The sequence below is a fragment of the Methanobrevibacter gottschalkii DSM 11977 genome (assembly GCF_003814835.1).
Classification (GTDB): Archaea; Methanobacteriota; Methanobacteria; order Methanobacteriales; family Methanobacteriaceae; genus Methanocatella; species Methanocatella gottschalkii.
In genome coordinates this window covers 461372-519042 of the sequence record NZ_RKRG01000001.1, presented here as the reverse complement: position 1 = coordinate 519042, position 57671 = coordinate 461372, and the positions used below count along the sequence as shown (strand labels likewise).

58 protein-coding genes and 1 tRNA gene (1 of these 59 cut by a window edge) are annotated in these 57671 nt (G+C 31.8%); 29 read left to right on the top strand and 30 right to left on the bottom strand.

The window, feature by feature from the left end; translation table 11 throughout:
- The 4 genes from EDC42_RS02625 to EDC42_RS02610 all read left to right on the top strand — a co-directional run.
- Positions 1-271: the 3' end of an aldo/keto reductase gene (locus tag EDC42_RS02625; protein ID WP_069574983.1), read on the top strand. Its footprint begins 896 nt before the window's first position; only the last 271 of its 1167 coding nucleotides appear in the window; its start codon lies off the left edge, out of view; it ends in the stop codon at positions 269-271.
- A gap of 12 nt (positions 272-283) precedes the next feature.
- Positions 284-1036, top strand: a complete 753-nt coding sequence (locus tag EDC42_RS02620; protein ID WP_069574982.1) for a HesA/MoeB/ThiF family protein — start codon at positions 284-286, stop codon at positions 1034-1036.
- A gap of 239 nt (positions 1037-1275) precedes the next feature.
- Positions 1276-2649 (top strand): type I glutamate--ammonia ligase, encoded by a 1374-nt coding sequence (gene glnA, locus EDC42_RS02615; RefSeq protein ID WP_083234873.1) that lies wholly within the window; start codon positions 1276-1278, stop codon positions 2647-2649.
- 53 nt (positions 2650-2702) lie between these two features.
- Positions 2703-4385, top strand: a complete 1683-nt coding sequence (locus EDC42_RS02610; RefSeq protein ID WP_069574980.1) for a DUF128 domain-containing protein — start codon at positions 2703-2705, stop codon at positions 4383-4385.
- Here the strand turns inward: EDC42_RS02610 and EDC42_RS02605 are convergent, their stop codons facing one another.
- From EDC42_RS02605 to EDC42_RS02565, 9 genes are all read right to left on the bottom strand, one after another.
- Positions 4386-4676 carry a DUF2097 family protein gene (locus EDC42_RS02605; RefSeq protein WP_069574979.1) on the bottom strand — a complete coding sequence of 97 codons (291 nt, stop codon included), beginning with the start codon at positions 4674-4676 and terminating at the stop codon, positions 4386-4388.
- Positions 4677-4797: 121 nt separating this feature from the next.
- Positions 4798-5088 (bottom strand): DUF2097 domain-containing protein, encoded by a 291-nt coding sequence (locus EDC42_RS02600; RefSeq protein WP_069574978.1) that lies wholly within the window; start codon positions 5086-5088, stop codon positions 4798-4800.
- Positions 5089-5136: 48 nt separating this feature from the next.
- The gene (locus EDC42_RS02595; RefSeq protein WP_069574977.1) at positions 5137-6012 is read right to left on the bottom strand and encodes a formylmethanofuran dehydrogenase subunit C; all 876 of its coding nucleotides are present in this window, start codon (positions 6010-6012) and stop codon (positions 5137-5139) included.
- A gap of 2 nt (positions 6013-6014) precedes the next feature.
- Positions 6015-7733, bottom strand: a complete 1719-nt coding sequence (locus tag EDC42_RS02590; protein ID WP_083234872.1) for a formylmethanofuran dehydrogenase subunit A — start codon at positions 7731-7733, stop codon at positions 6015-6017.
- A 6-nt stretch (positions 7734-7739) separates the two neighbouring features.
- The gene (locus tag EDC42_RS02585; RefSeq protein WP_069574975.1) at positions 7740-9116 is read right to left on the bottom strand and encodes a formylmethanofuran dehydrogenase subunit B; all 1377 of its coding nucleotides are present in this window, start codon (positions 9114-9116) and stop codon (positions 7740-7742) included.
- Complete coding sequence (locus EDC42_RS02580) at positions 9106-9675, bottom strand: molybdopterin dinucleotide binding domain-containing protein (protein ID WP_069574974.1); 570 nt, start codon at positions 9673-9675, stop codon at positions 9106-9108. Before EDC42_RS02580 ends, EDC42_RS02585 begins: the two co-directional genes overlap by 11 nt.
- A 13-nt stretch (positions 9676-9688) precedes the next feature.
- Complete coding sequence (locus EDC42_RS02575) at positions 9689-9919, bottom strand: 4Fe-4S dicluster domain-containing protein (RefSeq protein ID WP_069574973.1); 231 nt, start codon at positions 9917-9919, stop codon at positions 9689-9691.
- Between the two features lie 8 nt (positions 9920-9927).
- Positions 9928-11025, bottom strand: a complete 1098-nt coding sequence (gene fwdF / locus EDC42_RS02570) for a tungsten-dependent formylmethanofuran dehydrogenase subunit FwdF (RefSeq protein WP_069574972.1) — start codon at positions 11023-11025, stop codon at positions 9928-9930.
- A gap of 1 nt (position 11026) precedes the next feature.
- Positions 11027-11488: a 4Fe-4S binding protein gene (locus tag EDC42_RS02565; protein ID WP_083234871.1), complete on the bottom strand. Its 462-nt coding sequence runs from the start codon at positions 11486-11488 to the stop codon at positions 11027-11029.
- 397 nt (positions 11489-11885) lie between these two features.
- Here EDC42_RS02565 and mobB point away from each other — a divergent pair, with 397 nt between their 5' ends.
- On the top strand, positions 11886-12923 hold the full coding sequence (mobB, locus tag EDC42_RS02560) for a molybdopterin-guanine dinucleotide biosynthesis protein B (protein ID WP_069574970.1): 1038 nt from the start codon (positions 11886-11888) through the stop codon (positions 12921-12923).
- A 1-nt stretch (position 12924) separates the two neighbouring features.
- The gene (moaA, locus tag EDC42_RS02555) at positions 12925-13860 is read left to right on the top strand and encodes a GTP 3',8-cyclase MoaA (protein ID WP_069574969.1); all 936 of its coding nucleotides are present in this window, start codon (positions 12925-12927) and stop codon (positions 13858-13860) included.
- Between the two features lie 86 nt (positions 13861-13946).
- On the opposite strand, the gene EDC42_RS02550 is transcribed toward moaA, so the two are convergent.
- From EDC42_RS02550 to EDC42_RS02535, 4 genes are all read right to left on the bottom strand, one after another.
- Positions 13947-15152: a Coenzyme F420 hydrogenase/dehydrogenase, beta subunit C-terminal domain gene (locus EDC42_RS02550; protein ID WP_069574968.1), complete on the bottom strand. Its 1206-nt coding sequence runs from the start codon at positions 15150-15152 to the stop codon at positions 13947-13949.
- A 17-nt stretch (positions 15153-15169) separates the two neighbouring features.
- Positions 15170-17335, bottom strand: coding sequence for a formate dehydrogenase subunit alpha (gene fdhF, locus EDC42_RS02545; protein WP_083234870.1), 2166 nt, complete (start codon positions 17333-17335; stop codon positions 15170-15172).
- 88 nt (positions 17336-17423) lie between these two features.
- Positions 17424-18227, bottom strand: a complete 804-nt coding sequence (locus EDC42_RS02540; protein ID WP_123833374.1) for a formate/nitrite transporter family protein — start codon at positions 18225-18227, stop codon at positions 17424-17426.
- Between the two features lie 374 nt (positions 18228-18601).
- Positions 18602-19171, bottom strand: coding sequence for an FmdE family protein (locus tag EDC42_RS02535; RefSeq protein ID WP_069574966.1), 570 nt, complete (start codon positions 19169-19171; stop codon positions 18602-18604).
- A gap of 106 nt (positions 19172-19277) precedes the next feature.
- Between EDC42_RS02535 and fdhD the strand changes: the two genes are divergently transcribed.
- Positions 19278-20027 (top strand): formate dehydrogenase accessory sulfurtransferase FdhD, encoded by a 750-nt coding sequence (fdhD, locus tag EDC42_RS02530; protein WP_069574965.1) that lies wholly within the window; start codon positions 19278-19280, stop codon positions 20025-20027.
- A 1-nt stretch (position 20028) separates the two neighbouring features.
- Here fdhD and hxlB read toward each other — a convergent pair whose 3' ends face one another.
- Complete coding sequence (gene hxlB, locus EDC42_RS02525) at positions 20029-20619, bottom strand: 6-phospho-3-hexuloisomerase (protein ID WP_069574964.1); 591 nt, start codon at positions 20617-20619, stop codon at positions 20029-20031.
- 57 nt (positions 20620-20676) lie between these two features.
- Here hxlB and EDC42_RS02520 point away from each other — a divergent pair, with 57 nt between their 5' ends.
- The 4 genes from EDC42_RS02520 (at position 20677) to lysS (ending at position 25924) form a co-directional block, all read left to right on the top strand.
- Entirely contained in the window at positions 20677-21543 is an 867-nt protein-coding gene (locus EDC42_RS02520) for a LysR family transcriptional regulator (RefSeq protein ID WP_069574963.1), read from the top strand.
- A gap of 167 nt (positions 21544-21710) precedes the next feature.
- A complete protein-coding gene (locus EDC42_RS02515; protein ID WP_069574962.1) occupies positions 21711-22625 on the top strand; it encodes a carbohydrate kinase family protein in 915 nt (304 codons plus the stop codon).
- A 248-nt stretch (positions 22626-22873) separates the two neighbouring features.
- Entirely contained in the window at positions 22874-24172 is a 1299-nt protein-coding gene (gene thiC / locus EDC42_RS02510) for a phosphomethylpyrimidine synthase (protein ID WP_069574961.1), read from the top strand.
- 168 nt (positions 24173-24340) lie between these two features.
- On the top strand, positions 24341-25924 hold the full coding sequence (lysS, locus tag EDC42_RS02505; protein WP_069574960.1) for a lysine--tRNA ligase: 1584 nt from the start codon (positions 24341-24343) through the stop codon (positions 25922-25924).
- Positions 25925-25960: 36 nt separating this feature from the next.
- Here lysS and EDC42_RS02500 read toward each other — a convergent pair whose 3' ends face one another.
- The 3 genes from EDC42_RS02500 to EDC42_RS02490 are packed head-to-tail and all read right to left on the bottom strand — an operon-like array spanning position 25961 to position 27795.
- Positions 25961-26338 (bottom strand): GNAT family N-acetyltransferase, encoded by a 378-nt coding sequence (locus EDC42_RS02500; RefSeq protein WP_069574959.1) that lies wholly within the window; start codon positions 26336-26338, stop codon positions 25961-25963.
- Positions 26316-26807 carry a nucleoside deaminase gene (locus tag EDC42_RS02495; RefSeq protein ID WP_069574958.1) on the bottom strand — a complete coding sequence of 164 codons (492 nt, stop codon included), beginning with the start codon at positions 26805-26807 and terminating at the stop codon, positions 26316-26318. The genes EDC42_RS02500 and EDC42_RS02495 overlap by 23 nt, the downstream gene beginning before the upstream one ends.
- A gap of 34 nt (positions 26808-26841) precedes the next feature.
- On the bottom strand, positions 26842-27795 hold the full coding sequence (locus EDC42_RS02490; RefSeq protein WP_233144892.1) for a coiled-coil domain-containing protein: 954 nt from the start codon (positions 27793-27795) through the stop codon (positions 26842-26844).
- A 191-nt stretch (positions 27796-27986) separates the two neighbouring features.
- Here EDC42_RS02490 and polC point away from each other — a divergent pair, with 191 nt between their 5' ends.
- From polC to EDC42_RS02455, 7 genes are all read left to right on the top strand, one after another.
- Positions 27987-31283 (top strand): DNA polymerase II large subunit, encoded by a 3297-nt coding sequence (gene polC / locus EDC42_RS02485; RefSeq protein ID WP_069574957.1) that lies wholly within the window; start codon positions 27987-27989, stop codon positions 31281-31283.
- Positions 31284-31525: 242 nt separating this feature from the next.
- Positions 31526-33844 (top strand): anaerobic ribonucleoside-triphosphate reductase, encoded by a 2319-nt coding sequence (gene nrdD / locus EDC42_RS02480; RefSeq protein WP_069574956.1) that lies wholly within the window; start codon positions 31526-31528, stop codon positions 33842-33844.
- Positions 33845-34099: 255 nt separating this feature from the next.
- Positions 34100-34390, top strand: a complete 291-nt coding sequence (locus EDC42_RS02475) for a 50S ribosomal protein L21e (RefSeq protein WP_069574955.1) — start codon at positions 34100-34102, stop codon at positions 34388-34390.
- 5 nt (positions 34391-34395) lie between these two features.
- Positions 34396-34740 (top strand): RNA polymerase Rpb4 family protein, encoded by a 345-nt coding sequence (locus tag EDC42_RS02470; RefSeq protein ID WP_069575002.1) that lies wholly within the window; start codon positions 34396-34398, stop codon positions 34738-34740.
- Between the two features lie 155 nt (positions 34741-34895).
- Entirely contained in the window at positions 34896-35528 is a 633-nt protein-coding gene (locus tag EDC42_RS02465; protein ID WP_069574954.1) for a DUF655 domain-containing protein, read from the top strand.
- An 8-nt stretch (positions 35529-35536) separates the two neighbouring features.
- Complete coding sequence (rsmA, locus tag EDC42_RS02460) at positions 35537-36409, top strand: 16S rRNA (adenine(1518)-N(6)/adenine(1519)-N(6))-dimethyltransferase RsmA (RefSeq protein ID WP_069574953.1); 873 nt, start codon at positions 35537-35539, stop codon at positions 36407-36409.
- A gap of 6 nt (positions 36410-36415) precedes the next feature.
- Positions 36416-37000, top strand: a complete 585-nt coding sequence (locus EDC42_RS02455) for a HemK2/MTQ2 family protein methyltransferase (protein WP_069574952.1) — start codon at positions 36416-36418, stop codon at positions 36998-37000.
- Positions 37001-37011: 11 nt separating this feature from the next.
- Here the strand turns inward: EDC42_RS02455 and dapF are convergent, their stop codons facing one another.
- The 3 genes from dapF to EDC42_RS02440 all read right to left on the bottom strand — a co-directional run bounded on the left by dapF (position 37012) and on the right by EDC42_RS02440 (position 40839).
- Positions 37012-37872: a diaminopimelate epimerase gene (gene dapF, locus EDC42_RS02450; RefSeq protein WP_069574951.1), complete on the bottom strand. Its 861-nt coding sequence runs from the start codon at positions 37870-37872 to the stop codon at positions 37012-37014.
- Between the two features lie 9 nt (positions 37873-37881).
- Positions 37882-39165, bottom strand: a complete 1284-nt coding sequence (gene lysA / locus EDC42_RS02445; protein ID WP_069574950.1) for a diaminopimelate decarboxylase — start codon at positions 39163-39165, stop codon at positions 37882-37884.
- A gap of 513 nt (positions 39166-39678) precedes the next feature.
- Complete coding sequence (locus EDC42_RS02440) at positions 39679-40839, bottom strand: aspartate aminotransferase family protein (protein WP_069574949.1); 1161 nt, start codon at positions 40837-40839, stop codon at positions 39679-39681.
- Positions 40840-40910: 71 nt separating this feature from the next.
- Between EDC42_RS02440 and EDC42_RS02435 the strand changes: the two genes are divergently transcribed.
- A complete protein-coding gene (locus tag EDC42_RS02435; protein ID WP_069574948.1) occupies positions 40911-41342 on the top strand; it encodes a peptidylprolyl isomerase in 432 nt (143 codons plus the stop codon).
- A 25-nt stretch (positions 41343-41367) separates the two neighbouring features.
- Here EDC42_RS02435 and EDC42_RS02430 read toward each other — a convergent pair whose 3' ends face one another.
- The 8 genes from EDC42_RS02430 to EDC42_RS02395 form a co-directional block, all read right to left on the bottom strand.
- Positions 41368-42744 carry an MFS transporter gene (locus tag EDC42_RS02430; protein ID WP_069574947.1) on the bottom strand — a complete coding sequence of 459 codons (1377 nt, stop codon included), beginning with the start codon at positions 42742-42744 and terminating at the stop codon, positions 41368-41370.
- A gap of 1 nt (position 42745) precedes the next feature.
- Entirely contained in the window at positions 42746-43096 is a 351-nt protein-coding gene (locus EDC42_RS02425) for a VOC family protein (RefSeq protein ID WP_069574946.1), read from the bottom strand.
- A 22-nt stretch (positions 43097-43118) separates the two neighbouring features.
- Complete coding sequence (locus EDC42_RS02420) at positions 43119-44033, bottom strand: DNA glycosylase (protein ID WP_069574945.1); 915 nt, start codon at positions 44031-44033, stop codon at positions 43119-43121.
- Positions 44030-44854 carry an imidazole glycerol phosphate synthase subunit HisF gene (gene hisF, locus EDC42_RS02415; RefSeq protein WP_069574944.1) on the bottom strand — a complete coding sequence of 275 codons (825 nt, stop codon included), beginning with the start codon at positions 44852-44854 and terminating at the stop codon, positions 44030-44032. Before hisF ends, EDC42_RS02420 begins: the two co-directional genes overlap by 4 nt.
- Positions 44855-44905: 51 nt before the next feature.
- Entirely contained in the window at positions 44906-45067 is a 162-nt protein-coding gene (locus tag EDC42_RS02410) for a preprotein translocase subunit Sec61beta (RefSeq protein WP_069574943.1), read from the bottom strand.
- 69 nt (positions 45068-45136) lie between these two features.
- Positions 45137-45604: a cyclic pyranopterin monophosphate synthase MoaC gene (gene moaC, locus EDC42_RS02405; protein ID WP_069574942.1), complete on the bottom strand. Its 468-nt coding sequence runs from the start codon at positions 45602-45604 to the stop codon at positions 45137-45139.
- A 5-nt stretch (positions 45605-45609) separates the two neighbouring features.
- A complete protein-coding gene (locus tag EDC42_RS02400) occupies positions 45610-46827 on the bottom strand; it encodes a tRNA pseudouridine(54/55) synthase Pus10 (protein WP_069574941.1) in 1218 nt (405 codons plus the stop codon).
- The gene (locus tag EDC42_RS02395) at positions 46820-48169 is read right to left on the bottom strand and encodes a signal recognition particle protein Srp54 (RefSeq protein WP_180365865.1); all 1350 of its coding nucleotides are present in this window, start codon (positions 48167-48169) and stop codon (positions 46820-46822) included. Before EDC42_RS02395 ends, EDC42_RS02400 begins: the two co-directional genes overlap by 8 nt.
- Before the next feature lie 86 nt (positions 48170-48255).
- On the opposite strand from EDC42_RS02395, the gene hpt reads away from it, so the two are divergent.
- The 8 genes from hpt to EDC42_RS02355 all read left to right on the top strand — a co-directional run bounded on the left by hpt (position 48256) and on the right by EDC42_RS02355 (position 52682).
- Positions 48256-48825 (top strand): hypoxanthine/guanine phosphoribosyltransferase, encoded by a 570-nt coding sequence (hpt, locus tag EDC42_RS02390; protein ID WP_069574939.1) that lies wholly within the window; start codon positions 48256-48258, stop codon positions 48823-48825.
- A 1-nt stretch (position 48826) separates the two neighbouring features.
- Positions 48827-49831: a diphthamide biosynthesis enzyme Dph2 gene (dph2, locus tag EDC42_RS02385; protein WP_069575001.1), complete on the top strand. Its 1005-nt coding sequence runs from the start codon at positions 48827-48829 to the stop codon at positions 49829-49831.
- A gap of 74 nt (positions 49832-49905) precedes the next feature.
- Complete coding sequence (locus tag EDC42_RS02380; protein ID WP_069574938.1) at positions 49906-50475, top strand: exosome complex RNA-binding protein Csl4; 570 nt, start codon at positions 49906-49908, stop codon at positions 50473-50475.
- A 13-nt stretch (positions 50476-50488) separates the two neighbouring features.
- Positions 50489-50770 carry a DNA-directed RNA polymerase subunit L gene (locus EDC42_RS02375; RefSeq protein ID WP_069574937.1) on the top strand — a complete coding sequence of 94 codons (282 nt, stop codon included), beginning with the start codon at positions 50489-50491 and terminating at the stop codon, positions 50768-50770.
- A 30-nt stretch (positions 50771-50800) separates the two neighbouring features.
- Complete coding sequence (locus EDC42_RS02370) at positions 50801-51223, top strand: NUDIX domain-containing protein (protein ID WP_069574936.1); 423 nt, start codon at positions 50801-50803, stop codon at positions 51221-51223.
- Between the two features lie 76 nt (positions 51224-51299).
- Complete coding sequence (locus EDC42_RS02365) at positions 51300-51611, top strand: transcription factor S (protein WP_069574935.1); 312 nt, start codon at positions 51300-51302, stop codon at positions 51609-51611.
- 9 nt (positions 51612-51620) lie between these two features.
- The gene (locus EDC42_RS02360; RefSeq protein ID WP_069574934.1) at positions 51621-52583 is read left to right on the top strand and encodes a hypothetical protein; all 963 of its coding nucleotides are present in this window, start codon (positions 51621-51623) and stop codon (positions 52581-52583) included.
- A gap of 25 nt (positions 52584-52608) precedes the next feature.
- Positions 52609-52682: transfer RNA gene (locus tag EDC42_RS02355), tRNA-Arg, on the top strand.
- Here EDC42_RS02355 and EDC42_RS02350 read toward each other — a convergent pair.
- Positions 52683-54518 carry a helicase C-terminal domain-containing protein gene (locus EDC42_RS02350; protein ID WP_069574933.1) on the bottom strand — a complete coding sequence of 612 codons (1836 nt, stop codon included), beginning with the start codon at positions 54516-54518 and terminating at the stop codon, positions 52683-52685.
- A 96-nt stretch (positions 54519-54614) separates the two neighbouring features.
- Here EDC42_RS02350 and cobI point away from each other — a divergent pair, with 96 nt between their 5' ends.
- Positions 54615-55319 carry a precorrin-2 C(20)-methyltransferase gene (gene cobI, locus EDC42_RS02345; protein ID WP_069574932.1) on the top strand — a complete coding sequence of 235 codons (705 nt, stop codon included), beginning with the start codon at positions 54615-54617 and terminating at the stop codon, positions 55317-55319.
- On the opposite strand, the gene EDC42_RS02340 is transcribed toward cobI, so the two are convergent.
- The gene (locus EDC42_RS02340; protein WP_069574931.1) at positions 55306-56082 is read right to left on the bottom strand and encodes a V4R domain-containing protein; all 777 of its coding nucleotides are present in this window, start codon (positions 56080-56082) and stop codon (positions 55306-55308) included. The two genes, cobI and EDC42_RS02340, sit on opposite strands and share 14 nt — an antisense overlap.
- Positions 56083-56335: 253 nt before the next feature.
- On the opposite strand from EDC42_RS02340, the gene EDC42_RS02335 reads away from it, so the two are divergent.
- Complete coding sequence (locus EDC42_RS02335) at positions 56336-57562, top strand: FprA family A-type flavoprotein (RefSeq protein ID WP_069574930.1); 1227 nt, start codon at positions 56336-56338, stop codon at positions 57560-57562.
- Positions 57563-57671 lie beyond the last annotated feature (109 nt).

Sequence of the window (57671 nt, the reverse complement as noted above, 5' to 3'; positions counted from 1 at the left end):
TGGAAACAGTTGCACCCGGTGTGGTTACTGCATGCCTTGTCCGCATGGTGTTGATATAATAAATTGTTTAACTGAATATAATATTGCACACATGATGCAGAATCCTAAAGCTAGTGCTATGCAATATTTCACATTAATAGATGATGATTCAAGAGCAGATAGTTGTATAAACTGTGGAGAATGCATACCATTCTGTACACAAATGTTAAATATTCCAGAAGAACTTCAAAAAGTATACGAATACTTTGGTAGTGAATTTAATCATTTTTAAATAGGTGAAAAAATGCCAACAAGATATATAGGTGACGGATATTGGGAAATAGTCTCCCGTCAAATGAGTATTGTTACAAGAAGCGAACAACAAAAATTTAAAGATACTAAGATTACTGTGATTGGATGTGGTGGTATTGGAGGTCAAACCATTGAAATGCTTGCAAGAATGGGTGTTGGAGAAATTATTCTAGTTGATGAAGATTCCTTTGACATGTCAAACTTAAATAGGCAGAATTTTGCAAATTTAAATGGTATTGGAATAGCCAAAAGTGAAGTTGCAAAAGACAAAGTCAGGTTAATAAATCCATATGTAAAAGTAACTGGATTTAATGAACATGTCGATGAGACCAATATTGATAAGATTATTGGAGATTCAGACATTGTTATTGATGCTCTTGACAATGTCCTAACAAGAGTCATTTCATCAAGAAAAGCTATTGAGAAAAAAATTCCATTCATACATGGAGCCATTCATGGAACTCTTGGTCAAGTTACAACATTCTTGCCCAATACTAAAAGTTATGAAGAAATGTTCAACCTCCCATCATTTGGGAAAGACTTAACTGAAGAAGTCACTGAAAGTTTAAAAAATATTACATCAGGTACGCCGCCAGTTATCGGGCCAACCCCAAATTTAATTGGCTGTCTTCAAGCGATGGAAGCTTATAAAATCATTACTGGTGTTGGAAAAGTTACTGTTGCCCCAAAAATTTTAACATTTGATTTATTGGATTTAGGTTCATTTTTACTAGAAGAAATCTAAACATTAAATCAAAATTTTATTCATTTTGTATATTGATTTGAACAAAAATATACTTATATCATAAATTAATATTAATAACTCTATTAAAAAATATAAAATCTATACATTAATATACTAAAACTTGCATAATGCCAATATATAACTATTTTTTACAAATGTTTATATACTAATAGATTAAGATATAACATGCAATGGAAAATATTTTCCGACTATGTTAAATTAATCATGATTAATTTATTATGGAGCTTGATTTAATGAGCGATATCCCAGAAGAAAAAATCGAAAGAATAACCGAAATAATGAAAGAGGACAATATTAAATTTATCCGTTTACAATTTGTTGATATTAATGGTACTGTAAAAAACATTGTAATACCATTCAATCCTGAAGATGACATGAGTGAACTGTTCAACGAAGGTATGTTATTTGATGGTTCATCAATTGCAGGATTTGTTGGCATCAATGACAGTGATTTAGTTTTAAAACCAGATATTAACACATATTCAAGACTTTCATGGAGACCGGAGGAATCTGCAACATGCAGATTTATCTGTGATGTATGGACTCCTGAGAAAAAACCATTTGCAGGAGATCCAAGAGGAGTACTTAAAAAATCATTATCCCATATTGCAAAAATGGGATTAAAATACAATATTGGTCCTGAACCAGAATTCTTTATTGTAGACATTGATGAAAATGGATATCCTATGCCTTATGACAATGCAGGATACTTTGATGTTGAACCTCTCGATAAAGGACCTGACTTCAGAAGAGAATTAACATTAAACTTAGAAGATCTAGACTTTGAAGTTGAAGCATCCCACCATGAAGTAGCTCCCGGCCAAAATGAAATTGCATTTAAATTTAAAGATGCGCTTAAAACTGCAGACGCAGTAATTACATTTAAACAAGCAATTAAAGCTATTGTAGACAACATGGCGACTTTCGATCAATTAGATTATAGAGTAACATTTATGCCAAAACCGTTTTTCGGTGTAAGTGGCAGTGGAATGCACTGTCATCAATCCGTATTTAAAGGAGATAAAAACCTATTTTCAGACCCTGATTCTGAAAATGGACTTTCAAAAGATGCTCTTTACTTCATGGGAGGATTATTAAAACATGCCCCAGCAGTTACTGCTATTACCAACCCTATAGTAAATTCATATAAACGTTTAGTTCCGGGTTATGAAGCGCCGGTTTACAGAGCATATGGTCTTAGAAACAGATCTGCATTAATTAGAGTTCCGGCAGCACGTGGAAAAGCAACCCGTATTGAATATAGATCCCCTGATCCTGCATGTAACCCATACCTAGCATTTACTGTTATGCTTGAAGCGGGTATTGATGGTATTGTCAATAAGATTGACCCGGGTGAACCTGTAGAACTTGATATTTATAGCATGAGTGAAGAAGAAAGAATTGAAAGAGGAATTAAAGTCTTGCCAACAAGTTTATGGGAAGCATACCACTCACTTGAAGAAGATCCATTAATTCTTAATGCGTTAGGCTCTCATGTAAGTGAAAAATTCTTAGAACTTAAATACAAAGAATGGGATGAATACCGTGTTCAAGTATTTGGATACGAACAGAAAAAATATTTAGATATCTGATCAAAATATTGTTTTTTAATTTTTTAAATGGATATTGACTGAGAGGCTTTTTTATGTCAGAATCGGAACATCGAATGATTGAAATTTTAAGGATACTGAGTGAACAGGAAAAACCTACTGGTTCCAAATTAATTGCTGATGAACTGAAAAACAAAGGATTTAATCTTGGCGAACGTGCAGTCAGATATCATATGCAGATATTAGATGAAAAAGGTTTTACTGAAAGAATTGGAAATTCTGGAAGAAAAATTACAAAACTTGGTCTTGAAAAATTAGAAAAAGGATTGATTTATGATCAAGTTGACTTCATTTATTCAAAATTTGAAGAAATGATATATTTAACTGACTTCAACTATATGACACAAGAAGGAAAAGTTGTTGTCAATACCTCCACCATCTATAATGAAGAATCAGTTGATATAATTAAAAATATTATCCAAAGTGACCTTTCTGTTAGCCCTTATGTTAATTTAAATCGTATTGGCAATAATGGTGAAATGGAAGTAACAACATTATGTGGAACAACAATTGATGGAGTGCTGCTTAATGAGGGAATTCCTTCACAACCAAAATATGGAGGACTACTAAAAATTGAAGATTCTGAACCTGTCAAATTTACTGAATTAATATCCTACAAAAAAACATCTGTTCCCCCACTTGAAGCATTTTCAGCAAAAGGATGCACATCAATCATGGATGTAGTTGAAAATGGTGAAGGAATTATACCTGCAAATTTCAGATTAATACCTGGAATCGGACGAGAAAAAGCTATAAATATCATTAATAAATTAGATAAAATAGGAATTGGTGGTGTAATAGCTATTTCTGAAGAAGAAAAAGATATTTTAGGACTTTCTGTACCTGAAGGAATGGTTGGAATATCAATAGTTGGTGGAATCACACCATTTTGTGCAGTTCAAGAACAGAATCAGGATATTGAAATAAAAATAGCAGAGGAAATTAAAGATTTTAAAACCTTGTCTCCAATAACCTCAAAGATTAAACCCGTTTTAAAAGATATAAAACCTACTCCTCAACAAAAAATATCATTTTTACTTTCAAAAACATGGAATTTGATACAACAAGTCAATTTTGACATTGAAAAACGAAAAGGAGATATCATATCCAATGTTTCTTTTATTGATAAAGATAAAATAGACAAATCATTATCTGTAATGGAAGAAACATACAATGATAATCCAAAATATATTAATCCTTATTATAAATTAATTAACCATCCAACTAATGATTCAAAAATAGGCATTGCAACAATCTGTAGTTTAAGTATTGATGGAATTTTAATAGACAATGGCGTCATGAGTAACCCAAAATATGGCGGTTTACTTGAACTGACCGAACCACCATTATTTATTGACCTAATTTCATACAACGGATCCACAGAAGATCCTCATAAAATATTTTTAGCTAAAAATATGACATCAATAACTAGGAATAATGGATCTAACAAAATTTTAGCTAGTTTTAAAGAGATACCATATATATCTCGTGAGCATAGTGTCCAACTTTTAGAGATTTTAAACAATATTGGATTTTCAATATATAAAATTGGAAAGCCAAGAGAAGTAACATACAATGCAAAAGCAGACAATTATAATTTTGGTATTGTTACAGGCAGTGGTTTAAATACTATTGGTGCAATAAAAGAAAAAGGAATTGATGTTGAAGTTAAAGCAATTGAAAAACTATTACCTTTTGAAAAAATGGATAGATTATAACTAAATTACAGTTACATCTACCTCTTCACCATCTTTAGGATAATGATTAAATTCAATAATATCATCTTCAACTTCATAAACATCTATTTCAACAGTAGCTCCTAAATGACTTTCATCAAGAGAAATTAACATTTTAAAACCTGGTTTCCCAAAATATTCAGAAAAGTCCATATTTAATATTTCACCTTCAGCGAAAATTCTATTATATGAAATTTCAATCCTATCATGAATGTCAACATTTTCCTTTAAGTAATTTACAGCTTCTTTTGTTGTTAATTTTAATTCTTTCATGATAATCATCCCTTATAAAATATAATATAAAAGTTATCATATATAAAGTTGTTTGTATTATAACGAACAAATAATTTTTCATAGAAAATATAATGAAAAAATAAATATAAAAAAAGAGAAATTACAAAATTTCTATAATAAGTTCTTTTTCGTCAGTAATATGACGCATTTCAATTAAATCATCTTCAATTTCATTAAAATCAATTTCAATAGATTGATTTAAAATTTCACCATTTAATTGAAGACCTACTCTAAAACCTTCTCCTGTCATATCATCTTCTTCTGTGAATCCTAAAACTTCACCAGGAGCAAAAATACGATTATAAGAAATTTCTAAAACATCACCAACATCCACTTTAGTTTTAACATAACTTAATACTTCATCAAAAGTCATTTCAATTTCTTCTATCATTCTACCTACCCATATTTGTTTAAAAAAAAAAGAAAAAATAGAGAGGAATTATAAATTCCTATATTCTCTAATTGAAGTATATTCGTCGTCAATTTCACCATAAGATGCCAATTTTTCTTTGTTAGCTTCAGCACCTAAGTAAAGGTTACCTTTACCATTAAGACCAATATCTCCAGTATATTTAATATATTTACCTTCGAAAGTAGTACCTTCGATTTCAGGATTTTCCACAACACCATCAAGAACAAAACCTTCAAGTAATCTTCCAAGGAATCCGTGAATAATGATGTTACCGTTTTTCATTTGTCCGCCAGGCCAACGGTTTACGTCACCGTCAATTTCAATAATACCTTTAGTCATGTGAATACCGGCTAAGATATCACAATTACCTTTAACGTGAATTCTTCCACCAGTTAAACATTCACCACATTGTTTACCAGCATTGCCGCCAACAACAATTTGTCCTCCAGTCATACCTCTCCATTCACCAATGTAAGAAGCACCAGTGAATTCTTTAGTATTACCTTCGATTTCAAGGTATCCTCCAGACATTTCTCTTCCAGCATGAGCAGCCGCATTACCTTTAACAAGAATGGATCCGCCAGACATTTCTGCACCCACATGTAAATCTACACTACTGTTACAGACGATGTCTCCACCACTCATTTTACAACCAATGTATTTTACTCTGTTTAAATCACCGTTGAGAATCATTTTAACTTCATCAGGTCCAGCAGCATCCCCTTCAACAGTAATGTCGAAGAAGTCAGTAATTGGGAATCTAGAATTTCCAATAGGAACTTGATATTTTGCAAAATCAGCTTCAGTCCATGAAAAAATTTCATCAGGAATTACTTCATCGAATTCTAAAGCGATTGAAGAAGTTTTTATTTGATCAAATGTTATTGTTTTCAAATTAAACACCCCTATTTACCATCAACATCTATTCTAATTGGGTTGGATACGTAATGGTCATGTACTGGGTAGTTTTCCCATTTGACTGAGTAATATTGGGTAAAGAACGGCATTATGTTATCAATAACTTTTTGCTCGTTTTGTTCCCATCCTTTTACGTTAACCCACATGTTTTGACTTTCTTTAACTTTTACAATTTCTTTATCTTTTACTAAGATTTGACCATCTTTAATAGTGTAATCAGCTATGTTGAAACCTTTTTCGATGTCAGCAGCTTGTCTGGATGGGTCAATCTCATTAGGATTAATATCATATACAGCAATGTCTGCTCTGTAGCCAGGGGTAAGTGCACCTCTATCTGTAAATCCGTAGATTTTAGCAGGAGCAGATCTTGTAATAGTAGCAATATCATAGAAATCGTATTCTCTGTCGAGAGTTGCAAGAGTAGTTCTTTTTTCTGCCCATTTGTGAACTTCTCTGTTTTCAATCATTTCCATTCTTCTTTGGTTACTCATTAACCAAGAGATGATTCTAGGATATCTGGTGAACGGACCTGCGTTAGGGTGGTCAGTAGTTAAACATACTTTCCATGGATCCTCAATTTGTAAGAACAATTCAAGACCAATAGCCCATTGTAAAGTGTTAACAGGGTTTTTAGGTGAGTAAATACATGGAATAATACCTGCTGCAGTTTCACATTCAATATCTTTGTTAGTCCATTTTAAACCAGATAATTTGAATAAATCGTACTCCATAGGAGCATCTGCAGTCATAGTAGTAGTTTCATCGAAAGTAATTTGACCTACATCACAAGTAACATGATCATGTTTGTTAATGTACTTAGTAAGTTCTTCTGCACCAGATGCAGCATCTTTCCAACTGTTACCAGTATATGCATGGAATTGTAAGTGACAAAGGTGCATAACTTGATCTCTGATTTCAGCAGCTTTAGAACCTTTTTTAATGTTTTTAACTGCATCCATAGTTTCAAGAGTAGTTGGTACATTACCAGGGTGTCCTAAGTCATTAGGGTGAATGTGAATAGAGTGAGGTAAGTTTAACATTTCGTTAGCTTTTGCTAAAGCAACAACAACTTCTTTGGAAGTTACGTCAAAGTAAGGTGCTTTATCATTTACACCATGTACGTTCATACCCCAACCCCATGCTTCACTTCCACATGGATTTACGATTTTAATTCCGTAACCTTTGGAGATTTTTAACCATGCAGCTACAAATGCTGCGATATCTTCAATATTGTTATCTTTTGCATATTCCATTACAAACCAGTTGTTACCGAATAATGGTAAAGCTGGAATATCTAATTGAGGAATAGTTGCAATTTCTTCGTGAGTGTGTTTTGCTTCAAGAGGAGGCATAGCTGCTTCAACAACAGTACCGTAACCTAATCTTGAGTATCTGTAACCAGTTGCAGGACAACTTGGGATGGAGAAACCAGATTCGGATCTTAATACTTTGGTTTTTTGAGTAACACCTCTTCTGGAATCTTCAGGTCTGTATAATCTTCCAACTACAAGTTTAGGACCTGCAATGTGTGCGTGAGGGTCAATACCTGCCGGCATGACTATTTTATCGGTAACGTCTAAGACTTTAGCATCTGAGGATACGTCATCTACAATAATACCATCTTTAAACATGACGTCCTTTTTCTCACCGTTAATTTCATTAGCTGGGTCGTAGACAATACCATTTTTAAGAATATATTCCATTATATCACCTTAGAGTGCGTTTGGATTTGGCACATATTTTGGAGCTACATTAGGCTCTTCTCTGAGTTTCATTACTCTTTCTTTCAATTCACGGACGATCCATTCATCGTCACGACAAGTTTCAGGTTTGTCGATTGCTTTTTTCATGTATATAGGAACCCCATCCATACGATAACTGGTACCATCACATTCTACAGCGATGAATGAACCAGGCAATACTACATCAGCGAGTTCAGTGGAAGGACCCCAGTGAATATCGATTTGAATAACAGGAATATCAGCTAAGTGTTGGTTTGCTCCATTAGGGAAGTGAGCACCAGGATCCGCTGCAATAACCATGAAACAGTCAGGTTCTTTTCTGACTAATAAATCGATAGTGTTGGTTTCACCTAACATATATCTTGGGTAACCTCTACAGTAGTCAACACCGAAAGCAAATCCACATTCAAATGCCATGAAAATGTTGAATCCGTTTACGTTGAAGTGACCTCTCATAGGAGTAAGTCCCCATTTACTGTATTTGTTTAAGTCCTGTACCATTTTAATAGCAATATCAATGTTTCTTTGTTTTGATAAAGTGTGGGTTAAACCTAAACCGAAGAAGAGAACACCAAATTCAGCTTGTTTCATTTCTTCTGCCAATTCATAAATATCTTCTTTTGGAATTCCAGAAATTACATCCTGGTATAATTCTTTTCCTCTAAGTACAGCTCTAATAGCATTATAAAAACCATAATCCCCATTTTGTTCAAATCCAATCCATTTATCAGAACATTTTGCAGTATCTGAGAATTTAGGATCCATAGTTACAACAGTTCTGTCAAATCTTCCCCTTTGTCTGAAGTATCCACGACAGAAAGCAGCATATCTTGCTAAATGTCTAGGGTGAGAATTCATAGCGTTACTTCCAGAGTAAACAATCATGTCAGCCCTATTTTGAACTTCCCCTAAGGTTTGAATAGGATAACCTGCGTTTTGTACAGCTTGGAGAGAAGGACCGTGACAGATAGTAGCTTGGTTATCTAATACAGCACCGATGTATTCACCTAATGCTACACCTTCTTTCATACATTCAGTTGAAGTTTCAGACCAACCATAGAATACAGGTCTGATAGAATTAGCAATATACTCTGCAGCTTTATCTAATGCAGTATCCCAATCAACTTCAGTGAGTTCTCCATTTTCATCCCTAATCATTGGAACAAGTAATCTTTGATCCATATCTTCCATGATTTTACTTGCTCCTAATCTGCATGCGTGTCTTACAGCAACAACATGATTATCTTTTACTAAGTAATCTAAATCATCACAGTTACAACCACAAAATGCACAAGTACAATTTTCAACAATGTGGTCATAATCAGTTACAGGTGGTTCATAAGTCATGATCAATCAACTCCTCCCATTTACGTCCATGATAAACAGGTAATTCACCTAAAGATTCCATGTTTTCAACAACATCGTCATCTTCTTCATCAACGTATTTTTTGTATACCCATCTCATTAAATCAGCCATGAGTAATACTTTTCTATCAGTTTTTTCTACAGTACATTTAATACCTTTGTAAGTAGGGTCGGAACAACAGTAAGTGTCGTGACTTACAATAGTGTTAGCCCAAGGACCTTTACAAATGAATACAGTACCTTCATGAGGTGCATCCCTTGATACTGCACAGTTCACAACAACTTCACCGAAATCTGTTTTAACAAGAACAGTATCCCAATTGTTTACACCCAATTTTGCCATATCCCTAGGATCCATGTAACAAGTACCAGAAACATTTTTGTATTCTTGTTTTAATGTAGATCCTCTTTTTTTACAAGCACCTTGGTATATGTCAGATCCAGTGTTTAACATACATTTGAGAACTTCTGTATTTCCTTCACCAGTAATTTTTACATCAGGCACTACAGGTTTTTCTAAATAAGTATTAGCATAATACATTATATAATCCCCCTTATTCTAACCATATAGCATTTACTGGGCAAAACATTTGACATGTTCCACACAATTCACATTTTTCAGGACTGAAGAGTTTGATAAATCCATTTTCAACCATCATAATGACTTCTTCAGTCTTTGCACCGTTACCACCAGCATTTTCAGGACTGATAGCTGCATTAACAGGACATGCGATTACACAAATACCGCATCCTAAACAATTATCTTGATTAACTTTTAGTTCCATCCAATCACCTAGTCTTTAATAGCATCTAAAGCTTCTTTCCAAGTAGCAGAGTTAATAGGAGTGTGGTCAACTTCAGTTCTTTTTACAGTAATAGCGCCGTTAGGACATGCTTTTGCACATGCTTTACAACGTACACAGTAATCATCATTAGCAACAACATGTGCCATTCTGGAACCCGGACCAGTAGATACAGGGAATGCTAAAGCGTTACATTGACAAATATCTACACAAGCACCACAAGCTTGACATTTTTCATCATCAACTTCAATACTACCTTTAAACGGTTTTTTAACTTTTGCAGCATCGGTAGGACATACACCTTCACACCATCCACAGTAGACACAAAGGTCTGGGTCAATGATGGAGTTACCTTTAACAACTGATTTTGAAGAATCTAAATCATATTCTCCATAGTTACATAATCTACAAATTGCGTTAATCGCATTAGTAGGACAAGATTTTTTACATACAAGACAGTATACACATTTATCTTTGTCAATAACAATAGATTCTTTACCAGTTTCATGATCAACAACAATTGCTTCTGCAGGACATAATTCTTCACATATGCCGCAGTAAATACATTCATCATCATCGACATTGATTTCACCAGTTACTAAATCAGCACGGTCTGGTAAAACTCTTTCGATAACGATTGCATCACGAGGACATGCAATTTCACATCTTTTACAGTAGATACATTCATCATCATCAATTTCTGAGAAAGCATTATAATGAGGATATGCTTCAATTTCTCTAATTGGCACATCATCAATAGTTAATACCAATGCATCAACAGGACATAATCCACTGCACATACCACATAATACACATTTACTTTCGTCAATGCTTATTCTTTGAACATCAAAATCTTCACGGAAGTTTTGAGCAATCTTTTCGTGCCCACTGAAATAGATGTCGTTTGAAAGTCTGTTACGAGCATCAATAGCAACTGCATTTAATGTAATCGCTTCAACAGGACAAGTAGATTCACAAATCCCACAACCTAAACAGACATGGTCATTGAAAGACAAGTTTCTAACTTCGTCTGCTGACCTTGTGATGTCAAAGTTATTGTCTTTAACCTCTTTTAAATTTCTAATCATATTAAATCTCCAAAATTTTTATCGAATTAGTTGGGCATTCATCTTCACAAAGCTGACAACCACAACATTGCATGGAGTCTGCATGTGCTTTTAATGATTCTAATTTAATAGCTTTCATTGTACATGCATTTACACACAAGCCGCAACCAATACAAGAATCTTCAACTTTTGCTTCAAAATTTCTTTCTCTGCAAATATTCACAATTTTACGACTCTGTTCTGGATTGTTAAATATTGCTTCAGTCATTGTCAAAAAATCTTTGGGACATAAGTCGATGATTGTCCTTGCAACATCAATAGAGTTCCAAGACAAGTTTCTACCATTCAAATAATGAGAGATAGTAGATCTATCAACACCTAACTCGTCAGCAATTTCTTGATGACTTTTACCCGCCATTTTTAATTTGACTGCAGCCAAATATTTTAAACCAGACGCAATATGTTTTGGCATTTGAACCACCATGTGTAATGATTACACATATGTTTACTTATATAAATATATTTACCTACTAGATTGAAGACACAACTATTATATATAACTGTGGGATAACTACACAATTTTTTTTAAAAAAAGGAATATTAATAAAAAAATAATAAAATAAAGAGCACATATTATATATTGGATTAAATAGAAACTAAAATATCTTAAATAATTGGATAACATAAATATAATGCCAAAACACAATGAAAAATATAAAAATAAGAAGAAATTAGTAATAAGAATATAAGCAAAAAGTATTATAAAATTAGCAAAATAAAGTAAAATTTATTGGACAATGCATGAAGTGTAGTAACTACACATAATTCATTTAGAAATTCTTAATTAGTACCAATCACTAATATAATAAGGGGAGAATATTATGAAAATAGTATCTATAGTTGGAAGAAAAAATACTGGAAAAACTTCACTAACAGTAAAAATTATTGAAGAACTTACAAAAAGAGGCTACAATGTAGCATCAATCAAACATTCTCATCACTCTATGGAAATGGATAAAGAAAATACCGATACATGGAAACATAAACAAGCAGGATCCAATGTTGTCGTTGGAATTGGTTCAACAACATTTTTCAATGCAAGAAAAGAAATGGATTTAAATAGATTGCTATTTTTAATAAAACATATGGACCCCGTCGACTTCGTTGTCATTGAAGGATTTAAAAAATATAATTACCCAAAAATTGCAACATCCCCTGATGTAGTCGATGAATATACAATTAAAGAGATAAATTCCTTTACTATTGATGATAAAGGTTTAAAAGAATTAGTTGATATTATCGAAGAAAGATCCCATGATATTGTAGATACATTATTTGCAAATAATTGCGGATATAACAATGGAGAAAATATTGCATCTGAAATTCGTGAAGGAAACTTAACTGTTGATGAACTAGATAATGTACACAGTTATCTTTCAATTGATAATAAAGTAGTTGGACTGAATAGATTTGTTAGTGATTTTTTAAAGCAAAATGTGCTTGGTGTAATAAATACATTAAATTTAGATGATTATAATATTGAAAAGATATCTAACATTGAATTAATAATCCCAAATGAAGTAGATAAAACTCCAATTAACGCTGAATGTACTGTTTTGATCAATGGCAACAATTTAAAAATCAACAACTTCGCAAAAAATCTTGTTGCAAACTCCATTAAAGGAATGATTAATTCCATTAAAACTGAAGACAATGCTAAAATGATTGACATAGCTATTTCAAATATCAAAAACAATGAATTAAAAAAAGCTACAATTAACCTTAAAGTAAACAACCATAATGTTGAAATTAACAGATTTACACAGAAGATACTAAAAGAAACAATTTTTGCAATTGTAAATTCCTTAAGGATTAATGAGGAAATTGCAGAATTAAGAATCAAAGTGGAAGAAAGATAACATGTTAAAAAACGTAGTTAAAGATAAATATGAAAGACCTATCCTTTCACTAAGAATCACAATAACAAATAGATGCAACGAAAACTGCATATACTGTCATCACGATGGAATGGTTTCATCAAAAGATGAAATGACACCAGATGAATTATATAAAATAAGCAAAATAGCTAGGAAAATTGGTGTTAAAAGAATGAGACTTTCTGGTGGAGATCCATTGGTTAGAAAAGACATAGTGGAAATTGTTGAAAAAATAGCAAGTCTTGATTTTAATGATATTTCCTTGACTACAAATGGAGTACTACTTGAAAAATATGCTAAAGGCTTAAAAGATGCGGGGTTAGATAGAGTTAATGTTAGTTTAGATACATTAAACAGAGATACATACAAATATGTAACTAACATGGATTATCTAAATGAAGCTAAATCAGGTATCTTAAAAGCTGTTGAAGTTGGATTATACCCTGTTAAAATAAACATGGTTATAATGAAAGATGTGAATGTCCATGAAATAAAAGATATGTTTGAATTCTGTAAAGAACATGGAATTATCCTTCAATTGATCGAATTAATTGAAAGTGAAAATTGTGAAGATGATAAATTCAGTGCTGAACATCACTATTCATTAGACTCCCTTGAAAAGAAATTAACTGATATGGCTGATAAAGTACATGAACGTAAATTTATGCAAGGGCGTAAGAAATATTACATTGGTGAGGGTGAAATTGAAATAGTTAGACCAGTTGATAATGCTAAATTCTGTGCAAGTTGTTCCAGATTAAGAATAACACCAGATGGAAAGATAAAACCTTGTTTACTTAGAAATGATAATTTAGTGGAATTAATTTCACATATTAGAAATGGTAAAAGTGAAGAAGAACTTGAAGAACTATTTATCAATGGAATTAATAACCGAGAACCATTTAACAAAGAGGATTAAAACTCTTGTTTATTTTTTAAAAAGAAGATATAACAGTGTTATTATTTATGAGTAAAAAATAAAAATGGATAAGAGGGAACCCCCCCTTAAATCCATTTAGCTTTGGATACATGGTCAGTGAATGGAAGTGGATCATCACTACCCATACCAGGAATGTATCCGTAGATATCTCTTACTTTATTGTTTACAATACTCCATACTTTAGCTACAGGTATTTCACATGGACATACTTCTGAACATTGTCCACAGTTAGTACATGCGTCAACCATGTGCACTAAACGAGTCAAATGGAAGAAAGGAGCTGCAGGAGTGTATCCACCAGGTACCCATTCAGGACCTTCAGTTTCGAGACAGCAGTCATCACAGTAACATAAAGGACATGCTTCACGACAACCGTAACATTTCATACATTTAGAGAATTCATCTTCATACATGTGGAATACATCAATAATATCTCCAGTAGTACCTGCATAGTCAACATCTTTTTTCTCCAAGGACTCTTTGAGCATGAAGTTGTTAATATTTTCTCTGATTTTGATTCCTTTTTCAAGAGGTTCTTCAGTAGCAATTAAACCAGCATCGATAACTTTACCTAAAGCATCTGCACCTTTTTCAGTGAATACTTCAATGAAAGTTGCTTTTCCAGCTAAATCACCAATAACACCCCAGTTACCTAAAGCCATATCAGCATTGGAAGGAATTTTGAGATTACATCTTTGACAGTTTTCTCTTCTACCTAAACCTTGTTCTTCTAACTCACCAATAGCAATTCCTTTTTCACCATCAGCAGTTTCCATAATGAGTTTTCCTTTGGAAATTTCTTCTTTGATAACATCTTTAGGATCTAATTCGTATACATCTCTAATCATGTTCATGGTAGGAACAGGTGAGAAAGTACCTCCACAGTTTACCCCAATCATGATTACATTATCTTCGATGATTTTACCTTTTTTCATTAATTCTCTGATGGTCATTGCATCACAAGGTTTACATGCAACAGCAAGTTTCATGTCTCTTGCACCATCTAAGTATTTTGATACAAATTTAGCAATGTTTAAAGTACCGCAGTGTACGGAACCAGCAGTTTTAATTACATCTGCAGGGTCAGTTACGAGAATAGGTACACCATCATACATATCATGACCTTCGGTTACACCAACAACACCGTCAACGATACCTTCTTCTAATAAGTATTTCATGATAGTAGTTACTACTCCACCGTACTCTCCTTTTTCTTTGATATCTTCAATAGCAGAGTATGCGTAGTACATATCGTTAATTTTTGCGCTCATTTAAATCTACTCCTTATTTATTTACCTACTTTAATGGTGGTAGTAGCCATGTTTTCAGCTTTAATTTCAGTATCAGTACCATCTTTGTAGACTTCTCCTCTCATGACTACTTTTTCAGGGAGTTTTTCTACGTTAATAGCACAAGCTTTTAATTCGACCATTTTAGATTTAGGGTCGAAAGAATCGGAGTTAGTTAATACGTTTGCAGCACATTCTACAAAGTGCATTGGGATGTTTACAATACCTTCTCTGATATCATCAGTTACACGTGCAGGAATTGCGATTTCTCCTCTTCTAGAGTAAGCTCTTACAACTTCACCATTAATAATTCCTCTTTCTTCAGCATCTTTAGTGTTGATTTCGATGAATCCAGTTTTTACTTCATTATTTAATGTTTCACATCTTCTGGTCATTGCAGCGTGATAGTGGAACAATACCCTAGTAGTAGTTAAGACTAATGGATATTCCTCATCAGTAGTTTCAACAGGTCCTTTGTGTTCTAATGCTTGGAAAACTCCTAAACCATCAGGGTGTGCAAATTTTTCTTTGTGCATTAATGGTTGACATGGGTCATCTTCAGAAGGACAAGGCCAGTGAAGTGCTTCAGGAGTGTCTAATCTTTCACGGTTCATACCTGCCATGATAGGAGCGCATTCCCTGATTTCGTTGAAAATATCTTCAGAAGTTTCGTAGTGGAATAAAGATCTAGGTACTCCCATTCTGACTGCAATTTCTTCCATGATTTTCCAATCTAACCATGCGCCTTCAGGAGGTTCTTGAGCTTTGTGTAAACATTGTACTCTTCTTTCACCACTAGTGAAAGTACCTTCTTGTTCACCCCAACCTGCTGCAGGCAAAACAACATCAGCACATTGTGCAGTATCAGTTAAGAAACATTCTTGAACAACTAACATTTCTAAGTTTTCAAGTGCTTCTTTAGTGTGTTTTACATCTGCATCGGAGAGAACTGGATCTTCCCCATGGATATATAATACTTTTAAGTCACCAGCATGAGCTGCGTTCATCATTTCAACTAAAGTTAATCCAGGAGTAGTTGGTAAGTTTACTTCATAACCATCTCCACTGTAGTAGTCGTTGAACCATGCAGTGGTTTCTGGGTCTTTAACTTTTCTGTATCCTACGTAATCAGAAGGTAATGCACCCATATCACAAGCACCTTGTACGTTGTTTTGTCCTCTTAATGGGTTTACACCAGTACCTTGTCTACCAATGTTACCAGTTAACATTGCAAGGTTTGCAGTGGACATTACGTTATCTGCACCGTGGGAGTGTTCGGTAATACCTAATGAGTATACAATAGCTGCTTTATCAGCAGATGCATATTCAACAGCCAAGTGTTCAATAGTTTCAGGTTTAATACCGGTAATTTCAGAAACTTTGTCTAATGTGTATTTTTGGACAGTTTCTTTCATTTCTTCGTAACCTTTGGTTCTGTTTGCAATAAACTCATCATCTTGCAAGTCTTTGTCGATGATGACTTTAATCATAGCATTCATTAAAGCTACGTCAGTACCAGTTTCAAATTGTACATATTCATCTGCAATTTTAGCAGTAGGAGTGAATCTTGGATCCAATACTACTAATTTAGCACCATTTTCTTTAGCTTGGATCATTTTACGTCCGAATAATGGGTGAGCTTCCATGTTGTTGGATCCAATACAGAAAATGTAATCAGCTTCCTTAATACTGTCGAAACCATTGGTCATAGCCCCTGATCCGAAAGTATTTGCTAAACCTGCTACAGTAGGTCCGTGACATATACGTGCACAGTGGTCTACATTTTGAGTACCACAAGCCACCCTAGCTAATTTTTGAGTAATGTAAATGTTTTCATTAGGTGAACGAGCACATGCATAGAATCCTACTTTATTAGGATCTTCATCAGATACTTCCTTGAGTTTGTTAGCAACTAAATCTAATGCTTCATCCCAAGATGCTTCTCTAAATTCACCGTTTTCTTTTATTAAAGGAGTAGTTAATCTGTCTTCCCTATTAATAAATTGGTATCCAAAGTTTCCTTTTGGACATACTTTACCCTCGTTTACAGGGCTTCTTTTTAAAGGTTCTACACCAACAATTTTTCCGTCTTTTACAACGAAATTGAGTCCACAACCAGTACCACAGTATGGACAGATTGTTGGAACATATTTAATTTCAACCATTTTAATAATCTCCAAAATATATATCTTAATATTATTTAAAAAAAAAGAAGCTTAAGTAACATAAGCTTCTTTAAAGTTCATAACGAGCTTATTCTTTAAGGAAAGTGTACCAATAAATACAAGCTACGAAGAGTCCTCCACCAATAATGTTACCAATAGTAACTGGGATTAAATTGTTTACAATAATAGTAGTCCAGGTTACACCTTTAGCTCCTAAGAACATACCTAATGGGATGAAACACATGTTTGCTACACTGTGCTCAAATCCAAGGGTAACGAAAGCCATAATTGGGAACCAAATACCAACAATCTTACCAATAGCATCGTCAGATACATTAGCTAACCATACAGCCAAACATACTAACCAGTTACAACCAATAGCTTTAATTAAAGCTACAGTGAAAGGCATAGTTACTTTACCTTCTGCTACTGCAATAGCTTTAGCAGTAATAGCATATGCAGGTACGGATGCGTCAGTAGGACATAAACCGCCCATGAATGCTATAACATATGCAACGAATAAAGCACCAACAAAGTTGAAAACCCAACTGAGTACCCAGTTTTTAGCGAGTCCGCCAATAGAAGCGGATCCATCTAAAACACCCATAACCATAAACATAACATTTCCAGTGAATAATTCAGATCCTGCAAGAACAACAATAATTAAACCTACAGGGAACACTGCACCAAATACGAATTTTTCTAAACCAAGTGGAGCACCAGCTTTAATCATACCTGCGCTAGATACAATTGCTAATAAACCACCGAATGCAATATAAGCTCCTGCTAAGAATGAGAGCAATATTACATTAACAATATTTGCAGAGTTTTTTGCTCCAGCTGTTTTAGATATTGCTTTTGCAGTATCAACTGGACTTTTAAATGAACTCATTTTATCAACCTCTTTATTCCCTTTATAAATTAATTTTTATAATACTTAATGAATTCCACATATAAGATGTTTCAAAGTATTATGGTTCTTATATTACTGGTTTAATATATAAAGGATTTGTCATTAGAAAATAAAAGAAATATTTAAATATAAAGAGTTATCAAAATAATGTTAATGATAAATCATGATGAATTTTAGTAACATCGTGTTAAAACTCTTTTTTTTCTAAATTTGTATTAAACCATTCTTCATTTTTTGAATACAAAGATATAATCGATAAAAATTAAAAATAACAATCATTAAAACAAGAATAATATTAATATTATTGAAATTGGAATTATAATTTTACATTTTCTAAAAAAATAAGAATATAATTATTCAATGATTTCATAATATGATCCATTTGCACAAGATTCACAAATTGGTTTGCCTGCTCTAAGTTTATGATAATCATCAGTGACCTTTTCACCACATACACTACACCAACGAGTTTTATGATTACCCCCCGGTTTTTGAGCCCCTTTGAAAGGTTTAACATGAACTCTTTCAACATTGAATAATTCTTCAGGAGGAGTTATTCTAAATCTTTCAACTAATTCATCTTTTGTTTCATTAGATTTATTTTTTTTATTTGCATCAGCATCTGAAACTCTGTATGCCTCACCAGTATCCATATTATAAAAAGTAGCTGCAAATTTTCCATAATAAACTAGTTTTAAAGATTTTTTACCAATACTGCACTTAGTTACAGATTGAATCCCATCAGATGTGCATCTTTCACTTTCTAAAATTACTATTAGATTTTTATGTCTTTGATTTAGTTCCATACCCAATAACTCGAGACCATACATCCCAAGTTTAGTTCCAATAGCTATACCTCCACAAAGTTCCCCATGAAACTCAACTGCTCTTTGTAATTGTTCATCATAATCATCTATATTCATATTTTTCACCTCGTTAAGATTTTAAGATATTTATATTATATAATATTATATAATAATCATAAACTTAAATATAACAATTGACATATCTTTAAAATGAGGAGTAAAAATGAAAATCGAAAAGGTAAATGCCATAAAATATAAAAATAACCAACATGAAGAAGTAAAAGAAAATGTTGTAAAAGATGAAACTATTACTTTAACAATAAATGGAGAAATTTCACGTAGTTTATCTGCAATTGAAGACTCACTTAAAGAATTTGCTGTTGGATACTTATTTAATGAGAATATGGTTAAATCACTAGAGGATATTAAAAAAATTGAAATTGATGGTGTTCAAATCAATGCAGAAATTGATGATACATTACTTAAAACAAATGAAACTGTATTATGCTCTGATTCAGCAGGTGGCTGGAGAAGTAAAATTAAAGAAGTGAATCCTGTTGAATCTGATCTGCAAGTTAATGTTAAAGAATTACTTGATAGAATCGAGGAATTAAAAAATAATGCAGAAATATGGCAAGCTACTGGGGGAACACATGTAGCAGGAATTGTACATAATGGACAATTTGTCGTAAAAGAAGATGTAAGTCGACATGTTGCAGTTGATAAAGTAATTGGATATGGATTATTAAATGGTTTTAACTTAAACCAGTCCTACGTAATTTACAGTGGTAGAATGCCAGCAGATATGGTAATTAAGATGAGCAGAGCCGGCGTGCCAATTTTAGCATCAAATGCAGCGCCAGCCAATTCAGGATATAATATAGCAAAAAAAGGGAATATAACTCTTGTTGGGTTCCTAAGAGGCCAACGCTGCAACATATATAACAATCAAAATAGAGTAATTTTTGATTAAATTACTCTAAAACTGTATGTCTTGCTTTTAAATCACTTTCAGTTTGTTGCATTTTCTCCATTAACTCAGAAACAATAGCATCTAAAAATACTAAAGTAGTTAATTCAAATGCAGTGCCTAAAGGTGTTAAAGAAGTGTAATTCCCATGAATTTGACGTTTCATATAATTTTCATCATCAACTTCTTTTTTAGTTCTTCCTTTAACCAGAATATAAGCATCCGCTAGTTGTCCTAAACTAGATTCAGGATAAGATGTTAAAGCTAAAACTTTCGAACCTCTATTTTTAGCAATTTTTACAGCTGAAACAATTGTATTTGTCTCACCAGAACCAGAAATTGCAATAATACAGTCATCTTCATAAATAGCCGGAGAAATAGTTTCCCCCACAACATAAGCACTTAAACCTAAATGCATTAATCTCATTGCAAAAGCTTTAGCAGCGAGTCCAGATCTTCCAGCACCAGTAACAAATATATTTTTAGAACCAATGATTATATTTTCAAATTCATCAATTGCTTTTTCATCTAAAAAATCTTCAGCGTTTTTAATATTGTCCAATATAGCTTTAATAGAAGTTTTCATAATTTCCATTTTATCTAATCCCAAAATCGATATTATTAATTATGATTAAAATTTTATTTATAATTGATGGAATTTGAAAGTAAAGGGTTGATAAGTTTAGAGATAGAGGGTGAAGTTTATGGATATAAACTATATGAAAGTCTTGATTCACTAACAAAAACAAAGTCCCAAAGAAAATCTGCAAAAGAACTAAATATTTCCCATACAGTATTTAATAGAAGAATACTTAGAGCAGAAAAAAAATTAGGATTTAAACTTACGGAAAAACTTGGAAATGGTACTGAACTTACAAAAGAAGGATTGGACTTGTTAGAAGAATTTAAAAAATACGCAATCCAAATTGAAAAAACACCCACCATCAACATCGTTGGAGGCCATATAAGTACTGGTCTTTTAGAAAGTATAGAATTACCATTTAAAACTAATATTTACAGTAGTAACGATGAAGATGCTTTTGAACTTGCAAAAAGAGGCGTAGTTGATATTTTAACATTAGATGATCCATTAATAGCATTTGAAAGAGATATAAACTTTTATCCAATAGCCTATGATTACCTGGTTCTTATTTCAAGTCCAGACTCTGAAAAAATTGAAAGTATTTCAGATTTAGAGAACCTTGATTTTGTAAGTGTGTCTGGATCTGCCCAAAGGTTGGCATGGAACAGTTTAAAACATTATGACATACATGTTAATATTAAAGAAAATGTAAGTTCGCAATTTGATGCATATAAAAAAGTTAGAAACTCAAAAAATTTACATACATTTTTAAATGCAAGTTACTTTAAAGGAAACGAACTTTTAAAATTTAATACCCAACATGTAATTAGCTTGATTAAAGTTAATGAAGATAAAGCAAAGGTTGATGAATTTATTAAATATTTAACTAATGAAGCCCAAGAAAGCATTGAAAAACAAGGTTTTACACCAATGTAAAAATACTTATCAAATGCTCTTAGGAAAATAAAATTATTATTATATAACATATTATCATTTACACTCATATGAACACATTTTTTTGTGATTTATCATCAATTTGAATTTTCAAAACATTAAATAATGATAAAACACAATATTAGATTAAAAGATTTAAAGGCGATATTATGGCAAAAAACAGAGATTTACTAGCTATTGGTCACTCTGCTCATGACTACATTATTAGAGTGCCTGAATTTCCAAAAGCAAATTTTTCTGCTCCAATAACAAATATGAAAACATTTAATGGCGGAGCTGCAGCAAATGTTGCTTGTGTTGGAGCTAAATTAGGATTAAAAACTTCTTTAGTTTCAGCAGTTGGTGGAGATTTTAAAAAAACGGAATATTATGAGCATATGCAGAATTTAGATATTGACACGGATTCTTTGATTATTGTTCCGGGTGAATCAACACCTACTGCATTTGTATTAACTGATGATAATGAAGATCAAATTAGTTATTTCTATTGGGGTGCTGCTCGTGAATTTGCAGAAAGCAAAGTACCCGCATCTGCAATTAAAAATACTGAAGCAGTGCATTTAGCAACAGGAGATCCTAATTTTAATTGGAGATGTTCTGAAGAAGCTAAAAATGAAGAGTTACTTGTTTCATTCGATCCAGGTCAGGATCTCGGAATGTATGATATAAAAAAGTTAAGGGATGTTATTGAAAACACTACTATTCTTTTTGGAAACCATCATGAAATTGGAAGAATCTTAGAATCCCTCGAAGTGGATTTGGATGGTCTTAGGACATTAGGTCCAAAAATAATTGTTAAAACATGCGGTGCTAAGGGTAGTGAAATTTATTCAAATGAAGATAAGATAAAAATTGATGCTATTGAAACAGAAGTTGTTGACCCAACTGGAGCTGGAGATTCTTATAGAGCGGGATTTTTATCAAGATTTTTAAATGGTGAATCGTTAGAAGCATCTGCAAAATTTGCATCAACTGTATCCTCATTTATTGTCGAGCACCAAGGTTGTCAAACAAATATGCCTACTTTTGATGATTCATTTGAGAGAATGAATAGATTTTACTGAATCTATTCTTTTTTTAACTTTTTTTAAAATACACTTTATTTTTATCAATAATACTTTATTTACCAATTTAAAAACTAAAAACACTATTTTTTCAAAAAAGATTGATATATATCAATATTATTTTAATTGAATACAAACCCATTACTTTAAATATTAATAAATAAATATAAGAGAATATCAAATTGAAATGAAATTTAATTAAAATAAATTTGACTGTTTTAAAACTTATTGGACTATGGTGTGATAAAATGACTCAAATTAGTGATGCAAGAAAAGGAATTTTAACCGAAGAAATGAAACATGTTGCAAAAATTGAAAATGTTTCAGAAGATTTTATTTTAAAATCAGTAGCTGAAGGTACAATTGTAATACCAGGAAATGTAAACAGAGATGTTGAAGCTGCAGGTATTGGTGCAGGCCTTAGAACTAAAGTAAATGCAACAGTTGGAACTTCAACTGATATTGTTAACTTTGATGAAGAAGTACAAAAAGCAAAAATCGCAATTGACCATGGTGCAGACTGTTTAATGGAATTAAGTATTGGTGGAGACTTAGATGAAATCAGAAGAAGGGTTCTCGATATGTCACCGTTACCAGTAGGTTCCGTACCAGTTTACCAAGCATCCATTGAAAGTATTAGAGAACATGGTTCAGTAGTTGACATGACTGAAGATGACCTGTTCAATGCTATTGAAAAACAAGCTAAAGACGGTATTGACTTCATGGCAATCCACAGTAGCATTAATATTGAAACTTTAACCAGACTAAAAAGACAAGGCCGTGTAACTGGACTTGTATCCCGTGGAGGGTCATTTATGTCCGGATGGATTGTTGAAAACGAAAAAGAAAATCCATTATACTCCAACTTTGATTATGTTTTAGAAATTGCAAAAGAACACGACGTTGTTCTTTCACTTGCAAATGGTATGAGAGCAGGATCTATAGCTGATTCAACTGACAGGGCACAAATCCAAGAATTGATCATTTTAGGAGAATTAATTGATAGATCTCGTGAAGCTGGAGTACAATGTATGATTGAAGGCCCTGGACACATCCCTATTAATGAAATTCCAACAAACGTTATGATTCAAAAGAAGATGTGTTCAAATGCTCCTTTTTACATGCTAGGACCTATTGTGTGTGATGTAGCACCAGGTTATGACCACATTGTTTCTGCAATAGGTGCTGCATCATCTGCAAAAGCCGGAGCAGACTTCATTTGTTATGTAACACCTGCCGAACACCTTGCTCTGCCTAACCCTGATGATGTAAGAGAAGGAGTAATTGCAACTAAAATCGGAGCTTATGCTGGTGACTTAGCAACTGGTCAAATTGATGGATCACAAGATTTAGCTATGGCTGAAGCTCGTAAAAATCTTGATTGGGAAGCACAATACTCATGTGCAATGTTCCCTGAAGCTGCACGTGCAAAAAGGGATCAAAGACCACCTGAAGAAGAAGATACCTGTACAATGTGTGGTAACTACTGTGCAGTAAAAATTGTAAACGAATGGTTAGATAAATCTGATTCTGACTTAATTAAATAGATGGATTTCTATCTACCCATTCTTTTTTTTCTCATTTTATCATAGAATTTTAATCCCAACTTTGAAAATATACTATTTTTACTTAATCTTTTTATATAAATAACAACAGATATTAATCAAATATAACTTATTTTATGATAACTTTTTTATTAAAAACGGTGAATATAAATGACACATTGGATTGAAAATGTAGCTAAAGAATTAGCAGAAAGAGATGTAGAAGAACATGTTATTGCAAGTGGAACCTCTATTTCAGGCTCAATACACATTGGAAACTCTTGTGATATATTTATTGCTAATGCAATTGGAAAGAAATTAAGGAAACTTGGAAAAAAAGCAAAAACAATTTGGATTGCAGATGACCATGACCCATTAAGAAAAGTTCCATTCCCTCTTCCCCAAGACTATGATAAATACTTAGGTATGCCATACTCAGTTATTCCATGCCCTGATGGTTGCTGCGCTAACTTTGTGGAACATTTTGAAAAACCATTACTTTCAGTAATGGACGATTATGGAATTGAAATGGAGACCAAATCTGGTTTTGAAATGTATAAAAATGGAGTTTACAACGATTACATTAGAACTTCTCTTGAACATACTGATGAAATCAAAGAAATCTTCAACGAATACAGAAGAGAACCTTTAGCAGATGATTGGTTACCATACAACCCAATTTGTGATGAATGTGGACGTGTGAATACAACTTATGCTTATGACTTTGATGGTGACATTATAAAATATAGATGTGAATGTGGCCATGAAGGTGAGATGGATATTAAATCAGGTAACGGTAAACTTACTTGGAGAGTAGAATGGGCTGCAAGATGGAAAATCTTTAAAACAACATGTGAGCCGTTTGGAAAAGACCATGCTGCTAGTGGCGGATCCTACGATGTGAGTAGCATAATTTCAGAAAAGATTTTTGATTACCCTGCACCTTATCCGGTACCATACGAATGGATTACACTCGATGGTGAAGCAATGAGTAAATCTCATGGAGTATTCTTTGCTCCTGAAGAATGGTTAAAAATTGGACCTGCAGAAAGTCTTAACTATTACTTATTTAGATCCAAACCAATGAAATCAAAGGATTTCTCACCAAAAATGCCTTTTTTAGACTTTATCGACCAATTTGATACTGTTGAAAAAGTATTCTATGATGAAGAGGAAGCACCATCTGAAAAAGAAGGTAAAAAATTCAAAGAAATATATGAAATTGTACAAATCAACGAAGGTAGTCCTTTACCATTCAGACCATCTTTCAGATTCTTAGTTAATGCATATCAAATTGCTGGAAATGACTTAGAAAAAATTTATGGAATTTTAAAAAGAAACTCACAATTATCCAAAAGTTTTAAAGACAAAGAATTTGGTGATTTGACTGAAGCAGAATTAGCTCAATATCGTGAAAGAGTTGATAATGTAATCTACTGGTTAGATACTTATGCACCTAAATTTGTAAAATTCCAAGTGCAAGAGAAAAACATTCCAAAATTGCCATTAACTGATGAACAAACTAAATTTTTAACTGATTTAGCTGATTTAATGGAAAACAATGAATTTGCAGAAGCAACTCAATTGCATGATGCAATGTATGAAATCTTAGAATCTCAAGAATTAAAACCACAAAAAGGATTCCAAGCTATTTACAAAATGATTCTTGGTCAAAAACAAGGTCCAAGAGCAGCTTCATTCCTATTGAGTTTAGATAAAGATTTTGTTGTAAAAAGATTAAGACAAGAAGCTTAATCTTTTAAATCTATTTTTCCAATTAAAATAAGCAAATTAAATTAAACTTTTAAATTCTTTTTTCATTAAAAGTTCATCAATGAATTTATAATCTAATTTTTCAAAGATTTCAATAAGAATATCTTCATAACTATCAAAATTAACAACTATACTTTTAAATTCATAATCGATTGCTATTTTTTCGAGCTGTCTAATTAATTTATAAGCTATCTTTTCACAATTATCATGTGAATTTAAAAATAATGTAGTAATCTCCGCAGAATCTGCATCATAAACTTTAAAACTCGCACAACCAACAATTTTACCGAAATTATTTAAAAGTAAAACTACCTGAGGTTCGTCTGAAAAGCACTCAAAAGAGTTACATATTTCAATAAATCTTTCATCCATTTCATTTGTTACAATAATCTCCATATTTCACCGTAGTATTATTTCCAACTTTTTTAAGTTCTTTTTCCCATACTCCAGGATTATCTTTGACGAATTTCAAAAATAACTCCCTACATTCTAAATTATTTAATATAACAACCTCAACATCATTAGATTCAAGTAAATTCTCAGCACCCATAAGAGTAGTATTTTCTCCAATGACAACTCTTGGTATATTATATAATATTAAAGCTCCAGAACACATTGGGCATGGTGATAATGTTGTATAAAGAGTGCATTTAATATAATCCTCATAGTTTAAACGACCAGCTTTTTCAAGCACATCCATTTCTGCATGTAAAACTACAGAATTATTTTGAATTAACCTATTATGGCCTCTGGATATTATCTCATTATCTTTTACAAGGACTGCTCCAATTGGAAGTCCTCCTTCATTTAAAGATATTTGAGCTTCAACAATAGCTTCATCCATAAAATAATTATCGTTTGTCATTTTAAAAAAAAATAGATTAAATAAAATTAATCATCTATTTGAATCTATTAAATAATCCCCTGTTTGATTCTTTTTCCAAGTCTTCTTCAAGTTTCGCAACTTGTTTTCTTAAATTTGAGATAGTTTTACTAGATTCATTGAACAATTTATCATAGCTACTTTCCTTAAGTCTGAGTTTAGTGGAAATTGATGAAATTTCTTCTTTATATTCTTCTATTTCTTTCTTATTTTGGTTGTCAACTTCTTGTTTGTAGTTACCAATTTCGATTATCTCGTCCCTTAATGATTTAACTTCTTCAGAAAGTTTCATGTTTTCTTTTTTAGTCTTATCCAATTCAGTTTTTATATCCCTTAATTCGCATGACAATTCATTGTTTTCTTTTTTCAACCCATCAATATTAACTGAATCAAGTTTTTCTTTATATTGGTTTATTTTATCCTGCAATTCTTCTTTAACAGAATTAATTTCAGCTTCAAATTTATCTGCCCTTACTTTATTAACAGCACCTTCAGCACCAATTTTTCCAATTTTATTACTCAAATCTGCATTAATATCTAACTGATCAAAGTATTTTCTAGTAGATTTTTCAAGTGCATCGGTTAATTCTATTTTAAGACTTTTTAGATTAGCATTTTCCTTTTTAAGTTTGGGAATTAATTTATTAGTTAAATAATTAAGTTCACTAGATTGATTAGATAATTTTTTTTCTCTTTCGCCTAATTTAACTTTTAAACTATCTACAACACTGGAATCAACATTTTTGGAAGGTTTTTCTTTAACTGCTTCTTCCATAGCCTCCTTTTTGACAGTCTCTTCAACTACCTCTTCAGGAGCATCTTCAACAACTGGTTCTTCAGAACCTTCCAAGATATGTTTTGTTTCAATAACTTTTCCTTCGTCATCTTTTTTGCGATTATTTTTGAGTTTATCTAAATCTAATTTCATTTTGCTACCATACATAGCATTAATCGGTTTATCATTTGACATTAAAATCACCAGAACAGCAATATTAATAAATAAATTCAACCACAATTTACACTTAAAAATTTAGATTTTTCAATATTTAAGTATTGTTAAATATAGATTTCAATAATGGTTTTTAAAAATTACAAACATTATTAAATTAGGAAAATCAATAGAGTATATGTTAAATTAATTTTGTAACTTGTGGCGATACAATGGATTATTTTGATAGATTAGAAGCTGATACCCATCACCTATACGACATAGCTAATAAAGCCAGGTCTAGAGGGTTAGATGTTGAAATAGAAACAGAAGTACCCCTTGCAAAGGATTTAGCTGAAAGAGTGGAAGGGCTTGTTGGTCCTGAAGGCGTGGCTAAAAGAATTAAAATATTAGAACAAAACATTACAAGAGAGGAAGTCGCTTTTGAAATTGCGGCTGAAATTGCTTCAGGCAAATTTGAGCTTACAGGTGAGAAAGCTAACTGGGATACAGAACAAAGATGTGACCAAGGTCTTAGGACTGCACTTGCTATTCTTACAGAAGGAGTGGTGGCAGCACCACTTGAAGGAATTTCAGATGTCAAAATTAAAGATAACTTTGATGGAACAAAATATATAGGAGTATATTTTGCAGGACCAATCAGAAGTGCAGGAGGAACAGCAGCAGCACTAGCAGTACTTTTAGGGGATAAAATTAGACAAGCTATTGGCATTGATGCATTCAAACCAATCGATGATGAAATCGAAAGATATGTAGAAGAAGTTGAATTATACGAATCAGAAGTTACAAATTTACAATACTCACCAACACCAGAAGAAGTGAGATTTGCAGCAAACCATATTCCTGTAGAAGTTTCAGGAGAACAGACTGACAAAGTAGAAGTATCTCATCGTGATTTAGAACGTGTTGAAACCAATAATATTCGTGGCGGAGCTCTTCTTGCAATGGTTGAAGGAGTTATCCAAAAATCTAAAAAGATTAAAAAAATCTCAAATAAATTAGGTCTAGATTGGAATTGGCTTGAAGAATACTCAAAACCTAAAAAAGACGATTCAAAAGAGGATTCAGGAGACAGTGAAATTGTTAGTGAACCTAAATATATTCAAGATATCATTGGTGGAAGACCAGTTCTTGGATACCCCTCTGAGAAAGGTGCATTTAGATTAAGATATGGACGATCTAGAAATACTGGTCTTGCAACTATGGGTGTTCACCCAGCAACAATGGCCTTGCTTGATTTTTTAGCAGTTGGAACACAACTTAAAATTGAGTATCCCGGAAAAGGTAACTGTGTGGTTCCCGTGGATTCAATTGAAGGACCTACAGTTAAACTTAAAAATGGTGATGTATTAATTCTTGATTCTGTAAAAAAAGCAAGGGAAGTTAAAAAAGATGTTGTTGAAATATTATTCCTTGGTGATATGCTTGTTGCATTTGGAGAATTCTTAAGAAACAACCAAACATTATATCCCTCCGGATGGTGTGAAGAATGGTGGATTCAATTATTGATGAGAAGTGATAAGTTTGATGCAGAAAATACTGATTTAGACTTGTATAAGCTTGAATATGAATATTTATCAGCTACTGAAGCATTTAATTTATCTAAGGAGTATAACATTCCTCTCCATCCTAAATATACATACTGTTACAATGATGTGACAATTGAAGATTTAAATTCATTAATTGATTTGATTGAAAATGGAAAATCAACATTTAATAAGGATGAAGGAATGAAACTCGATTTATCATATCAAAAAAGAATTCTTGAAATCATAGGTGTCCCCCACATTGTACGCAATGATAAAATTATCATTGATAAAGACCATTCTTATTCACTTTTAGAAACATTGCCCAAAAAACTACCAGAAAATGAAACAACTATAGAAGCAGTAAACGAAATTTCACCTATTGAAATAAAAAATAAAGCTCCAGCATACATTGGTACCCGTGTAGGTAGGCCTGAAAAATCAAAAGAAAGATTAATGAAACCCGCCCCTCATGGATTAATACCAATAGGAAATAATGGTGGTTCTAGAAGACTTGTGGCAACAGCTGCTAAAAAAGGAAGTGTGAAAGTAGATATTTCTAGAAGAAAATGTACAAACCCAGAATGTGGAATAAGTTCATTTGGATCACTTTGCCCTAAATGTGGCAGCCCAACTGAAGTAGGAAAACCGTCTCAAAAAACTATTCCCCTTGCAACTATGCTTAAAAAAGCATCAGATAATGTTAAAGTAAGACGTGTTGATGAAGTTAAAGGAGTAGTTGGTATGATTTCTGAATCCAAATTACCAGAACCTATCGAAAAAGGAATACTTAGGGCAAAACATGAAGTATTCACTTTTAAAGATGGAACTATTAGACACGATTCAACTGACTTGCCACTTACTCATTTTATCCCAAAGGAAATTGGAGTTACAGTTGAAAAACTACTTAAAATGGGTTATGAAAAAGATTGTTACGGAAATCCAATTGAAAATGAAAATCAGATCATTGAACTTAAAGTTCAAGACATCGTCATTTCAGACAATTGTGGCGAGTATTTACTTCGTACTGCCCAATACATTGATGACGAACTTGAAAGATATTACGATATGGATCCATTCTATAATGTTAAAGAGAAAAGTGATTTAATTGGGCATTTAGTCGCAGGACTTGCTCCGCATACATCTGCAGGAGTACTTGGAAGAATTGTAGGATTTACAAAAGCATTAGCTTGTTATGCTCACCCTTACTTCCATTCAGCAAAACGTAGGAACTGTGACAGTGACGAAGATGCAGTAATGTTATTATTGGATGCATTAATTAACTTTTCAAAATCATATCTGCCGAATACCCGGGGAGGAAGTATGGATGCTCCTTTAGTTTTATCTTCAAGAATTGATCCTGAAGAGATAGATGATGAATCTCACAACTTAGACATCTTTGAAAGATTCCCGGTGGAATTTTATGAAGAAACTTATACTCCTCATAAGCCTGCAGAGGTTTTAAAATACATTGATAATGTAGAAATGCATTTAGGAACTCCACAACAATATGAAGGATTAATGTTTTCCCATCATACCTCAAGCATACATGCCGGACCTACTGTCTGCCTCTATAAAAGATTACCTTCAATGAGAGAAAAAGTTGAAGCTCAAATTGCACTTGCTGAAACTATTAGAGCAGTAGACCAAAGAGGTGTTGTGGAAAAAGTTTTATCATCACATTTCTTACCTGATATAATGGGTAACTCAAGAGCATTCTCCAAACAAAAAGTAAGATGCCCTAAATGCGGCGCTAAATATAGAAGGATGCCACTTACTGGAAAATGTAAGTGTGGAGGTAATTTAATTCTATCAGTTTCAAAAGGATCAGTTACTAAATATCTTGAGATATCACAAGAGCTTGTTAACAGATATCCTGTTTCACATTACTTGAAACAGCGTCTTGAAATCCAAGAATTTGGTATTAACTCATTGTTTGAAAGTGATAAATCAAAACAGAGTTCTTTAGATATCTTTTTCTAAGAAACTACTTTTCAAATGCTCTTGGATTTTTAATTTTTAACATTAAAAAAATAACAACTATCATGACATAATTTGTTAAATGCAAGTCGAGCATTTTATATACTACAAAAATCAATGTAGTATTAGTAATGTTCGTTAAAATACGAACAATTATTATACATGTCTAAATATATATTATTGCATGTGAGAGCATCCACTCTCAAATTTAAAATATGGTCAAAAAGAGAAAATGGTGTGTTTAAATGGAAAGAACTTCAGAATTAGGAAAAAATTTACATGAATCTACAAAAATTAATGTAGAAAAAAATAACGGGATTAAAGAAAGGTTCAGCTATGAAAAGTTATTGAAATCATTAGTAATGGTTGAAACTCCATTTTTTGAATCCGACAAAATTGTAGCAACAGTAGTATCACAATTATACGACGGAATCAAAACTAAAGAAATCAAAAAAATAGTGCATGAATGTTTAGAAGACATTGATTCTGAAATTGCAAACAAATATTTAGCAAGTACCAGATTAAAAGTACGTACTTCTAGAGATACTATTGAAGCATTTGACTTATCAAAAATTGCAAACACTTTAATTGAAGAAACTGGAGCAAGCCAAGAAACTGCATTCGAAATTGCAACTGAAACTTGGAAAGAACTGAAAAAATTAAATGTAGAATACTTAACTGCTCCAATGATCAGAGAAATTGTTAACACTAAATTAGTAGAATATGGATTAGAAGATTTAAGAAGTCGTTACACTCGTTTAGGTATTCCTGTATACAACATTACAAATTTAATTGAAAACGGTAACAGGGATAACGCAAACATGATTCACAATCCTGAAAGTATCCACAAACATGTTGCAGATGAAGCATTAAAACAATATGCACTTTTAAAAATGCTCCCTGCACATTTAGCAGATGCACACATGTCTGGCGATATTCACATTCATGATTTAGAATTCTTTGCAGGCAGACCTTTAAACTGTATGCAACACGACATTAGAACTTTCATCAAATACGGACTTAAAGTAGACGGTACTGGTGACCACACTTCCATTGCAGGAGCACCAAACCACATGGAAACTTTAATGAACCACACTGGCGAAATCATGCTTGCAGCACAACAAAATATGTCCGGAGGACAAGGAATGTCACTTTGGAACGTATTTGTAGCACCATTTGCAAGAGGAAGAACCTACGAAGAAATCAAACAATCAGTACAAATGCTTGTTTACAACTTAAACATGGCATATGCAGCAAGAGGATCACAAGTTCCATTCACAAGTATGGCATTAGAATTTGGTGTTCCGGACTTCTTAAAAGAAGAAACTGCATACGGACCAAAAGGACAAGTAGTTGGAACCTATGCTGACTTCGAAGAAGAAACCAGATTAATTCAAAGAGCATTCACTGAAACATTATTAGAAGGAGATAACGAAGGAAAACCTCATTTATTCCCTAACACAATTTACACCCTCCGTAAAGAAACAATGACTAGTGAATACGAAGAGGATATTAGATTAGTTCATGAATTATCTGCAAAATATGGTTCTTCCTACTTTGTAAATATGTTCCCTAAATACAGAGGAAACATGGCAAACTACATGGGATGTAGAACTTGTTTACAAGATACTTGGACTGGTGACTGGGATCAAGACTGTTTAAGAACTGGTAACCTTGCATATGTTACTTTAAACTTACCAAGAATAGGATACCAATCTAAAGATGAAAGTCAAGTATTCGAATATTTAGATGAATACATGGATCTTGCGGTTGAAACTTTAATGCTTAGAAGAGAACAAGGATTAAAATGTTTAAATGATTTCCATATCTTACCCTTCTTAAAACAACAAGTAGCTGAAGATTCATACTACAGAATCCAAAATTCAACTTTATCATTTGGTTTCGTTGGACTTAACGAAATGTTATCATCATTATTTGGTGCAGGTATTGAAAATGCTGATGCAAACAAATTTGGAGTAAAATGCATTGAATATATTAATGATAGAGCTAATCAATTAAAAGATGAAACTGGACTCAGATGGTCTGTTATTCAAACTCCTGCTGAATCTACTGCTTACAGATTCGCAACTCTTGATAAAAAACAATATGGAGATCAAGCTATCGTTCAAGGTGAAGGAAATGCAAACTACTACACTAACTCTTCCCATGTACCGGTAGACACAGGACTTTCACTTATCGAAAAAATCAAAATTGAAGAACAATATCACAGTATAACACCTGGCGGACATATCTTCCATGCATTCATGGGTGAATCATACTCTGATCCTGATTCTTTAATGAGTTTAACTAATAAAATTGCTAAAAAATCCGATATAGGATTCTGGGCTTACAGCTCAGCATTAAGTTTCTGTCTTAAATGTAAAACTTTAATGAAAGGATTAAACAATGTTTGTCCTACCTGCGGTGAAAAAGAAGATGTAGAATGGTATGATAGAATTACAGGATACGTACAACAAGTTGGACGTGCAAAATCTGCATCTGGCGGATGGAACCCAGGTAAACGTCAAGAATTAATTGACAGAAGAAGATTTGAAGATAACTAATTGGTTATCTTCACACACCATTTTTAAAACCATAAAACCCTATTTAAAAAATTTTTATTATAAATTTCAATAAATGCTAAAAAACTAAAAGTATATTAATAGCATAAACCAAAATTATAATATTATCATGTTACTGAGTGATAATTAAATTATTTTCACATTCTATGTTACTAGTATTTATGGGCAATTTAATACTAGGTAGCTGATAACATAGATTAATCAAATATACCCAGACAGTTTATAAGAGGTTATATTATGCAAAGATCAAGAGGATTAAAAAGTAGATCAAGAAAAAAAATGACAAAAACCCAAAGACCAGGTAGAACCAATCCTATTACTAACAGAATGCAAAGGTTTGAAGATGGAGATTTAGTTCATATTACTATCAACCCAAGTATTCAAAAAGGACAACCGGCTCCTAGATTCCATGGTAAAACTGGAAAGGTTACTGGTCAAAAAGGTAAAGCATATATTGTATCCTTAAAAGAAGGAAACAAAGCAAAAGAATTAATTGTAAGACCAGACCATTTAAAATTACAAAAATGATTTCTATGATTGGAAAAGAAATTATTGAAAGTGAACCAATATCAAGTGCAGAAGTAAAAAAAGTTCTTGAAGATTTTTCAGAAGACAATGAATTAAACTACGAACAGAATATTACTTTAAATCATCTTGCAAGATTTAAAAGATATTCTGTTGAAGATTCAGAAGAAATTATTGAAAAACTCCAAGAAGAATTTGGCCTAAGAGATAAAGTTGCTGTACGTATCGTAGATTTAGTTCCAAAAGATTTAGCAGATTTAAGATTAATCTTCGCTAAAGAAGCTATAAAAATTGAAAAACCCGATATGGAAAAGATACTTGAACTCTTAGAACAATACAATATTGAAGAATAGTTTTGGGCTATTCTCTTTTTTTATTATTTTTTATAATTTTATTACCGTCAAATATACTTTTTTTAGATATCTTTATTATACTTAACAAATAAATTTATTAAATAGTTTATTTATATAGCTAGTTTATTTTATAAAAACAATAGTGAGTGATAAAGATGGTTGATAATAAAAAAAGAAATGGAAAAAAACCAACTGTAAAAAAAGAACAATATGCTGTTGTTCTTGATTATTTAAGCAGAGGCTATGTTAAGTCAGATATGTCTAAATTTGGCGGAAAACCTATTGCTCAAGCTATTGGTACAGAACAATTCACTTTACTTGAATTAGCTCCTAAAAATGGTGTTGATTTAGAAATAGGAGACACAGTATTTATAGGACAAGGAAAAAAAGATAAAATATATAGAGTACTTGGAAGATTAAACTTTGAAAGATTAACTGCAACAAGTAGAATTGAATTAGATTACACAATCAGAGACATTGTTGAATCAAACGAAGAAAAATATGTTAACTTTTTCAATACAACTGGAGCCGTTAGTACAAGGCTCCATACACTTGAGTTAATTCCAGGAATCGGTAAAAAATATATGTGGGACATTATTAATGCCAGAGAAGAAAAACCATTTGAAAGTTTCAAAGATATAACCGAAAGACTCCCAACATTAACCGACCCTGCAGGAATGATAGTAAACAGAGTTAAACAAGAATTGGATAGAAATGCAATTAAAAGAGGCAAAAGTAAATATTACATATTTACACAGGTTCCAAAAAAACCTAGAAATCCAAGATAAGTGATAAATTGAATAGTGAAAATTCCATATCCCTTTCTAAGACAACTAAAAGCATCTTAAATCAAAATGGGATAAAGTTAAATAAGAATCTTGGTCAAAATTATCTAATTGATAAAAATAAAAGAGATCAAATCATTAACTTTGGAAACATCAATGAAAATGATGTAATCTTAGAAATTGGGACTGGAATTGGAACATTAACAATTGAACTTGCCAAAAAAGCTAAAAAAGTAATAGCTATTGAACAAGATAAAAATATATGTGACATATTAGCCAAAAGACTTAAAGAAGAAAAAATAGATAATGTAGAATTACTCAATGAAGATGCTTTAAATATTGAATTTCCAAAATTCAATAAAATCATCTCCAATCTACCTTATCAAATCTCATCACCTATTACTTTTAAATTTTTAGAATATGATTTTGATTTAGCTATTTTAATGTATCAAAAAGAGTTTGCTGATCGTATGAATGGGGAAGTTGGAACTAAAAATTATTCTAGACTTTCAGCTATGCTACATTTCAAATGTGATGTGAAAAAATTAACAGATGTGAGTTCTGAAAGTTTTATTCCAAAACCAAAAATTGATTCAACAGTTGTAAAATTAACACCAAAAAAGAATAAAATTTCACTTGAAGATTTTAAAATTTATTCCAAATTTACAAAAGCATTATTTCAGCATAGAAACAAAAAAATTAGAAATGCATTGATTGATTCTAGACACATAATAACTAATCTTGATAAAAAAGAAATGAAAAAATGTATGAATGAAATTGAAGATGAAAAACTAAATAATTATCTCAAAAAAAGAGTTGTTGTAGTAACACCTGAAGAAATACTATTTTTATCTAAAGATTTAAATTCAATTTTAAACGGATAGATTACTATGCCTGATTTTAAAATTAATATTGATGATAATGTTTATATTCCCGCTGAAGACAGCTATTTACTTGCTGATAACTTACAGATTAAAAAAGGACAAAGTGTGCTGGAAATTGGAACTGGATCGGGTATTGTTGCAATGTATGCTTCAAGACTTACAGACAATATTACTGTAACAGACATTAATTTTGATGCATGTGAACTTGCATGCAAAAATTTTGAAGCAAATAACATTGAAAATATTGAAATATTATTTGGAAATTTGTTTGACCCCGTGCAGAATAGAAAGTTTGATGTAATTTTATTCAATACTCCATATCTGCCTACTGAAAAAGGGGAGGTTTTAGATGACACAATAAATTATGCTTTTGACGGTGGATTAGATGGTAGAAAAGTTATTGATGCCTTTTTAAATGAAGTGGGAAATCACTTAAATGATGGCGGAATAGTGCAGATGATACAGTCTTCACTATCAGATAATGAAGAAACACTGAAAAAACTCGATAAATTAGGTTTTATTTCAGAAATTGCAAAAAAAGAGCACTTTTTTTTCGAAGATATAACATTGATTAATGCGTATAAAATTTAAAATGGAGAAAGTTAGAATTCCCCATCATAAACAAGCTCTGCTGGACCTTTCATGAATGCGCCAAGAGCATCATCTTTTTCATATACATTGAATTTCAAGTCACCGCCAGGTAAGTGAAGTAAGATATTACTATCAAATAAACCTAGTTTGTAACCAGAAATAGCTGTAGAAGTTGCACCGGTACCACATGCAAGTGTTACACCAGCACCACGCTCCCATGTTCTCATTTTACCTTCATTTTTAGAAATTACTTCAACAAAATGTACATTGATCTTTTCAGGGAATACTTCATGTGCTTCAATAGCTGGACCGTATTTGTCAATGTCGATTTCATCTAAATCATCAACAAAGATGATTGCATGAGGATTTCCAACACTAACAGCAGTTAAATTAAAAGTAGTATCTAAAACTTCCAACTCACAATCCAAAAATTCATCCATTTCAGAAATCATTGGGATTTCAGGAGTTTTGAATGTTGATAATCCCATATCTACTTTAAATAATACCGGTTCATCATCTTCTAAAGTAATTTCAATAGTTTTGATTCCTGCCCTTGTCTCAACAGTCATCTTCTCTTTTTTTAAAATACCTTTTCTGTATACAAAATCTCCAAAGCATCTTATGCCATTTCCACACATTTCAGCCTCACTTCCATCAGGATTGAACATTCTGTACCCAATATCCGCAACATCAGATGGTTCTACGAATAAAACACCATCCCCACCTACTCCGAAGTTTCTGTGGCATAAAATTCTGCATGCTTCAGGTTTGTCTTCTTCAGAAATGACTTTTCCTTTTGTTTCATCAATAATTGGAAAATCATTACCTATTCCATGCATTTTTGAAAATTTTAATCCTTTTAAATCTACCATGTTATCAACTTATTTCAAATGTGGAGGAATACTTTGTTTTGCATATAAATCTTCAAAAGTTTCTCTTTCACGTACAACTGAGCATTCACCATCAGTTACCAATATTTCTGAAGCAAGAGGTCTTGAATTATAGTTTGAAGACATTGTAAATCCATATGCACCTGCATTTAATATACCTAATACATCACCCTCTTCCACATCAGGCATTAGTCTGTCACGTGCAAATAAGTCTCCAGATTCACATACATTTCCTGCAATATCAACAGTTTGAGTATTTTCTGCATTCATTCTGCTTGCATCAACAATATGATGGTATGAATCATACATCGCCGGTCTTAAGAGAGTATGAAAACCTGCATCTACACCAATAAATTTCCTGTAACTTTGTTTTAGACTGTTAACAGTTACTAAAAGCACACATGCATCTCCAACCAAGAATCTTCCAGGTTCAAGATACATTGTAGGATTACCCATGCCATATTGTTCTAATTTTTCTTTAAATAATCCGACATTAACTTCTGCAAATTTGTCTAAATCTACAACATTTTCTTCAGGAGTGTAAGGAATACCCACTCCCCCACCAAAGTCAACAAATTCAAAGTCAATTCCAGCATCTTGGTGAACTTTACCTGCAATATCCATAGTTGATTCAATAGCTAATTTAAATGGTTCCGGATCCAATATACCTGAACCAATGTGAGAGTGCATACCAACTGGATTGAATCCTAATTTTTCTGCTTTTTTATAAACTTCAACAGCTTCGGATTCCATAATACCAAATTTACTCATTATCCCTCCTGTAATACAATGATCATGATGTCCTGCACCTACCATTGGATTTACTCTAAAGGAAATTTTTACACCTTCAGGGTCAATCATTTTAGATAATCTGTTAAGTGCTGATACTGAGTCTATATTTAAAACTGCACCTTCATCATGAACATATTTTAATTCATCATTAGTAATATTGTTACCAGTGAATAATATTCTATCTCCTGAAAATCCAAGCATTTTTGATATATGAACTTCTCCAGGGGAAACCGCATCAATACAACAACCTTCACTTTCTAAAATTTTCATTACTGCAAGGTTAGTATTAGCTTTACATGCGTAAAATACTTTAAAATCAGGATAATATTTTGAGAAAGCTGAATAAAATCTATTGTAATTATCTCTTATCCTATTCTCATCAATCACATAGGTTGGAGTTCCAAATTCTTCTGCAATATCAATTGCATCTGCTCCACCAATATCAAGGTGGTTTTTATCGTTTACTTTAATATTTAAATCCATAATTAAAACTCCTAAAAAAGTTACATTATAAATTTAGTTATTTATTTTAAGCTATTTAAAATTAATGAAGGAAATCGTTTTTCCGTTCAAATTAAGTAATATGATAAAATAATTAAACAGGCAAAAAATGGAAAAATATTATAGTATTACTTTTAAAGGCATAATTGAAAATAGCGGTGATAATACTCAATAGTTAAAATACAATCAAAATCAAAACAGCCCCTGAAATGTGGGAACTCCAAGATGGGAAAGTAAAAAATGGTGAATATTTTACTAAAACATATATTCGTGATTGAAGAAACAGACCCGGAATGTGAAGTTGGAGATTTTTATTAAAGATATTCAAATGATTACATGAATAAAAATACAGTTCAATTGATATGTATCTAAATAATGTAAACAGATTATAAGTGATGAACACATCGGTTTATGTGAGCTAACCCATATACCATAACATTAGCCGTCTACTTATTTTAAAGTATTGGAAAAAAGAAGAGGTTATCTAAAGATAACCTATAAAATTTCATCTAAAGCTTCTACAAACTCGTCGATGTCAGTTTTAGTAATTATTAAAGGTGGGACAAATCTTAAAACATTGCCTGCAGTACAGTTTATTAAGAAACCTGCTTTTCTTAGTTTATCAACATATTCAGCACCAGGTTTGGTTAATTCAAGCCCGATCATTAAACCTTTACCGCGAACATCGGCAATAATATCTTTATCTAATTTCTTTAATTCAGAAATGAAATATCCGCCAACTTCATTAACATTATCCAAAATATTTTTATCTGCAAATTCATCTAAAATAGCATTAGCTGCAGCACATACAAGTGGCCCACCGCCGAATGTTGTTCCATGATCTCCAGGTACGAATGCACTAGCTATTTTCTCGGTTGCTAAAATTCCACCCATTGGAACTCCTCCACCTATTCCCTTAGCCATAGTCATTATATCTGGTTTGACATCAAATAATTCGTGTGCAAATAATGTTCCACATCTTCCGAATCCTGTTTGTACTTCATCCACAATAAATACAATGCCTTTTTCTCTACAGATTGCTTCAATTCCTTTTAAATATTCAACATCAGGAACATGTACCCCGCCTTCACCCTGAATAGGTTCGACAATGATAGCTGCAGTATTTTCAGTAATTGCATTTTTAATAGCTTCAAGGTCGTTATATGGAACATTGATAAATCCTTGCGGCATTATTGATTTAAATGGTTCATGGTATTCTTCATGACCAGTAGCTGCAAGAGTCATTATTGTTCTTCCGTGAAAAGAATCAACAGTTGAGATGATTTCACTCTTGCCGGTGTATTTTACAGCTAGTTTAATAGCTCCCTCATTTGCTTCAGCACCGCTGTTTGCATAAAAAATTCTATCAAAGCTAGTTAAATCAATTAATCTTTTAGCATAGATTAATGCAGGTTCATTATAATAAATACTTGAAATGTGAATGAGTTTTGCAGCTTGATCCTGTATGGCTTTTACAAGTTTAGGGTTATTATGACCCAAAGAATTTACAGCAATACCTGCAAACATATCCAAATATTCATTTCCATCAATATCAGTAACTCTTACACCTTCACCATGATCAAGTACAACTGGTTGTCTAGTGAAAGTGTTTATGAAATAATCATCTTCTATTTTTATTAATTCTTGAGTATTCATTTTATCATTCCATAAACTATTTAATCATTAATATTTATAATATTAATATTATTTAAAAATTAGGTGATAAAATGAAAGTCGCAACTATTGAAACCGATAAAGGGAATATTGAACTTGAATTATTCCCAAATGAAGCACCTGGAACTGTAGCAAACTTTGAAAAATTAATCAAAGAAGGATTCTATGATGGATTAACATTCCACAGAGTAATTCCTAATTTTGTAATTCAAGGTGGTTGTCCTAAAGGAAACGGTACTGGTGGACCAGGTTACACTATCAAATGTGAAACTGAAGGAAACCCGCACAGACATGGAACTGGTGCATTATCAATGGCACATGCTGGAAAAGATACTGGTGGAAGCCAGTTCTTTATTACACACAGTCCGCAACCACACTTAGATGGAGTACACACTGTATTTGGTCAAGTTATCAAAGGTCAAGATGTTGTTAATGCTATTCGCCAAGGCGACAAAATGAACAAATTGACAGTGGAAGAAAGATAGATTCTATCTTTCAACTTATTTTATTTTAATTAAATTCCAACATTTCCTTAGATTTAATTCCTACAAGTGAAGCAAAAACAGATGCTGCGCATAACACCATACAAATTAAGCAAGTAATTTGAGAACTAGTAATTAAAAGAGGAAAATATTTCTCAATCATTGGTACATTACCCATCACAAATGCAAATACTAATGTTAACATACCCATACTCATTGTTTGACCAATAACACGCATTGTTGCAACTGATGCAGAAGCCACAGGAGTATCTTTTTGTGGAACTGACCCCATAATTGCATTTGTATTTGGAGATGAAAATATTCCAAAACCCAAACCATGAGATACCATCGCAATAATTAAAAACCATAATGGTGTTGAAACATTAAGCATTGAAAGCATTGCAAGTGAAATTGCTCCAAAAAACATTCCAATAGCCGCTAATTTTTGTGGATTAATCTTATCCGACAATCTTCCTGAAATTGGAGCCATAATTACTTGAATTAAAGGTGCAACTAACAAGATTATACCTGCCATTTGAGAATCATAACCTCTAATATATTGCAAATGATAATTTACAATAGTTGTAACAGCAAATGTAGCGAGATACGCTGTTAGAGCTGCAAAGTTCGCAGATGAAAATTTAGGATTTTTAAAGAATTTAACATCGAATACTGGATATTTTTCTCTAAGTTCAAGAGCTACAAATACTCCCAATACAATTAAACCTATAACAGTCAAAATAATGCCAGTACTTTCATCAAGACGTGTGAATCCATAAATAAATAACAATATGCCTAATGAGTATACAATAGAACCTTTCCAATCAATCGGAACATCCCCCATAGTAACCCATTCTTCCTTAATTTCAGTTATTAATAAAACTAAAATCAAGATTAAAAATGGCACTGATGTTAAAAATATAGATCTCCATCCAAAATGAAAGTTTAAAAATCCCCCAATTACTGGAGATGTTGATGTTGCAAGATAAACTCCAGTTACGTTAATTCCAATTGCTTTACCACGTTCTTGTGGAGAGAATGCTGATACGACCATTGCCATTGAAGCGACATTTAAAAATGAAACACCAATACCTTGAACTAATCGACAGATTAAAAAAATTTCTGAGTTTATTGAAAAAATAGCTGCAATAGAGCTTAGAATATAAACTGATGAGCCAAATATCATTGATTTTTTAAGACCGAATTTTCCAGATAATTGCCCAGATGGAATTGTAAAAATAGCTACTGCTAAGAAAAATAGCATGGTGACCCAATTTTGGATAATATTGCTCATTCCAAATTCAGAAGCTAAAGTTGGAACTGCCACCATCACAGCAGATGATAAAAATACTGTGAAAAAGGATGTCAATGTTGCTACAATTAAAACGATTTTTTCAAGTTTCATATTATCTATTATGTTGAACTAAAACAATATTAATACCATTTGGATCTATTACTTTTGCCATATAACCGACCTGTATTTTTATGGGTTTCATGGCAATATTAGCCCCTTTTGCTTCTAAATTTTCAATTTCTTTATGGATATCTTCAACATCCATTCCAATGGAATATAGGCCACTGCCAAAATTTGAACTTTCAATTAGTTCAATTCCTGCAAAACCCTCCCCATCTAAAAGAGTGATTTTGCCTTCCGGAACATCAAAGACTTCATCAACAGTAAAATCTAGAGTTTCAGTATAAAATTTAACACTTTCCTCCATATCATTAACAATCATTGTAGCATATCTGATTTTCATGAAAAATAATATGTAATTACAATTATTTTAACTTAGCCATTAAACCAGATTTTCTAGCATAATGAAACATATATAACTGAACATAACCTGCATTATCTCCAAATTCATCCATTCCAAATTCCCTTACCTTAGGAACCGAAATATCTTTACCATCAAAGTATAAGTAAGATACAATGCGTTTTATCCATATATCAGATGGAAATGCTTCTCTAAAATTAAATCCATAAAGTAAAATGCAATCAGCAACTTTCGGACCTACACCTGGAACTTGCAGTATTGTCTCAAAAGCCTCATCATAATTCATTTTTGAAATTTCTGAAATGTCCATTTCCAATGAAAAAAGTTCAGATGCTTTTCTCATGTAGGAAGCCCTATATCCCACACCACAAGATTTTAAATTGTTTTTGCAATTGGAAATATCACCTGCATCAGTTAAATCCAATTCTTCTTCAGCATCTAAAAATATCTCTTGAAAAGTAGAGATTTCTGGAAAAGTGTGAAAACCATTATGATTGATTCCCCATTTCTCTTTAATATCAGAAATTGATTTTGTCCATCTTTTAATTGAATTATTTGCAGAACAAATTGATGAAATAATACATTCAAATGGATTTGGTGCTAAAAATAGTCTTAAACCATGGCAAAACTTAGACATTTCAGCCAGTTCTGCATGACCATTCAAATATTTATAAAATTTATTTAAATCAAATTCCAAATCAAAAATATATTTTAGAGAAGATACGGCTTCTTTTTTAGATATATTTCCAATATAATTAAAATTAAAGAATTCTCCAGATTGTTCAACATCAAAAATAACCGGATTATTATTAACTAATACGACTTCCCTATATGAATTATCAACTTTCGTCCAAGGAGGTTGTGAAGTTTGACCTGAAATTTGTGTTAATTCCAAATCAATTGGAGATTCAATTATCATAAACGAACAGCCACATTATTATCTTTTAAGTACTTTTTTACATCACCAATAGAATACTGGTTAAAATGAAATATACTTGCTGCAAGAGCTGCACTAACATCAGTTTTCTTAAATACATCCAAAATATCTTTTGGTTTACCAACACCACCACTAGCAATGACTGGAATATCAACTGCATCATTAATAGCTTTGTTCAACTCAATATCATATCCGTTTTGAGTCCCATCACCATCCATACTTGTTAAAAGGATTTCACCGGCACCCAAGTCCTGGCATTTTTGAGCCCATTGAATGGCATCGATTCCTGTAAATTCCCGTCCGCCATAAATACTTGAATCAAACCAGCAGAAGCCTTTATCAGTTTCAACAACGACTTTATCCGGTGCGTCATCTGGATTTGAGATATATCTTCTTTTTGCATCAATTCCAATAACAACTGCTTGTGATCCTACAACTTTTGAAGCTTCAGTTAACAATTCCGGATTTTTAATTGCAGCTGTATTTGTAGAACATTTATCAGCACCTGCTCTAAGCATTTTAATATAATCTTCAACTTTTCTTATCCCCCCACCTACACAGATTGGCATGAATACATTTTCTGTTAACATGTCAATAACATCTGCCATAGTAGCCCGTCTTTCATGTGAAGCAGTGATATCTAAAACAACAATTTCATCTGCACCTTCTTCATAATATTTAGTTGCAAGATCTACTGGATTTCCAGCATATTTAATTTCTTTAAATTCTACGCCTTTTACAACTCTACCTTCAGGCACTTGTAAATCACAATCCAAACAAGGAATAATTCTTTTAGTTAACATAATATCAAAATAAATAAAAAAAGTAATATTGTTTTTAAAAAAACAATAAGTTTAAGCTGAGTATCTTAATACGAAACATAATATCGCTACAATAACAGTAGCAACTATTATATGCTCAGGAGAAAGTTTTGGTCCAAGACTTTCTTCATCAAAATATCTTACTAAACCTGCACCTGTTTGAGGCATAGAAATTTTATTATCTTTTTTCGCCATAATAATCCCCTTAATAATTAATTAATAATTAATAATATATATGGTTATTTTCTTCATAGTATATAAAGTTTAGATTTTTTCTTTCTTAATTACATTAATGTCACTAATTCTAGTATCAGGGTATTGTCCATTTTCATCTTTTTCAACAGCTTTAACCATGTCCCATACAGTAAGTAAAGCTACACTTACACCAGTAATAGCCTCCATTTCAACACCGGTTTTACCTAATGTATTAACAGCACAAGTAGCTATTATTTCATCTTTTTTAACATCAAAATCCAGTTCAATACCAGTTAATGCCAATGGATGACAAAGTGGAATTATAGAAGATGTGTTTTTAACAGCCTGAATTCCTGCAATCTGAGCGGTTGTTAAAACATTACCCTTTTTAATTTCATCATTTTGAATTAAGTTAATAGTATTTTTATCTAGAAATATACTTCCACTTGCAATAGCCCTTCTTTTTTGATCTGGTTTTCCACCAACTTCAACCATATGCACTCCTGTTTCTGTTAAATGTGTAAATTCCTCTGCCATATTATCTACTTCTCACTCACTTCTATTACATCCAATTGTTCACAAATTGCTTTAATACCTAAAATCTCACTCACATTAGGATGACTTCTTCCCCCATCCCCAGAGATTAATTCTTTAATATACAATCCACCTTCTGTTTTAATACGCATACTAAAATGTTTATCATCAATTATTTCATAAGATAACTCTTTAACATGTTTAATACGAACTTTATCAGCACGCCTCCTTAATACTCTTAATGGAGTTTGCTGATGAATTTCATCTAGTTTTAATAATTCCTCAAGTTTTGACTCGTCGAATCTTTCATCACACTCAACAATTGCATTATACACTTTATAAGTATCAGGAGAAGATTGTTTAATTTCTGCTTTTCTATTTCTTTTACATAAATGTAAATTATGATATGAAGTTTTACCTTCGTTAATTTTATTTATTTCATCTTCAACTTTTGCTAAATTAAGTTTTCTTATTTTTGGCTCTTTAATTTCCAATACAAATGGTCTTCCCGAACCTAACATTAAAACATCAATGTCTTCACGACCTGCACCATGGAATTTAGCTTCCTTACCCTTAGTTAATTTTAATATATGCTCGGAAATTAGTTCTTCAACTGATTCAGGGTATTGTTTTCCAGTGAAGTTACATTCGCAACATCCTTTCCCTTTACATTTAGTACATGGCCATTTAGTTTGTGGAATTCCTCTTTTGAACTTATTGTATTTTCCTTCAATATATAAAGGATTAATTTGAATTCTAACTTTAGGATTATCTATTAAATCAATGTTAAATACAATATCCTGACTTTCAAATTCGGCTTCTTTGTCATAGATTTTCCAAAGTTCAAGACCAATCAATCTATTAATTTCTTTTTTGATTGTCTCAACTGGTAAATTGAATTTTTCAGATAAACAATCGTCACGTTCTTGAACATCCTTAGGAACTTTTGAACCCACTAAAAATGTATCAAATTCAAGACCTAACTGATTAATTTTATCATTAATTTTTTTATATAACTTGTCATTAAGTTTATCGAAGATATTATTACATATTACACAATCGACATCATCCAAACTGATATTTAATTCAACACAAACTTTATCTGCTCTTTCAATATTGTTTGTTCCTTCAATTGTTTTAGATAATTTGCGACCGAGACAATTCTTACAGATTCTACCACCGGTTTCCTCTAAAATTTGTTTTGCTAATTCGTACATATTATCTATTCATGAATTGTCCCATCATCCGATTCATAGCGCCGCCACCTAAACGACCGCCACGTTTACCAATTCCTTTCATTGTCTTTTTAGTGTTGTTATAATATTTTAAAAGTTCTTTTACTTCACTTTCTTCAACACCAGATCCTCTAGCAATTCTTTGAACACGAGACTGTTTAATTATTTTAGGATTTAACATTTCTTCTTCAGTCATGGAAGACATCATAACCTTATATAATCCTATTTTATCTTCAGTCATTTTAGAAGCTTCTTTTGAAATTTTATTTCCCATGCCAGGAATCATATTTAAAACTTGTTGCATAGGACCCATCTTATTCATCATTTCAAATTGATTTTTCATATCCATTAAAGTGAATTTACCCGTGAGCATATTGGTCATTGTTTTTTCTGCAATATCCTCATCAATATTCTCTTCAGCTTTTTCAATGAGAGATTTTATATCACCCATACCAAGTAATCTTGAAATAAATCTTTCAGGATCAAATAATTCAAAATCATCAATTCTCTCACCAGTACCTATGAATTTAATTGGAGCACCAGTTTCTGCAACAGCAGACATCGCGCCCCCACCCTTTGCTGAACCATCTAATTTTGTAATAATTATTGATCCAATATCAGTAGCTTGTGAGAAAGCTTTCGCTTGTTCACCTGCTTGTTGGCCGATTGTTCCATCAATAACAAGAATAGCTTCATTTGGATTAATAATATCATCCAATTCATCCATTTCAGCAATCAAATCTTCTTCCTGTTTATGTCTGCCGGCAGTATCGAAAATAATAACTTTCCTATTTTTAAATTCCTGCAAACCTTTTCTAGCTAAATCAAGAGCATCCTTATTCTCAGGATCCCCATATAAAGGAACATCCATTTCCTCGGTTAATTGTTTTAATTGGACATAGGCAGCTGGTCTCCATGTATCTGTACATACAACCGCAGGATTGAAACCTTTTTTCTGTAAAAACCTACATAATTTACCAATTGTAGTTGTTTTACCACTACCTTGAAGACCCAAGAATAAAATTTTGTAAGGTCTTTCATTAATATCTAAACCAACAGTTTCACTACCTAACAGATTTACCATTTCTTCATAAATAATTGTTATAACATGCTCTCTTGGAGTAATACCTTTTGGTGGTTTCTCTTCAAGAGACCTGCTTTCAATTTTTTTTGATAACTCCAGAACCAATTTAATATTAACATCAGATTGAATTAAAGCTCGTTGAATATCTTTAACAACTTCTTTAATAGTTTTTTTATCAATAACAGACATTCCTACTAATTTTTTCATTGTATTAGTAAGATTTTCTCCTAAATTTCCAAGCATATTGATCACATATAATAACTCTAATTAGCAAACTTATATAATTATATTAATTTATATCTATATTTAATAAAGTTTTAATAATTTGTGATATCATGTTAGAAGAAGTAAAAAAATCTTTAGAAGCATCTCCTATTGTTAAAAAAGGTGATTATAACTACTTTGTAAATCCAATAAGTGATGGTGTTCCAGCAATGGATCCTAAAATGCTTAGAGAATTATCATTAGCAGTTTATAAACATGCAGATTTAGATGTTGATAAAATTGTAGCAGTTGAAGCTATGGGGATACATTTAGCCACTGCATTATCCCTTACAACTGACATCCCCTTTGTTGTAATCCGTAAAAGACAATATGGTCTTGAAGGAGAAACAGAAGTTTATCAAAAAACAGGATATGGTTCATCCAACCTTTATGTAAACGATTTACATGAAGGTGAAAAAATATTACTAATTGATGATGTGGTAAGTACTGGAGGAACATTAATAGCTTTATTAAACACTTTAAAAGATTTAGGATTAAAAATTAAATCTACTGTTGCAGTAATCGAAAAAGGTGAAGGCAAAAATATCGTTAAAAAAGAAACTGGTGTTGATGTAATATCTATTATTAAACTAGATGTCATCAACGGAAAAGTAGTTATTGAAAAAACAATTGAAGATTAAAATGTCAATGTATAATCTGGATTTAGACAAAGTAATCCGTAAAATAACTTCAATGGATGCTCAAACTGTTGGTCTTCAATTTCCTGAAGGTTTGAAAATGCAAGCTATAAAAATAGCTAGACAAATTGAAGAAGAAACCGATGCAACAGTTGTTATTTCAGGTGATCCCTGTTTTGGAGCTTGTGATGTTAGCGATTATAAAATGAAAGGTTCAGTTGATTTAATCGTTCATTACGGACACACCCCCCTTCCCTTAAAATATGAAGTTCCAACATTGTTTATTGAAGCATATTCCAATATAGATATTAAAAAAGATCTTGAAAAGTCAATAGAATATTTAAAAGATTATTACAGAATAGGACTCGTAACAACAACACAACATTTACATCTTTTAAATGAAACTAAAGATTACTTAGAAGATAATGGAAAAGAAGTTGTTCTAGGTTCTTCACCATCGACTAGAAAAGGTCAAGTTTTAGGATGCAACTTTTCATCTATAAAAAACTTAGATGCTGAAGTAATATTATTCATAGGAACTGGAAATTTCCATCCATTAGGAATCAAATTATTTTCAAACACCCCCGTAATTGCCCTAGACCCATACAATAGTGAAATTAGAAGTATGGATGAATTTGCAGACAGGATTTTAAGAATAAGATTTGCAAGAATTACAAAAGCTCGTGGTGCTAAAAAATGGGGAATTTTAGTATCTACAAAAGAAGGTCAATACAGAATGACCTTAGCAAAGGAAATTAAAAAAATTCTAGAAGATTCAAAAATGGAAGCATATATTATTTTAGTTGATAATGTATCACCAGATGTTTTACTTCCTTACTTGGAATTAGATGCTTTTGTTGTTAGTGCATGTCCCAGAATCGCAATTGATGATTCACAAATGTATAAAAAACCATTATTAACCCCACAAGAATTAGAAATAGTCCTAAATAAGAGAAAATGGGAAAATTACCAATTAGATGAAATTTTATTTCATGAACATTATAAATAATTTTAAATATTAATATGAATAAAATTATTATATTAAAGAAAGTTTTATAAACTCTTTATTTTGGTGATTTTAATATGAAAATAGAAGAAGATGAAATTGTAATGCCTGGGGATAAATTAGGAATAATAGAACAATATCTTCCAGGAGAGGGTACTTATGATGATGACGGAGACATTAAATCATCAGTACTTGGAAATGTTAAAATTAATCAAAAAATGAAGGTAATTTCTGTTGTGTCAGATGCGAAACCTGCTCTTTTAAAAGTTGGAGATATAATTTACGGCCAAATAACTGATATTAAACCACAAAGAGCTAATGTTAACATTGAATGTATTAAAGACAACGCAAGACCATTAGCATTACCCTATATGGGAGCTATACACATCTCACAAGCAAAAAAAGATTATTTAGAGAAATTATCTGATGCTTTTAGAATAGGAGATATTATTCAAGCAAAAGTTGTTAAAATTACTGGAGATAATGTTGATTTAGGTAGTACAGATGATGATTGTGGTGTCCTAAAAGCTATGTGTACTCGTTGTAGAGATTACATGCATACTACCCAAAAAGCTGATGAACTTCAATGTAATACTTGTAATAGAAAAGAAAAACGTAAAGTTTCTAAAAACTACATTAATGATTAATTAGGTTGATAAAATGGAAAATTTTGAAATTATTGAAGATAAAACATTAGAATTAACTTTTATTGTTAAGGATGAAAGTCATGGAGTTTGTAATGCATTAAGACACATTTTAATGCAAAATCCTGATGTTGAATATGCAGTTTATAATATTGATCATCCCCTTACTGGAAAACCAGAAATGACCATTAAAACAAAAAGAGGAAAAAGACCAAGAAACGCATTACAGAAAGCAGCAGAACAACTCCAAAAAGAAAGTGATGAATTTAAAAAACTTATTGACGAAGCTTTAGAATAAGCTTCAATTATTCCTTTTTTAAGTGGTTTAATGAATAAATACAAAAAACCATCTGTAACAACTGATATTTTTATTTTTGATGAAGATTTTAATTTTATTTTAATTAAAAGAAAAAATAATCCTTTTAAAAATTATTGGGCGTTGCCCGGTGGATTTGTTGATTATGGTGAAACTGTAGAATCGGCTGCAATAAGAGAAGCTAAAGAAGAGACAAGTATTGATGTAGAACTTAAAGATTTAGTTAATGTTTACTCTAATCCAGATAGAGATTCAAGAGGTCATACCATAAGTATTACATATACTGCAAAAGGAGATTTCAATGAAAGAAAAGCCAATGATGATGCAATAGATATTGGCATATTTTCCGCTGAAAAATTAGATGAAATCAATATTGCTTTTGACCATAATAAAATAATAAAAGACTGCTTAAATATAGTTAAAAATGAAAAATAATGCTATATATTTAAATAATTTGAAAAAAAAATTATTGTAATATATAACTTATTAAACTTAATTGAGGAGGAGTTAAATGGAATTTTGTCCTGAATGTGGAGCAATGATGTTTCCAAACAACAATGTTTTAAAATGCAATAGCTGTGGTTACATTAAAGAAGACTCCGATAATAATGATTATAAAGTTTCAAAGAAAATTGAAGCTGAAGAAACTGTTAAAATGTTGGGTGAAGATGTAGACGTTGGCCCAAGAACAGAAGAAACATGTCCTGAATGTGGACATAATATAGCAACCTACAAATTATTACAGACTCGTAGTGCTGATGAAGCTCCTACTCGTATATTCACATGCGTAAAATGTAAACATACTTGGAGAGCTTACGACTGAGGGCTTTTTATGAAAGATTCTAAAGAAAAAGAACATAGAATTTCTAATTTAAAAGACTTAATCGACAATGTGAAAGAAGAAGATTCCAATATCGATTCACAAGAAGATAGTGAATTGATAAACTATTTACACGAAGATACAGTTGATTTTGATGAATTAGAAATTAACGATGAATTTATCTATCATCCAGATGATGATGAAGACTATGTAATAAATTTAGAAGAATCTCCAATTGATGAAGAATTTATAATTAACACTCCCAAAGAAGAAGAATTAAAAAACATGTCCGATGATTTAGAAGAGCCAGAAGACATCATTAGTGATGTGAGTGAAAACTTTGATCAATTTTTTAATGCAAAAATTGGTAAAACACCTGTTTTAGCTATTGTTAGCTCTGTATTAGGGATCATATTTATAGCAATCTCAATAATCATTTTCGAATCCCGTAGTGATAGAGTAATAGACAATGTTGTATCTGGTGAGACTAACTTTATTTCTGTCATAGTTCTTGGATTAGGAATCTTATTATTAATTTACGGAATATACAAAGTATTTAATATTAAAAGTCCCCTAAATGGAATAACAGAGAGCATTAATTCTATTGATGGAAAAGAAAAAGTAAAAACTAATGCTTCTAAGGAAAAAGAAACTGAAAAGATTATCCCTAAAAGCAACATCCCATTGGACAAAGACTCCTATAAAATAGGTGAATTCGACATTGGAGATATAAAAAATAAATTTAAAAAATCAACTACTTCTAAAAAACCAAAACCACGCCCAGAAGATACAAACAATATTCCTCCTGCAAAAGAAAAAGAGGAAAATAAAAAAGAATTAACAATTGAAAAAATTGAAGATATTGAATATAAACAAGCAAAACTTGATAATGAAACTATTGATGATATTTTTGCTGAAGTAGAAGATATCGATGAAATACCAATTATTTCTATTGATTCTGAAGAAAAAGAATAAATAGGAATAATATTCTTTATTTATTGGGCCTGTAGTCTAGTCAGGAATGACGCAGGACTTCGGATCCTGAGATCGAGGGTTCAAATCCCTCCAGGTCCGCTATTTTTTAACTCTGACAACAGCTTCTTTAAAGAAGTTTGGGATTAAAGATCTATACATTGGACTTTTAAATAACATGTTAATATCACTATCAATAATATAAGTATAACATGAATCATCTTCCGCCCTCATACCACGACCATACGCCTGCATTAAAGTCATTACTGTTTTATAAGCATACCATTTTTTATCACGTTTCATTCTCATATTGACTTGTTTATCTCCGAGATAAGGAAACGGCATTTTATAAATAACTTGGAACCTACACTTATCATATGGTAAATCAACCCCTTCACTCATAGATGGTGAAACTAAAACTAAAGGATTTTCATCTTTTTCAAAGAAATCCAAAATTTGTTCTCTATTTTTTGAAGTATGCGAAATTAATCTTGAGTTATATAAATTATTTATAATATACTGTTGACATTTATAACTATGAGTATGGATTAAACCTTTATCCCCTTCATGTTTCTTTAAAATTTCCTGCAAAATAGGGATTGTTTTTGGAGCAGTTTTTTTAATTCTATTAGCAGACATTTTTCCAGCTAAATTAAGGACAATTGGTCTTTTTTCTTTAGTAAAAGGACTATCCACTTTAATGTGATAAACTTCATTAGGATTTAATCCCAACCATTTTGAAAACATTTTATGAGATAGAATTGTTGCACTCATGAAAATAACCACATCCCCATATTTTAATAAATTATTTTTAGCATAATGATGGACTCTTAGTGGTTTGAATGTGACACCAGACTCGTCAGTATCAATAACCCAATTTTTAGGCTCTTTTTCAAGATTATTTCTAAGAGTTTTTAGTCTACCAATAGTTGATCGAATCCTTTCAGATTTATTTTTACTCACATCTTTCAAATCAATATCTTCATATGCCTCTCTAATTGCATCAATTTCCATTATCCAATCTTCAAGTTCACCATCCTTTAAAGTTTGAGGAGAGATTTGTTTGTTAATATCTTTTTCAAGAACCCTATTATACAATGTAACTTCCATTGTAGACATTAATTTACTTTCAATATTATGAGCTTCATCTAAAATAAGTAAAGAACGAGTCCCAAAGTGTTTAACATAGTTAAGCTCAACAATAGCATAATCATAATTCATTAATGTGATTGGGGAATTAATTGCATTGGCTTTTTGATTCCAGTAATGACAATGCCCACTTGATTGGTAAAAAACGGTTCCCCCAAATGAATCTTCAAAAGCTAATTCTGCATCTAAAGTTGGATTTTTAGCAACACCATATGGGCAGAAAAATTTACTTGAAGTAGGTGATGTTTTACAAGCCCCTATATCACAAGTAGATTCTAAATTATCATGCAAACAAGCAAAATTACCTCTACCTTTAACCAATGGAAATTCGAATTCGTCAGAATATTGTGACTGCAATTGTTTAGTCATAGTCAAAATATAAGCAGATTCATACATTTTAGCTAATGTTGTAGCTATTGCAGATTTACCAGTTCCAGTTCCTGCTTCCAATATAATGTATTTATAACCCTTTTTAATCGCATCATTAATATCTTGAATAATTTCCAATTGTCCAATTCTAGGTTCATCAAATGGAAAATTTTCAATTATATCATCATCTATATTTGGATATAATTCTTTCAAATATGCTGCAGTCCCTTCATCCTGTTTGTGGTCATCAACATAATATACCTCAGGAATCTCATCATCTAATATTGATGAACTTCTTGATTTTGATTTAGTAAAACTAAATAAATTTGTTGGGCCTTTAGATTCTTTTTTAGGGTATTTTCCACAAGTACAATTACTTTTTAACATTCCGCAATTTGGGCAAAAAATTGAATTTGACATTAAAAATATATTAGGTGAAGATAATATAAATAAATTATAGAAAGAGCATTTGAAAAATAATTCTTAAAATTAATAATTATAAATTAAAGTGATTATATGGTTAAAAAAGGAAAATTGATTGGAATTGGTGTTGGACCTGGAGATACTGAATTATTAACATTGAAAGCTGCAAAAGTATTAGAAAAAGTCCCAGTTATTTTTTCACCAAAATCTGCAAAAGAAAAAGAAAGCATTGCATTATCAATCGTGAGGCCTATTCTTAAAGAAAGAAAAGATTATAAAAAAATAATGATTGTTGAACCTATTTTTCCTATGATTGAAGATAAAAAAGAACTTGAAAAAATATGGGATAGTGCATCTGAATTAGTTGCACAATATCTTAATACAGGAAGAGATGTTGCATTCATTACACTTGGAGACACATCAATATTCAGTACTTATTCCTATTTGCAAAAAAGATTAATGGATAGATATGAGATAGAAACTATTCCCGGGATTACATCATTTACTGCGTGTGCCGCTGCTAAAAACGAAGCATTAGTAGAACAAAATGATATTTTAACTATTGTTCCAAAAATTGACAGCAGAATAGAAAATATTTTAGAATATACTGATTCCATTGTTCTTATGAAAGCTTCAAGAAACTCAACAAAACTTGAATTAAAAATAAAAAATGATAAAAGAGAAAAAGAAATTTATTCCGTGCAAAACTGTACTCGTGAAAATGAAAAAATAATTGAAGGATTTTCTCACGAAAAACCTTACCTTACAACATCGATCATAAAGTTTAAAGATGATTAGTAAGTTTTATGCTTTGAGGTTCAACTTCAAAGACACACTTTCCATCACCCATTGTATAACATTGTGTTTCTATAACACTGACCGGTAGTTTGAAGAATTCTGTGAATAAACCTTCCATGATACCTGTATCTAAAAAACAGGCAGGTTTTCCTGTTTTTGGAAGTAATTCACATTCAAAACAATCATAAATTATAATTTTAATTATCTGACCTATTTCAAAAGTTAATCTACCTAATCCTTTTTTCTCCCAAAATTTAGATAAATTATCCATAAAGATATCTAGATCTTCATTATACAATTTATAAAAGATAGATTTGCCAATTTGATTGCCAGTTGATTTTAAAATAGGATCAATATTAATTCCTTCTTGAATAAGCATTGCTTTTAAAGTATGGAATAATAATGTTGAAAACTGTCCATCACCTTCAACAATATTCCTTATCAAATAATCAGACTGGGTTTCTTCAAGTTCTTTTGGTTCAGAAAAGTTTACAGAACCAAGATATTTAGAATTTAAATAAAATATTTTTTTTCGATTGTCAATAGGATGCATCCTATATGATATAATTCCATTTTCTCTTAAGTTTTTTAAATGCACTGAAACTGTAGATTTTGATTTGCCAGTATTAATCACTATTTCATCAAATTCCATATCTCGATCTCTTAGCATCTCTAAAATTGTGAGTTTGACGGGACTTTTTACTACATTAACACGCAATTCTGTTGAATCAGAAAATATTTGTATTGGTTTTTGTTCGCTCATTAACCTCCCCCATATGTATACTTATGTATAATAAGTTTTAGTTAATAAATATACCCATTTATGTAAAATTTAATCAAAATGATAAAAATATTTAGAATAATTATACAAAAATTAGAAATAAATCAAAAATAAATATCGAACTGTTCGTAAAGTATAGAATAATTTGAGTTAACTATAAATAATAGATGATTCCAATTTAATATTAACATTCATAAATGCTTATGGATTATTACAAAAAAGGAGACTAAAAAAAATGAAAGCTAATGCTCAAAAAATAGCTGATGGAGTATACTGGATTGGTGTACTCGACTGGGATTTAAGAACTTACCATGGTTACACATTAGATGGAACCACTTATAATGCATACATAGTGTTTGGAGAAGACGAAGTAGCAATTATTGATAATGCTTACCCTGGAAAAACTAAAGAAATGATGGCGCGTATTGACGATGCTTTTGCACAAGAAGGAAGAGATGTTAAAGTTGACTACATCGTCCAGAACCATGTTGAAAAAGACCATTCTGGAGTTTTAGTAGATTTACACAAAAAATTCCCAGAAGCACCTATTTACTGTACCGAAATTGCAGTTAAAGGTCTTTTAAAACATTACCCTGCACTTGAAGGTGCAGAATTCGTCACTGTAGGAACTGGTGACTCCTTAGATGTTGGTGGAAGAACTTTAGCATTCTTAGATGCATTCTTACTACATTGGCCAGACAGTATGTTCACTTTACTCGCTGATGAAACTGGAATTTTATTCCCTAATGATGCATTTGGTCAACACTTATGTTTCACAAAAAGATTCTCTGACGAAATTCCAGAAAATGTCTTAATGGATGCAGCACAAAAATTCTACGCAAACTTAATTACACCGCTTTCCAAATTAGTACTTAAAAAATTAAACGAAGTTGTTGAATTAGGTTTACTCGATTCCATTAAAATGATTGCACCATCTCATGGCCAAATTTGGACTGACCCGATGCAAGTAATCGGAGCTTACCAGAATTGGGCCACTGGTGTGTGTGAAGATAAAATTACTATCATTTATGACACTATGCACTATTCAACCCAACAAATGGCTCATGAAATTGCTGAAGGTGCAATATCTGAAGGTTACGATGTAGAAATATTCTACTTACATGAAGATGAAAGGTCTGAAATCGTGAAAAGTATTTTAACCAGTAAAGGTGTTGCAATTGGTGATCCTACAATTAACGATGCGCCATATCCAAGTATTGGAGACATCATGTACTACTTAAAAGGACTTTTATTCAACAGAACAGGTATAGAAAGAAAAGCTGTTACTTTCGGTTCAATGGGTGGAAAAGGAGGATCTCCTGCAAAACTCGCTGAAGAATTAGGTAACTGCGGATTTGATGTTGTAGACAGTCAAGAAATTTATTTCGTGCCAACTGCTGATGAAGAAAATGCAAGCTTTGATTTAGGTGTAAAATTAGCCAAAGCATGTAAAGAGTTATAATCTATTTGATTAAATACAACACAAATTGAATACAATCACTTTCTGTTGAATTTATAGCAGAATCTAAAAGTAAAACAAAGGAAATAAATATCTATTTATTTCTAAACAC

Excerpts from the sequence above, each read along its gene's own strand:
- lysA (WP_069574950.1), bottom strand. The coding sequence starts at position 39,165 with ATGGATTTAAATATTAAAGTAAACGATAAAAACCACCTTGATATTGGT.
- EDC42_RS02410 (WP_069574943.1), bottom strand. The coding sequence starts at position 45,067 with ATGGCGAAAAAAGATAATAAAATTTCTATGCCTCAAACAGGTGCAGGT.
- EDC42_RS02495 (WP_069574958.1), bottom strand. The coding sequence starts at position 26,807 with ATGACAAACGATAATTATTTTATGGATGAAGCTATTGTTGAAGCTCAA.
- polC (WP_069574957.1), top strand. The coding sequence starts at position 27,987 with ATGGATTATTTTGATAGATTAGAAGCTGATACCCATCACCTATACGAC.
- EDC42_RS02600 (WP_069574978.1), bottom strand. The coding sequence starts at position 5,088 with ATGATAGAAGAAATTGAAATGACTTTTGATGAAGTATTAAGTTATGTT.
- EDC42_RS02340 (WP_069574931.1), bottom strand. The coding sequence starts at position 56,082 with ATGAGCGAACAAAAACCAATACAAATATTTTCTGATTCAACAGAATTG.
- thiC (WP_069574961.1), top strand. The coding sequence starts at position 22,874 with ATGACTCAAATTAGTGATGCAAGAAAAGGAATTTTAACCGAAGAAATG.
- EDC42_RS02335 (WP_069574930.1), top strand. The coding sequence starts at position 56,336 with ATGAAAGCTAATGCTCAAAAAATAGCTGATGGAGTATACTGGATTGGT.
- glnA (WP_083234873.1), top strand. The coding sequence starts at position 1,276 with ATGGAGCTTGATTTAATGAGCGATATCCCAGAAGAAAAAATCGAAAGA.
- EDC42_RS02490 (WP_233144892.1), bottom strand. The coding sequence starts at position 27,795 with ATGTCAAATGATAAACCGATTAATGCTATGTATGGTAGCAAAATGAAA.
- EDC42_RS02350 (WP_069574933.1), bottom strand. The coding sequence starts at position 54,518 with ATGTCAAATTCAATTTTTTGCCCAAATTGCGGAATGTTAAAAAGTAAT.
- hxlB (WP_069574964.1), bottom strand. The coding sequence starts at position 20,619 with ATGGAAATTATGAAAACTTCTATTAAAGCTATATTGGACAATATTAAA.
- EDC42_RS02455 (WP_069574952.1), top strand. The coding sequence starts at position 36,416 with ATGCCTGATTTTAAAATTAATATTGATGATAATGTTTATATTCCCGCT.
- EDC42_RS02500 (WP_069574959.1), bottom strand. The coding sequence starts at position 26,338 with ATGGAGATTATTGTAACAAATGAAATGGATGAAAGATTTATTGAAATA.
- EDC42_RS02365 (WP_069574935.1), top strand. The coding sequence starts at position 51,300 with ATGGAATTTTGTCCTGAATGTGGAGCAATGATGTTTCCAAACAACAAT.
- EDC42_RS02540 (WP_123833374.1), bottom strand. The coding sequence starts at position 18,227 with ATGAGTTCATTTAAAAGTCCAGTTGATACTGCAAAAGCAATATCTAAA.
- hisF (WP_069574944.1), bottom strand. The coding sequence starts at position 44,854 with ATGTTAACTAAAAGAATTATTCCTTGTTTGGATTGTGATTTACAAGTG.
- EDC42_RS02565 (WP_083234871.1), bottom strand. The coding sequence starts at position 11,488 with ATGGTGGTTCAAATGCCAAAACATATTGCGTCTGGTTTAAAATATTTG.
- EDC42_RS02430 (WP_069574947.1), bottom strand. The coding sequence starts at position 42,744 with ATGAAACTTGAAAAAATCGTTTTAATTGTAGCAACATTGACATCCTTT.
- dapF (WP_069574951.1), bottom strand. The coding sequence starts at position 37,872 with ATGGTAGATTTAAAAGGATTAAAATTTTCAAAAATGCATGGAATAGGT.
- EDC42_RS02435 (WP_069574948.1), top strand. The coding sequence starts at position 40,911 with ATGAAAGTCGCAACTATTGAAACCGATAAAGGGAATATTGAACTTGAA.
- mobB (WP_069574970.1), top strand. The coding sequence starts at position 11,886 with ATGAAAATAGTATCTATAGTTGGAAGAAAAAATACTGGAAAAACTTCA.
- EDC42_RS02425 (WP_069574946.1), bottom strand. The coding sequence starts at position 43,096 with ATGAAAATCAGATATGCTACAATGATTGTTAATGATATGGAGGAAAGT.
- EDC42_RS02470 (WP_069575002.1), top strand. The coding sequence starts at position 34,396 with ATGATTGGAAAAGAAATTATTGAAAGTGAACCAATATCAAGTGCAGAA.
- EDC42_RS02620 (WP_069574982.1), top strand. The coding sequence starts at position 284 with ATGCCAACAAGATATATAGGTGACGGATATTGGGAAATAGTCTCCCGT.
- EDC42_RS02420 (WP_069574945.1), bottom strand. The coding sequence starts at position 44,033 with ATGATAATTGAATCTCCAATTGATTTGGAATTAACACAAATTTCAGGT.
- EDC42_RS02370 (WP_069574936.1), top strand. The coding sequence starts at position 50,801 with ATGAATAAATACAAAAAACCATCTGTAACAACTGATATTTTTATTTTT.
- EDC42_RS02380 (WP_069574938.1), top strand. The coding sequence starts at position 49,906 with ATGAAAATAGAAGAAGATGAAATTGTAATGCCTGGGGATAAATTAGGA.
- EDC42_RS02360 (WP_069574934.1), top strand. The coding sequence starts at position 51,621 with ATGAAAGATTCTAAAGAAAAAGAACATAGAATTTCTAATTTAAAAGAC.
- dph2 (WP_069575001.1), top strand. The coding sequence starts at position 48,827 with ATGTCAATGTATAATCTGGATTTAGACAAAGTAATCCGTAAAATAACT.
- moaA (WP_069574969.1), top strand. The coding sequence starts at position 12,925 with ATGTTAAAAAACGTAGTTAAAGATAAATATGAAAGACCTATCCTTTCA.
- nrdD (WP_069574956.1), top strand. The coding sequence starts at position 31,526 with ATGGAAAGAACTTCAGAATTAGGAAAAAATTTACATGAATCTACAAAA.
- EDC42_RS02375 (WP_069574937.1), top strand. The coding sequence starts at position 50,489 with ATGGAAAATTTTGAAATTATTGAAGATAAAACATTAGAATTAACTTTT.
- lysS (WP_069574960.1), top strand. The coding sequence starts at position 24,341 with ATGACACATTGGATTGAAAATGTAGCTAAAGAATTAGCAGAAAGAGAT.
- EDC42_RS02610 (WP_069574980.1), top strand. The coding sequence starts at position 2,703 with ATGTCAGAATCGGAACATCGAATGATTGAAATTTTAAGGATACTGAGT.
- EDC42_RS02550 (WP_069574968.1), bottom strand. The coding sequence starts at position 15,152 with ATGAGCGCAAAAATTAACGATATGTACTACGCATACTCTGCTATTGAA.
- fdhD (WP_069574965.1), top strand. The coding sequence starts at position 19,278 with ATGAAAATCGAAAAGGTAAATGCCATAAAATATAAAAATAACCAACAT.
- EDC42_RS02575 (WP_069574973.1), bottom strand. The coding sequence starts at position 9,919 with ATGGAACTAAAAGTTAATCAAGATAATTGTTTAGGATGCGGTATTTGT.
- EDC42_RS02465 (WP_069574954.1), top strand. The coding sequence starts at position 34,896 with ATGGTTGATAATAAAAAAAGAAATGGAAAAAAACCAACTGTAAAAAAA.
- EDC42_RS02580 (WP_069574974.1), bottom strand. The coding sequence starts at position 9,675 with ATGTATTATGCTAATACTTATTTAGAAAAACCTGTAGTGCCTGATGTA.
- EDC42_RS02440 (WP_069574949.1), bottom strand. The coding sequence starts at position 40,839 with ATGAATACTCAAGAATTAATAAAAATAGAAGATGATTATTTCATAAAC.
- EDC42_RS02475 (WP_069574955.1), top strand. The coding sequence starts at position 34,100 with ATGCAAAGATCAAGAGGATTAAAAAGTAGATCAAGAAAAAAAATGACA.
- EDC42_RS02605 (WP_069574979.1), bottom strand. The coding sequence starts at position 4,676 with ATGAAAGAATTAAAATTAACAACAAAAGAAGCTGTAAATTACTTAAAG.
- fdhF (WP_083234870.1), bottom strand. The coding sequence starts at position 17,335 with ATGGTTGAAATTAAATATGTTCCAACAATCTGTCCATACTGTGGTACT.
- cobI (WP_069574932.1), top strand. The coding sequence starts at position 54,615 with ATGGTTAAAAAAGGAAAATTGATTGGAATTGGTGTTGGACCTGGAGAT.
- EDC42_RS02535 (WP_069574966.1), bottom strand. The coding sequence starts at position 19,171 with ATGAATATAGATGATTATGATGAACAATTACAAAGAGCAGTTGAGTTT.
- moaC (WP_069574942.1), bottom strand. The coding sequence starts at position 45,604 with ATGGCAGAGGAATTTACACATTTAACAGAAACAGGAGTGCATATGGTT.
- EDC42_RS02520 (WP_069574963.1), top strand. The coding sequence starts at position 20,677 with ATGGAATTTGAAAGTAAAGGGTTGATAAGTTTAGAGATAGAGGGTGAA.
- EDC42_RS02585 (WP_069574975.1), bottom strand. The coding sequence starts at position 9,116 with ATGACTTATGAACCACCTGTAACTGATTATGACCACATTGTTGAAAAT.
- fwdF (WP_069574972.1), bottom strand. The coding sequence starts at position 11,025 with ATGATTAGAAATTTAAAAGAGGTTAAAGACAATAACTTTGACATCACA.
- EDC42_RS02515 (WP_069574962.1), top strand. The coding sequence starts at position 21,711 with ATGGCAAAAAACAGAGATTTACTAGCTATTGGTCACTCTGCTCATGAC.
- hpt (WP_069574939.1), top strand. The coding sequence starts at position 48,256 with ATGTTAGAAGAAGTAAAAAAATCTTTAGAAGCATCTCCTATTGTTAAA.